Origin of the sequence: Clostridium sp. AF22-10 (genome assembly GCF_003478725.1) — a bacterium.
Lineage (GTDB): Bacteria > Bacillota > Clostridia > Lachnospirales > Lachnospiraceae > Otoolea > Otoolea fessa.
This window is the reverse complement of sequence record NZ_QUFZ01000014.1, coordinates 1-57,454: the sequence shown is the minus strand read 5'-3', so window position 1 is coordinate 57,454 and position 57,454 is coordinate 1. Positions and strand designations below refer to the sequence as shown.

Annotated in this window: 58 protein-coding genes, 2 tRNA genes and 1 pseudogene; 46 read left to right on the top strand and 15 right to left on the bottom strand. The window is 46.4% G+C overall.

Annotated elements, in window-relative coordinates; genetic code table 11:
* Positions 1 to 207: 207 nt before the first annotated feature.
* The 4 genes from DWX91_RS11025 to DWX91_RS11010 all read left to right on the top strand — a co-directional run bounded on the left by DWX91_RS11025 (position 208) and on the right by DWX91_RS11010 (position 3,377).
* Entirely contained in the window at positions 208 to 951 is a 744-nt protein-coding gene (locus tag DWX91_RS11025; protein WP_182427972.1) for a gamma-glutamyl-gamma-aminobutyrate hydrolase family protein, read from the top strand.
* Between the two features lie 35 nt (positions 952 to 986).
* Positions 987 to 2,324 carry an alanine/glycine:cation symporter family protein gene (locus DWX91_RS11020; RefSeq protein WP_118471822.1) on the top strand — a complete coding sequence of 446 codons (1,338 nt, stop codon included), beginning with the start codon at positions 987 to 989 and terminating at the stop codon, positions 2,322 to 2,324.
* A gap of 101 nt (positions 2,325 to 2,425) precedes the next feature.
* Positions 2,426 to 2,713: a putative quinol monooxygenase gene (locus tag DWX91_RS11015; RefSeq protein ID WP_182427973.1), complete on the top strand. Its 288-nt coding sequence runs from the start codon at positions 2,426 to 2,428 to the stop codon at positions 2,711 to 2,713.
* A 118-nt stretch (positions 2,714 to 2,831) separates the two neighbouring features.
* Positions 2,832 to 3,377 (top strand): flavodoxin family protein, encoded by a 546-nt coding sequence (locus tag DWX91_RS11010; RefSeq protein ID WP_118472006.1) that lies wholly within the window; start codon positions 2,832 to 2,834, stop codon positions 3,375 to 3,377.
* Between the two features lie 136 nt (positions 3,378 to 3,513).
* On the opposite strand, the gene DWX91_RS11005 is transcribed toward DWX91_RS11010, so the two are convergent.
* Positions 3,514 to 3,846 (bottom strand): winged helix-turn-helix transcriptional regulator, encoded by a 333-nt coding sequence (locus DWX91_RS11005; protein ID WP_118471826.1) that lies wholly within the window; start codon positions 3,844 to 3,846, stop codon positions 3,514 to 3,516.
* Positions 3,847 to 4,076: 230 nt separating this feature from the next.
* Between DWX91_RS11005 and DWX91_RS11000 the strand changes: the two genes are divergently transcribed.
* Together DWX91_RS11000 and DWX91_RS10995 are read left to right on the top strand one after the other, a co-directional pair.
* Positions 4,077 to 4,460 carry a nuclear transport factor 2 family protein gene (locus tag DWX91_RS11000; RefSeq protein WP_118471828.1) on the top strand — a complete coding sequence of 128 codons (384 nt, stop codon included), beginning with the start codon at positions 4,077 to 4,079 and terminating at the stop codon, positions 4,458 to 4,460.
* Positions 4,461 to 4,471: 11 nt separating this feature from the next.
* Positions 4,472 to 4,681, top strand: coding sequence for a hypothetical protein (locus DWX91_RS10995; protein ID WP_118471830.1), 210 nt, complete (start codon positions 4,472 to 4,474; stop codon positions 4,679 to 4,681).
* A gap of 220 nt (positions 4,682 to 4,901) precedes the next feature.
* On the opposite strand, the gene DWX91_RS10990 is transcribed toward DWX91_RS10995, so the two are convergent.
* Positions 4,902 to 5,840, bottom strand: a complete 939-nt coding sequence (locus tag DWX91_RS10990) for a LysR family transcriptional regulator (RefSeq protein ID WP_118471832.1) — start codon at positions 5,838 to 5,840, stop codon at positions 4,902 to 4,904.
* Between the two features lie 781 nt (positions 5,841 to 6,621).
* Between DWX91_RS10990 and nifS the strand changes: the two genes are divergently transcribed.
* From nifS to DWX91_RS10965, 6 genes are all read left to right on the top strand, one after another.
* Entirely contained in the window at positions 6,622 to 7,809 is a 1,188-nt protein-coding gene (gene nifS / locus DWX91_RS10985; RefSeq protein WP_022358754.1) for a cysteine desulfurase NifS, read from the top strand.
* Between the two features lie 64 nt (positions 7,810 to 7,873).
* Positions 7,874 to 8,311, top strand: coding sequence for a Fe-S cluster assembly scaffold protein NifU (nifU, locus tag DWX91_RS10980; protein ID WP_022358753.1), 438 nt, complete (start codon positions 7,874 to 7,876; stop codon positions 8,309 to 8,311).
* Positions 8,311 to 9,390 (top strand): tRNA 2-thiouridine(34) synthase MnmA, encoded by a 1,080-nt coding sequence (gene mnmA, locus DWX91_RS10975; RefSeq protein ID WP_118471834.1) that lies wholly within the window; start codon positions 8,311 to 8,313, stop codon positions 9,388 to 9,390. The genes nifU and mnmA overlap by 1 nt, the downstream gene beginning before the upstream one ends.
* A gap of 140 nt (positions 9,391 to 9,530) precedes the next feature.
* Positions 9,531 to 9,938, top strand: a complete 408-nt coding sequence (locus DWX91_RS17480) for a hypothetical protein (protein ID WP_243099031.1) — start codon at positions 9,531 to 9,533, stop codon at positions 9,936 to 9,938.
* Positions 9,875 to 10,750 carry an N-acetylmuramoyl-L-alanine amidase gene (locus tag DWX91_RS10970; RefSeq protein WP_243099030.1) on the top strand — a complete coding sequence of 292 codons (876 nt, stop codon included), beginning with the start codon at positions 9,875 to 9,877 and terminating at the stop codon, positions 10,748 to 10,750. Before DWX91_RS17480 ends, DWX91_RS10970 begins: the two co-directional genes overlap by 64 nt.
* A gap of 80 nt (positions 10,751 to 10,830) precedes the next feature.
* Positions 10,831 to 10,920, top strand: a tRNA-Ser gene (locus DWX91_RS10965).
* A gap of 174 nt (positions 10,921 to 11,094) precedes the next feature.
* Here the strand turns inward: DWX91_RS10965 and DWX91_RS10960 are convergent.
* Both DWX91_RS10960 and DWX91_RS10955 read right to left on the bottom strand, forming a co-directional pair.
* Positions 11,095 to 11,943, bottom strand: a complete 849-nt coding sequence (locus tag DWX91_RS10960) for an aminotransferase class IV (RefSeq protein ID WP_118471838.1) — start codon at positions 11,941 to 11,943, stop codon at positions 11,095 to 11,097.
* A gap of 117 nt (positions 11,944 to 12,060) precedes the next feature.
* Entirely contained in the window at positions 12,061 to 13,215 is a 1,155-nt protein-coding gene (locus DWX91_RS10955; RefSeq protein WP_243099029.1) for a hypothetical protein, read from the bottom strand.
* Positions 13,216 to 13,414: 199 nt separating this feature from the next.
* Here DWX91_RS10955 and DWX91_RS10950 point away from each other — a divergent pair, with 199 nt between their 5' ends.
* A complete protein-coding gene (locus tag DWX91_RS10950; RefSeq protein WP_118471842.1) occupies positions 13,415 to 14,326 on the top strand; it encodes a LysR family transcriptional regulator in 912 nt (303 codons plus the stop codon).
* Between the two features lie 210 nt (positions 14,327 to 14,536).
* Here DWX91_RS10950 and DWX91_RS10945 read toward each other — a convergent pair whose 3' ends face one another.
* Both DWX91_RS10945 and DWX91_RS10940 read right to left on the bottom strand, forming a co-directional pair.
* A complete protein-coding gene (locus tag DWX91_RS10945; protein ID WP_107001261.1) occupies positions 14,537 to 14,881 on the bottom strand; it encodes a cupin domain-containing protein in 345 nt (114 codons plus the stop codon).
* A 143-nt stretch (positions 14,882 to 15,024) separates the two neighbouring features.
* Positions 15,025 to 15,840, bottom strand: coding sequence for an ATP-binding protein (locus DWX91_RS10940; RefSeq protein WP_118538870.1), 816 nt, complete (start codon positions 15,838 to 15,840; stop codon positions 15,025 to 15,027).
* A 440-nt stretch (positions 15,841 to 16,280) separates the two neighbouring features.
* On the opposite strand from DWX91_RS10940, the gene DWX91_RS10935 reads away from it, so the two are divergent.
* The 9 genes from DWX91_RS10935 to holA all read left to right on the top strand — a co-directional run bounded on the left by DWX91_RS10935 (position 16,281) and on the right by holA (position 25,310).
* Complete coding sequence (locus DWX91_RS10935) at positions 16,281 to 17,456, top strand: aminotransferase class I/II-fold pyridoxal phosphate-dependent enzyme (protein WP_118471846.1); 1,176 nt, start codon at positions 16,281 to 16,283, stop codon at positions 17,454 to 17,456.
* A gap of 44 nt (positions 17,457 to 17,500) precedes the next feature.
* The gene (locus tag DWX91_RS10930; protein ID WP_118471848.1) at positions 17,501 to 18,079 is read left to right on the top strand and encodes a VanZ family protein; all 579 of its coding nucleotides are present in this window, start codon (positions 17,501 to 17,503) and stop codon (positions 18,077 to 18,079) included.
* A gap of 16 nt (positions 18,080 to 18,095) precedes the next feature.
* On the top strand, positions 18,096 to 18,851 hold the full coding sequence (gene truA / locus DWX91_RS10925) for a tRNA pseudouridine(38-40) synthase TruA (protein WP_118471850.1): 756 nt from the start codon (positions 18,096 to 18,098) through the stop codon (positions 18,849 to 18,851).
* A gap of 120 nt (positions 18,852 to 18,971) precedes the next feature.
* The gene (locus tag DWX91_RS10920; RefSeq protein ID WP_412693891.1) at positions 18,972 to 19,448 is read left to right on the top strand and encodes a sigma-70 family RNA polymerase sigma factor; all 477 of its coding nucleotides are present in this window, start codon (positions 18,972 to 18,974) and stop codon (positions 19,446 to 19,448) included.
* Between the two features lie 109 nt (positions 19,449 to 19,557).
* A complete protein-coding gene (locus tag DWX91_RS10915; RefSeq protein ID WP_118538868.1) occupies positions 19,558 to 20,826 on the top strand; it encodes a hypothetical protein in 1,269 nt (422 codons plus the stop codon).
* A 35-nt stretch (positions 20,827 to 20,861) separates the two neighbouring features.
* Complete coding sequence (locus tag DWX91_RS16660; protein WP_182427318.1) at positions 20,862 to 21,011, top strand: hypothetical protein; 150 nt, start codon at positions 20,862 to 20,864, stop codon at positions 21,009 to 21,011.
* Between the two features lie 286 nt (positions 21,012 to 21,297).
* Positions 21,298 to 21,370 (top strand) — tRNA-Gln (locus DWX91_RS10910).
* A gap of 254 nt (positions 21,371 to 21,624) precedes the next feature.
* On the top strand, positions 21,625 to 23,985 hold the full coding sequence (gene feoB, locus DWX91_RS10905) for a ferrous iron transport protein B (RefSeq protein ID WP_117795987.1): 2,361 nt from the start codon (positions 21,625 to 21,627) through the stop codon (positions 23,983 to 23,985).
* Between the two features lie 212 nt (positions 23,986 to 24,197).
* Positions 24,198 to 25,310, top strand: a complete 1,113-nt coding sequence (gene holA / locus DWX91_RS10900; RefSeq protein ID WP_412693890.1) for a DNA polymerase III subunit delta — start codon at positions 24,198 to 24,200, stop codon at positions 25,308 to 25,310.
* A 30-nt stretch (positions 25,311 to 25,340) separates the two neighbouring features.
* Here the strand turns inward: holA and rpsT are convergent, their stop codons facing one another.
* The gene (gene rpsT, locus DWX91_RS10895) at positions 25,341 to 25,604 is read right to left on the bottom strand and encodes a 30S ribosomal protein S20 (RefSeq protein WP_022358531.1); all 264 of its coding nucleotides are present in this window, start codon (positions 25,602 to 25,604) and stop codon (positions 25,341 to 25,343) included.
* A gap of 517 nt (positions 25,605 to 26,121) precedes the next feature.
* Between rpsT and DWX91_RS10890 the strand changes: the two genes are divergently transcribed.
* Entirely contained in the window at positions 26,122 to 26,616 is a 495-nt protein-coding gene (locus DWX91_RS10890) for a DUF2798 domain-containing protein (protein WP_117795985.1), read from the top strand.
* A 40-nt stretch (positions 26,617 to 26,656) separates the two neighbouring features.
* Here the strand turns inward: DWX91_RS10890 and DWX91_RS10885 are convergent, their stop codons facing one another.
* A complete protein-coding gene (locus DWX91_RS10885; RefSeq protein WP_182431258.1) occupies positions 26,657 to 27,133 on the bottom strand; it encodes a GHKL domain-containing protein in 477 nt (158 codons plus the stop codon).
* 579 nt (positions 27,134 to 27,712) lie between these two features.
* Here DWX91_RS10885 and DWX91_RS10880 point away from each other — a divergent pair.
* From DWX91_RS10880 to ytvI, 9 genes are all read left to right on the top strand, one after another.
* Positions 27,713 to 28,252, top strand: a complete 540-nt coding sequence (locus DWX91_RS10880) for a hypothetical protein (RefSeq protein WP_182435074.1) — start codon at positions 27,713 to 27,715, stop codon at positions 28,250 to 28,252.
* A complete protein-coding gene (locus DWX91_RS18165; RefSeq protein ID WP_412693889.1) occupies positions 28,200 to 28,715 on the top strand; it encodes a hypothetical protein in 516 nt (171 codons plus the stop codon). The genes DWX91_RS10880 and DWX91_RS18165 overlap by 53 nt, the downstream gene beginning before the upstream one ends.
* Positions 28,661 to 29,071: a hypothetical protein gene (locus DWX91_RS18160; RefSeq protein WP_412693888.1), complete on the top strand. Its 411-nt coding sequence runs from the start codon at positions 28,661 to 28,663 to the stop codon at positions 29,069 to 29,071. Before DWX91_RS18165 ends, DWX91_RS18160 begins: the two co-directional genes overlap by 55 nt.
* A 98-nt stretch (positions 29,072 to 29,169) precedes the next feature.
* Positions 29,170 to 30,045: a diadenylate cyclase CdaA gene (gene cdaA / locus DWX91_RS10870; RefSeq protein ID WP_118538866.1), complete on the top strand. Its 876-nt coding sequence runs from the start codon at positions 29,170 to 29,172 to the stop codon at positions 30,043 to 30,045.
* Positions 30,023 to 31,399 (top strand): YbbR-like domain-containing protein, encoded by a 1,377-nt coding sequence (locus tag DWX91_RS10865; RefSeq protein WP_118538864.1) that lies wholly within the window; start codon positions 30,023 to 30,025, stop codon positions 31,397 to 31,399. The genes cdaA and DWX91_RS10865 overlap by 23 nt, the downstream gene beginning before the upstream one ends.
* Before the next feature lie 44 nt (positions 31,400 to 31,443).
* On the top strand, positions 31,444 to 31,707 hold the full coding sequence (locus DWX91_RS10860) for an HPr family phosphocarrier protein (RefSeq protein ID WP_107001249.1): 264 nt from the start codon (positions 31,444 to 31,446) through the stop codon (positions 31,705 to 31,707).
* A gap of 54 nt (positions 31,708 to 31,761) precedes the next feature.
* Entirely contained in the window at positions 31,762 to 33,063 is a 1,302-nt protein-coding gene (locus DWX91_RS10855; RefSeq protein ID WP_118471868.1) for an O-antigen polymerase, read from the top strand.
* Positions 33,064 to 33,202: 139 nt separating this feature from the next.
* Positions 33,203 to 34,393 carry a pyridoxal phosphate-dependent aminotransferase gene (locus DWX91_RS10850; RefSeq protein ID WP_107001247.1) on the top strand — a complete coding sequence of 397 codons (1,191 nt, stop codon included), beginning with the start codon at positions 33,203 to 33,205 and terminating at the stop codon, positions 34,391 to 34,393.
* 38 nt (positions 34,394 to 34,431) lie between these two features.
* Positions 34,432 to 35,547 carry a sporulation integral membrane protein YtvI gene (gene ytvI, locus DWX91_RS10845; protein ID WP_118538862.1) on the top strand — a complete coding sequence of 372 codons (1,116 nt, stop codon included), beginning with the start codon at positions 34,432 to 34,434 and terminating at the stop codon, positions 35,545 to 35,547.
* Between the two features lie 13 nt (positions 35,548 to 35,560).
* Here the strand turns inward: ytvI and DWX91_RS10840 are convergent, their stop codons facing one another.
* Entirely contained in the window at positions 35,561 to 36,502 is a 942-nt protein-coding gene (locus tag DWX91_RS10840) for an AraC family transcriptional regulator (RefSeq protein ID WP_118538860.1), read from the bottom strand.
* A 505-nt stretch (positions 36,503 to 37,007) separates the two neighbouring features.
* On the opposite strand from DWX91_RS10840, the gene dapF (DWX91_RS10835) reads away from it, so the two are divergent.
* The 11 genes from dapF (DWX91_RS10835) to DWX91_RS10790 all read left to right on the top strand — a co-directional run bounded on the left by dapF (DWX91_RS10835) (position 37,008) and on the right by DWX91_RS10790 (position 47,980).
* Positions 37,008 to 37,868, top strand: a complete 861-nt coding sequence (gene dapF / locus DWX91_RS10835; RefSeq protein WP_022358537.1) for a diaminopimelate epimerase — start codon at positions 37,008 to 37,010, stop codon at positions 37,866 to 37,868.
* A 220-nt stretch (positions 37,869 to 38,088) separates the two neighbouring features.
* Positions 38,089 to 38,646 (top strand): hypothetical protein, encoded by a 558-nt coding sequence (locus DWX91_RS17475; protein ID WP_243024432.1) that lies wholly within the window; start codon positions 38,089 to 38,091, stop codon positions 38,644 to 38,646.
* On the top strand, positions 38,637 to 39,407 hold the full coding sequence (locus DWX91_RS17470) for a glutamine synthetase family protein (protein ID WP_243015248.1): 771 nt from the start codon (positions 38,637 to 38,639) through the stop codon (positions 39,405 to 39,407). The genes DWX91_RS17475 and DWX91_RS17470 overlap by 10 nt, the downstream gene beginning before the upstream one ends.
* Positions 39,408 to 39,438: 31 nt before the next feature.
* Complete coding sequence (locus DWX91_RS10825; RefSeq protein ID WP_118293585.1) at positions 39,439 to 39,993, top strand: ANTAR domain-containing response regulator; 555 nt, start codon at positions 39,439 to 39,441, stop codon at positions 39,991 to 39,993.
* A gap of 46 nt (positions 39,994 to 40,039) precedes the next feature.
* Complete coding sequence (dapF, locus tag DWX91_RS10820) at positions 40,040 to 40,840, top strand: diaminopimelate epimerase (RefSeq protein WP_107001241.1); 801 nt, start codon at positions 40,040 to 40,042, stop codon at positions 40,838 to 40,840.
* 72 nt (positions 40,841 to 40,912) lie between these two features.
* Complete coding sequence (locus DWX91_RS10815) at positions 40,913 to 41,713, top strand: N-acetylmuramoyl-L-alanine amidase (protein ID WP_118538858.1); 801 nt, start codon at positions 40,913 to 40,915, stop codon at positions 41,711 to 41,713.
* 170 nt (positions 41,714 to 41,883) lie between these two features.
* A complete protein-coding gene (locus tag DWX91_RS10810; protein WP_022358543.1) occupies positions 41,884 to 42,516 on the top strand; it encodes an AAA family ATPase in 633 nt (210 codons plus the stop codon).
* A 131-nt stretch (positions 42,517 to 42,647) separates the two neighbouring features.
* Positions 42,648 to 44,030 (top strand): MATE family efflux transporter, encoded by a 1,383-nt coding sequence (locus tag DWX91_RS10805; RefSeq protein WP_118471878.1) that lies wholly within the window; start codon positions 42,648 to 42,650, stop codon positions 44,028 to 44,030.
* A gap of 32 nt (positions 44,031 to 44,062) precedes the next feature.
* Positions 44,063 to 45,751, top strand: coding sequence for a 23S rRNA (uracil(1939)-C(5))-methyltransferase RlmD (gene rlmD / locus DWX91_RS10800; RefSeq protein WP_118538856.1), 1,689 nt, complete (start codon positions 44,063 to 44,065; stop codon positions 45,749 to 45,751).
* A 200-nt stretch (positions 45,752 to 45,951) separates the two neighbouring features.
* Positions 45,952 to 46,179, top strand: a complete 228-nt coding sequence (locus tag DWX91_RS16415; RefSeq protein ID WP_147354396.1) for a hypothetical protein — start codon at positions 45,952 to 45,954, stop codon at positions 46,177 to 46,179.
* A gap of 193 nt (positions 46,180 to 46,372) precedes the next feature.
* Positions 46,373 to 47,980, top strand: coding sequence for a phage/plasmid primase, P4 family (locus DWX91_RS10790; protein WP_118538851.1), 1,608 nt, complete (start codon positions 46,373 to 46,375; stop codon positions 47,978 to 47,980).
* Between the two features lie 784 nt (positions 47,981 to 48,764).
* On the opposite strand, the gene DWX91_RS18155 is transcribed toward DWX91_RS10790, so the two are convergent.
* Positions 48,765 to 48,893 (bottom strand): hypothetical protein, encoded by a 129-nt coding sequence (locus tag DWX91_RS18155; RefSeq protein WP_412693887.1) that lies wholly within the window; start codon positions 48,891 to 48,893, stop codon positions 48,765 to 48,767.
* 334 nt (positions 48,894 to 49,227) lie between these two features.
* On the bottom strand, positions 49,228 to 49,620 hold the full coding sequence (locus DWX91_RS10785; RefSeq protein ID WP_118538849.1) for a hypothetical protein: 393 nt from the start codon (positions 49,618 to 49,620) through the stop codon (positions 49,228 to 49,230).
* Positions 49,621 to 50,447: 827 nt separating this feature from the next.
* Here DWX91_RS10785 and DWX91_RS10780 point away from each other — a divergent pair.
* The 3 genes from DWX91_RS10780 (at position 50,448) to DWX91_RS10770 (ending at position 52,710) form a co-directional block, all read left to right on the top strand.
* Positions 50,448 to 51,056: a ParA family protein gene (locus DWX91_RS10780; RefSeq protein WP_118538847.1), complete on the top strand. Its 609-nt coding sequence runs from the start codon at positions 50,448 to 50,450 to the stop codon at positions 51,054 to 51,056.
* A 75-nt stretch (positions 51,057 to 51,131) separates the two neighbouring features.
* A complete protein-coding gene (locus tag DWX91_RS10775) occupies positions 51,132 to 51,389 on the top strand; it encodes a plasmid mobilization protein (protein WP_118538845.1) in 258 nt (85 codons plus the stop codon).
* Positions 51,390 to 51,540: 151 nt separating this feature from the next.
* The gene (locus DWX91_RS10770) at positions 51,541 to 52,710 is read left to right on the top strand and encodes a DNA methyltransferase (protein ID WP_182435073.1); all 1,170 of its coding nucleotides are present in this window, start codon (positions 51,541 to 51,543) and stop codon (positions 52,708 to 52,710) included.
* A gap of 41 nt (positions 52,711 to 52,751) precedes the next feature.
* Here the strand turns inward: DWX91_RS10770 and DWX91_RS10765 are convergent, their stop codons facing one another.
* The 4 genes and pseudogenes from DWX91_RS10765 to DWX91_RS10750 all read right to left on the bottom strand — a co-directional run bounded on the left by DWX91_RS10765 (position 52,752) and on the right by DWX91_RS10750 (position 57,165).
* Positions 52,752 to 54,260 (bottom strand): recombinase family protein, encoded by a 1,509-nt coding sequence (locus tag DWX91_RS10765; RefSeq protein ID WP_107001168.1) that lies wholly within the window; start codon positions 54,258 to 54,260, stop codon positions 52,752 to 52,754.
* Positions 54,261 to 54,660: 400 nt separating this feature from the next.
* Positions 54,661 to 54,861, bottom strand: coding sequence for a hypothetical protein (locus DWX91_RS10760; protein WP_107001169.1), 201 nt, complete (start codon positions 54,859 to 54,861; stop codon positions 54,661 to 54,663).
* Between the two features lie 489 nt (positions 54,862 to 55,350).
* Positions 55,351 to 55,772: pseudogene (locus DWX91_RS10755) on the bottom strand (sigma factor-like helix-turn-helix DNA-binding protein).
* 856 nt (positions 55,773 to 56,628) lie between these two features.
* Positions 56,629 to 57,165, bottom strand: coding sequence for a hypothetical protein (locus DWX91_RS10750; RefSeq protein ID WP_107001171.1), 537 nt, complete (start codon positions 57,163 to 57,165; stop codon positions 56,629 to 56,631).
* Between the last annotated feature and the right edge of the window lie 289 nt (positions 57,166 to 57,454).

Genomic DNA, 57,454 nt, shown 5'->3' with positions numbered 1-57,454 from the left:
CCAGAAGGTGTGGCAACCTGTCTGAGTATTATTTTGCTTTACAGTTTGTCCTTTACAGATGTTTGTTAATGACTGGAGACATGATCCTTCAACTTGAACAGTTCTTAAGAGGAAGAGAACTGCAAATGCTGTATAGGAGCAAGCTTATAGAAAGATCGCTTTGCAAAAAAAATTATTATAATGACAAAACAGGAGGGGAACAAACAAATGAAAAAAGTCATGTATGTAGAACGAGAAAGAGACGAACACGGGATGTATGATGGCATTTCAGATGCGATGAAAAATCTGGATACAGAACTGGTTATTTCATTGGATCCGAAGGTGGTTGAAGAGTGCGATGGCATCTTGTTTCCAGGCGGTCTTCCGGATGTGGACCCGGCTCTCTATGGGGAAGAGAACCAGGGCAGCAAAAATCTGGACCGGGAACTGGATGAGCTTCAGCTTGCAGTTGTGGACGCGGCCGTTAAGGCTAAAAAACCAATTTTAGCGATTTGCCGAGGAATGCAGCTTGTCAACATATATTTTGGAGGAACCATTATTCAGGATCTGGAAAAAGGCAATATGCATACATATGAGTCAGGTGAAATTAAGCTGCATAATACGATTAATATCCGGAGAACACCGTTTGAGCTGATGTATGGGGCGAGCGGAATTGTAAACTCTGCACATCATCAGGCGGTTAAGAAGCCGGGAAAGGGATTTAAGATTGGCCAGGTATGGTTTTCCGGAATCCTTTCAAAAGAAGAAAAAGAAGAATGGATGAGAAAAATTGAAAATGAAGAAAAAGTTGAAGTGGAGTGTAAACGAAGCTGCATTATAGAGGGAATGGTCCATAAGGAACTTCCGATTATCGCGGTTCAGTGGCATCCGGAACTGATGCATGCGGATCCGGTTAGTGGAACGTTGGATCAGGATCGGATGTTTGTATATTTTGCATCTATGTACGAGTAATAAGAAAGCAGAGCTTATTAAGAAGGGAGATACGTATGGCAATCTATAATGCAATTATGGCGTTTACTGGGTGGATGTGGACACTTCCGATGCTGATTGTTCTGATTGGCGGAGGTCTGGTTATCACGGTCGCCTGCGATTTTGTACAGATCAAGCATTTTGGACATATGCTTAAGACAACCTTTGGAGATGCAGCACATCATAAGGATGAATCAGGTATTTCCAGCTGGTCGGCTATGGTGGCTACACTGGCCAACACGATCGGAACAGGAAACATCATTGGTGTCGGCAGCGCAATTGCACTGGGTGGACCGGGAGCTGTCTTTTGGATGTGGGTGATTGGATTTATCGCGATGGCTTTAAAATATGCGGAGGCTCTGCTGGGCGTTTACACACGGCAGAAAGATGAAAATGGACAGTGGCGTGGCGGAGCCAATATTTATCTGGCGAAGATATGGAAACCGCTTGGATGGATTTGGGCGGTATCCTGTTGCTTTGGTATGGGAATTGGCTGCGGCGTACATACAGGAGCCATTACATCATCCGTTGCTACGTTTGGCGTCCAACCAATGATTACAACCATTATCTGCTGCGTGATTATTATTGCAGTTCTCCTGGGCGGATTAGGTGCCCTGGTAAAGGTAACCGATAAACTGGTCCCGACGATGGCATTTATTTACATGGCAGCGGGAGCAATCCTGATTATTTTAAATATTCAAAATTTTGTTCCAGCATTTGTATCTATCTTTACGAACGCATTTACCGGAACGGCAGCAACCGGCGGATTTGCAGGAGCGGCGCTCTCAGCTACGATTAAAAATGGATGCGCAAGAGGTGTTTATTCGAATGATGGCGGAAACGGAAGTGCAAGTATCCTTCATGCCCAGGCGAATACCAATGAACCGGTAAAACAGGGAATGTTCGGTATTTTTGAAGTATTTATGTGTACGATGGTTATCTGTACATTCAGTGCGATGGTTATTTTGGTAACTGGAACATGGACAACAGGTGCTCCGGGTTCTGTCCTTGCAATCAATGCATTTGGCACGATTGGCTTAATCGGAAGACTGGTAGCTTCCATCAGCTTGATTTTGTTTGCAGCATCCTCGGCGTTATCCATGTCAACTTCTTCCGGAATTCTGGCAGAGAACCTGCTCGGTAAAGCAGCCAGAAAAATAATGCAGGTGCTGGTAGTTGTATTTTGCTTCTTAGGCGGAACGGTTGGTGTAGATGCAGCTCTGCCGTGGGTAGATGTCGGAAATATGATTATAATTTTAGTTCATGTCATTGGCATTATGTTCTGGGTTCCGAAAATGCGGGAACTGACACTTGATTACTTTAAACGTCTGAAAAATGGGGAAGTAGAGGCGTAAGAGGATGATTTTGTGGATGGTTGCAGTGTAATCGGCACTATTGAAATACAAAAACGTGTAAACTTGAAAGTATTAGTATTAAATAAATGGGAGATGGAAAGATGACAAACTTTGTTGCAGTACTGACGATTAAAAGCGGGAAAAGAAGTGAATACGCAGCGGAACTCAGACGCTTGCAGCTGATTGAAAACTTCCGCAAGCAAAAGGGTAATATTTATTATCAGATTGGTGAATCGATCACGGACTCTGATAAAATGGTAGTATCCGATGCCTGGGAAAAGGAGGCTGATTTTAAAGCGCATTGCAGCTCTGAACTGGTTCAGAATGAGTGGAATGAGCTTTATAAAAAATATGTAGAAGCAGAAGTATCAGATGTCTATGAAAAATAAAGGCCGGTAAATGGTAAAGCTGAAGGACATTTAGGATAGAATTACCTAAATGTCTTTTGGCTGCTCCGGAAATAGGGGGCAGAGTATTGATATATATTCAAGCATGGAGGAAGAGTTTGTGAATAAGAAAATTGTAATTTTAAATGGAAGCCCGAGGGAAAAGGGAAATACAGCTGCATTAGTAAATGCATTTTCAAAAGGCGCCGAGGAGGCCGGAAATACCGTCCGGATTTTCTGGCTTGGAAAGATGGAGATCCATGGCTGTAAAGGATGTTTTGGAGGAAAAAATGAGGAAGAATATCCCTGCGTCCAAAAAGATGATATGCAGCAGATTTATCAGCCGGTGAAAGAGGCAGATGTCGTTGTTATGGCATCACCGCTATATTATTGGAATATGAGTGGGCAGCTCCGGACGGCAGTGGATCGTTTGTTTGCACTTGAAGAAGGAAATAAAAATTACCTTCGCGGCAATAAGTCATCTGCACTTCTGATGGCAGCGGAAGGAAATGGGTTTGAGGATGCGGTGGTATATTACGATCACCTGATGGAATATTTAAGATGGAAAAATCTGGGCCATGTCCTGGCGGGCGGCAATATGATGCCGGGAGACGTTGACGGGAAAAAAGAAGTGGAACAGGCATATGAATTAGGAAAAAGCATTTAATTTATGTCTATTGCTGCCCATTTTCGGAAAATAAACGGTTCAAAGGCATATTTGAATGGAAGAGCGGAGTGAAGAGCACAAACGCCGGCCATCACTTTTTAGAAGAAAAGCCAGGATGGCGTTTGTGGGTATGAAATTATAGCCGATGCTTGTCACCCCAGTCACACATTCCGTCTAAAATGGGAATCAGGGACTTTCCGCGCTCGGTTAAGCTGTATTCTACTTTTGGAGGAATTTGTGGGTATTCTTCGCGATGAATTAATTGATCCATTTCAAGTTCTTTTAGGGTAGAACTAAGTGTTTTGTAAGAAATTCCACCGATATACTTTTTCATTTCATTGAAACGGACGACACCAAATTCCATCAGGGTATAGAGGATGGTCATTTTGTATTTTCCGTTGATTAATGACAGTGTGTAGCTAAATCCAGTGGTTTCCAATTGTTCTTTTGATATGCAGCGGGCCCCCATTTTACACTCTCCTTTTGGTTAGTATTGCACTTTTATGTGCGTACTTGTTCTTTTGATTATTATTGATATAATTATAATATAGTTATTAAGTAAAGTCAATTTGAACCGAAAAGAATGTGCGGATGGATGTCCTCTTACATAAACAGCTTGGACACCGCGAAAGAAAATAAACATATAAGGCAAATTGCTTTACATAAAATTAAAATGTATTCATTAAGGAGGAAACGATTATGAGAGCAGAATTAAAAGAGTATCAGGCGGTAGAAGAAGCAGCAATGAAATTTGTTAAGAGTGTCGCAGAGGGAAACAGTAAATATGCGAAAGAGCTGTTTACCGATGAAGCGGTTCTGTTTGGCTATCTGGATGGAAAACTGGAGCATGGTTCGATTGAGCAGTTTTATCATAATGTAGATACCGTTCCTGGTGGAGACAATTTTAAAGCCCGCGTTGATGTACTTCTGGTAGAGGAATCACTTGCGGTTGTACGTGTTCTGGAAGAAGGCTGGGGCAATCGGATTGATTTCACAGATGTATTGCTTCTGTTAAAGATGAATGGTGAATGGAAGTGCGTAGCGAAAGCATACAATCAGAATTCCAACACGATTCAGCGGTAATTAAAAAATAGTTGTTTGGATTTGGCGCAGCGGTTCTTGTAACTGCTGCGCATATTTTGGATGATAGGAAACTTTTTAATCATACCGAAATAGAAAGTGAGGAAAAGATGAAAAAGCTTTGTAGTAAACCCATATCTATTTCTAATGCCAACCTATATGATGATTCAGTGGATATTATGATGATGGCATGGAAGAGCAGTGCAGGATTGATGAAAAAGTGATGAGCAGGCTGCCACATTGAGGGAGATGTGGCAGCCTGTTTGGAACATGGCAAAAGAAGTATATTGACCTACTATATGAATTCGAAAATATGGTCAAAGGACTGGAGCTGGATCAAGAGGAAGTTTAAGCAGAAGAAGCAAATGCGAAAAGCACATGAAAGACATTTGGGAACAATAGAAGACTTTCATGTGCTTTTTGTGCTTAATAGAGCCTATGGCTTTATTCTTTTATTTTGTTTGCTTCCAGATTCCGGTAATACTCCTTCACCATATCGATAAAATCCTTCGCGTGTGGTGAAATAATGCTGTTCTTCTTATATAAAAGCAGCAGCGGCACGCTGAACGGTGGATTGTCTACGGTGAAGAATGCAAGCTGCTCCACGTGGGCAGTGTGGCGGATTCCGCCTTCCGGGAGGAAGGTGATGCCGAACCCTCTTGCCGCCAGGTTGACCGAAGTCGTACTGCTGGTGGTGTATAGGGCATCCTTTGGTTCCATATTCATCTTGGCAAAGAGGTTTTTCATGGCGTGTCCCATGACCTGATCCTCCTGCAGCAGGATGAAGCGTTCCCGGCGCAGCTTTTTCATGTCGATTGGAAGCGGATGGTCCGGAGTGCCTGCTTCCAGACCGCGGATAGCCGGATGGTCCTTGCTGGCTACCAGAAGGAGGCGCTCATTGAAGACGGTGTCATAGACGAAATCATCCAGATTGAGCGGCATATTCATCAGAGCGAAATCGATCTGATCCTCCTGTAACAGCTTGGAAAGCTGGGCAGTGTGGTGTTCACGTAAGGTGATGCGGACATCCGGGTGGCTTTCAGAGTAGCTTGGCAGGATATCCGGCAGCAGGACGGATCCGCGCCACAGCGTCATGCCGACATTCAGAGTACGGCTGCGCCCCGTTTTCAGCTCGCCGAGCTGTTCCTCAAACTGCCCGGTCAGGACTCCGACACTTTCCAGATAACGCATATAGATTTTTCCTGCCTCAGTTAGTTTGAGCGGCATATGGCTGCGATCGAAGAGCTTGACACCTAATTCCTTTTCGGTTCGTGCGATACACTGGCTTAAATATGGCTGTGACAGATATAATTTTTCAGCCGCTTTGGAAATGCTTCCCTCACGGACGGTGGTAATAAAATACTCCGGGTTTTTAATATACATTTTTCCGCCTCCATTTAGCTTAATTAGCCTTTGCTTTATAGGACTATTTTTAAATGCTTATATTATTGTAAAAAAACAATATTTATATTCTCGTTCCGGGGATGGTATTTCAAGTTGATGCGTGTTATATTATAGCCATCAGGAAAAAACAAGAGTTTTCACTTAGAAGTATCCTAATAATATATAATAATATTACAATAGCGATATGTCAAGTGAAGAACCGACCTGATTCTATACCAATCCCTTTTATGTATAAGTATTGACAGGTATCCGTTACCAGTTTATTTCTTTTTATTTATGTAAACCCTATTGCATCAACCCTCCATGTGCGGTCAGAAGCCAATGACAGCACTACAGCAGTTATCCGAAGATTCCCTCTTGGAGGATAACATGCGTTTCCACGGAATTGCTGCCGATTGGGTAACGGATTTCAAGGCAGAAGTGGAGCAAAGATTTAATAAAAAACCGTTTAGTCAGGAGTTGACCCCTCCTAGCTGGACGGTTTTTTATTGTCTGGATAAGTAAGGTGGAATAGCTTGAGCACATTATATACCCCATTTTTAACTAGGTTTTTTCAAAAACCCGCTCATTCTTGCTTGTATTTTTTCAATTTTCCTATATAATAATAAAGAACGTAGATGAAGCTTTTACCTTTATTGCTACAAACTATGTACGCAGCAAATGTTTACAGGCGGGGAGTTCCTGCCGTGAGATTCCGTGTGATACAATCACAATAAAGGCAGGCGTGCATACACTAAGAAGAAAGGCGGATTTATTAGTTATGAAACAGTTGATTTATCTGGACAATGCGGCGACAACCAAAACGCGTCCGGAAGTAGTGGAGGCAATGCTCCCGTATTTTACGGAGTATTACGGCAACCCGTCTTCCGTTTATGAATTTTCGGCAGAGCCGAAGAGAGCGATTGCACAGGCCCGCGAGACGATCGCGAAAGCGCTGGGCGCAAAGTCCAACGAGATTTACTTTACCTACGGCGGCACGGAGTCTGATAACTGGGCGCTGATTTCCACAGCAGAGGCATATCAGGCAAAGGGCAAGCACATTATCACGACCAAGATTGAGCACCATGCGATTCTGCACACCTGTGAGTACCTGGAGCAGAGAGGCTTTGAGGTTACTTATCTGGATGTAGATGAGTTCGGTGTTGTTAAATTAGACGAGCTGGAGAAGGCGATCCGTCCGGACACCATCCTCATCTCTGTTATGTTTGCAAACAATGAGATCGGTACGATTGAGCCGATCAAGGAAATTGGTGAGATTGCGAAGAAACACGGCATTTTATTCCACACCGATGCGGTACAGGCATTTTGTCATGTTCCGATCAATGTAGATGAGTGTCATATCGATATGCTCAGTTCCAGCGCCCACAAGTTAAATGGACCGAAGGGAACCGGCTTCCTTTATATCCGTACCGGATTAAAGACTCGTTCCTTCATCCACGGCGGCGCGCAGGAGCGTAAACGCCGCGGCGGTACCGAGAATACGGCTGGTATCGTAGGATTCGGCAAGGCAGTTGAGATTGCGATGGCGACGATGGAAGAGCGCACAGCAAAAGAAAAAGCGATGCGTGACCACCTGATCGAGCGTGTATTAAAAGAAATTCCATTTGCACGCCTCAACGGACATCCGTCCCAGAGACTTTCCAACAATGCAAACTTTGCATTCCAGTTCATCGAGGGTGAATCCATGCTGATCATGCTTGACATGGAAGGCATCTGTGGTTCCAGCGGTTCTGCATGTACCTCCGGATCCCTGGATCCGTCCCATGTACTTCTGGCGATCGGACTGCCGCATGAGATTGCACACGGTTCCCTGCGTCTGACCCTGTCAGCCGAGACAACCATGGAGCAGATTGATTTCACGGTAGACTGCTTAAAGAAGATTGTAGAACGTCTTCGTTCTATGTCTCCGCTGTATGAGGATTACATTAAGAAACATCCGCAGCAGTAAGATTTAGACATTTTAAGCAAAATGAACATTCACAGTGAATGAAGATATAGAGAGGAAACACCCGATGTATTCAGAAAAAGTAATGGATCATTTCCAGCATCCGAGAAATGTAGGCGAGATTGAAAATGCCAGCGGTATGGGTACCGTCGGCAACGCAAAATGCGGTGATATTATGCGTATTTACCTGGATATCGATGACAACCAGATCATCCAGGATGTAAAATTTAAAACATTTGGCTGCGGTGCAGCCGTTGCGACCAGCAGCATGGCGACCGAGATGGTAAAAGGAAAAACTATCCAGGAAGCGATGGAAGTTACCAACAAAGCTGTTATGGAGGCACTGGACGGACTTCCGCCAGTTAAGGTACACTGTTCTCTGCTCGCAGAGGAGGCAATTCACGCTGCTCTCTGGGATTATGCTCAGAAGAATGGCATTGAGATCAAAGGACTCGTAAAACCGAAGACGGATATCGGCGAGGAAGACGTCGAAGAAGAGTATTGATGAAAAAGAAAAAAGTAGTAGTCGGCATGTCAGGAGGAGTTGACTCCTCCGTGGCTGCCTGGCTTTTAAAAGAACAAGGATACGATGTGATCGGCGTCACAATGCAGATCTGGCAGGATGAGACGAATGTAGAGCAGGAAGAGCACGGCGGCTGCTGTGGTCTGAGCGCTGTCGATGATGCCAGACGGGTTGCGGAACGGCTTGAGATCCCGTATTACGTGATGAACTTCAAAAAAGAGTTCAAAGAAAATGTCATGGATTACTTTGTACAGGAATATCTGGACGGACACACACCAAATCCATGTATTGCCTGTAACCGATATGTAAAATGGGAGTCCCTTTTGCAGAGAAGTCTGGAAATTGGGGCTGATTATATTGCAACGGGACATTATGCGCGCGTGAGGAAGCTGCCGAATGGCCGCTATGCGATCTGCAAGTCTGCGACGGCGGCGAAGGATCAGACCTACGCGCTTTATAACCTGACCCAGCATCAGCTTGCACACACTTTGATGCCGGTCGGCGAATATACGAAAGACAAGATTCGAGAGATGGCGGAGGAGATTGGACTTCCGGTGGCACACAAGCCGGACAGTCAGGAGATCTGTTTCGTGCCGGACAACGATTATGCAAAATTTATCGAGGAAAATAGTGATTGCCGGATTGACGAAGGCAATTTTGTAGATAAGTACGGCAATATTTTAGGTCATCATAAAGGAATTACCCATTATACGGTGGGACAGAGAAAGGGCTTAAATCTGGCACTTGGTCATCCGGTGTTCGTGACGGAGATCCGTCCGGAGACGAACGAGGTTGTGATCGGGGAAAATGAGGACGTCTTTTCTAACCGCCTGACCTGCCGGAACCTCAACTGGATGGCGATTGAGGATCTGGGCGATCAGGAGATGCGCGTCAGTGCGAAGATTCGTTACAGCCACAAAGGGGCATCCTGTACGATCCGCAAGATTGGCGAAGATCGGGTGGAATGCGTATTTGATGAGCCGCAGAGAGCGGCGACGCCGGGACAGGCAGTCGTTTTTTATGACGGCGAATATGTCGTAGGCGGCGGTACGATCGAATAATTTAGAAATGAAAGAAGATTTTAATTGGGCTGAAATCTCTGTCGGCATCAAAGTTGTGCTGCGATGCGATTGATTGGAAACAGTGAATGCGCGGATCATGGAGAGGTTAGAATCTTCTGTAAGATTGGAGTTTTTTATAAATGGCAAGAGGAGAAAGCAGAAAAAGAAAGCCAGGCACACCGGATTACCGGAAACGTTTCTGGGCGGCGGTGACCGCGATTGTGGTCGCGGCGGGTTCCATTGGCGTAAGCCATGCGGGATTTACCCTTCCGAATCAGGCACAGAAGCAGGTGCAGATGGCGGCTGCTGAGACAGAACCGGCGGAACAGACAGCGAAGAAACAGGTGCCGAATGCGGCAAAGCAAAGTCTGGAGCTGGAAGATGCACAGGGCATCAGGAGGCGGATGCAGCGGCGGTTGCGGATCAGAGCGAGCTGGAGAGTGACAAAACGACGGCGAGCGGCTTCCGGAGTGTCGACGAGACAGTGTATGCGACTGAGAACCTGCTCAACGTGCGTTCGGGCTGTGGAACGGAGTATGAGATTGTGACACAGCTGAATCAGGGCGACAGCGTGCAGCGCGTCGGTATCGGAGACGGCTGGAGCGAGGTGCTTTATAAGGACAAGAGCTGTTTTATCCGTTCCGAATACTTGACGACGACCGAGCCGGGCAGTGAGGAAGCGACGGTCACAGCGCAGGGGGCAGAAGCGGATGCACAGGGTGCACCGGTGTCCAATGGACGTATCGTAGCGATCGACGCGGGACATCAGGCAAAGGGCAATCCGGACAAAGAACCAGTCGGACCGGGCTCCTCAACCATGAAGGCGAAGGTGGCTTCCGGCACCGAGGGCATATCGACGAAGCTGCCGGAATATGAGCTGACTTTATCAGTTTCGAAGAAGTTAAAACGGATTTTGGAAGAGAGAGGCTATCAGGTCGTCATGATCCGCGAGTCCAACGATGTCAACTTAAGCAATGCGGAGAGAGCGGAGATCGCCAACAAGAGCGGCGCCTCCATTTTCGTCCGGATTCACGGTAATTCGTTGGATAACACGACGGTCAACGGTACTCTTTCCATGTGCCAGACGGCGTCCAACCCGTACAACGGCGGGCTTCACGCGGCAAGCTATTCTCTTTCCAAGAAGATCACGGACTCTGTCTGCGCGGCAACCGGCTTCAAGAACCGCGGTGTGCAGGAGACAGACAGCATGAGCGGCATCAACTGGTGTAAGATACCGGTTTCCATTGTCGAGATGGGCTTTATGAGCAACCCGGAAGAAGATCAGAAGATGGCACGGGATGATTATCAGGAATTGATTGCCGGGGGAATTGCGAACGGAATTGATGCGTATTATCAGTAAATAGTGAAAAAAACAGATGACAAAAGTCAAAATATCATGTATAATAGTATAGGTGTTTCGAAGAGAAACACCTAATATCTGGAGACGTAGCGAAGCGGTCGTAACGCGGCGCACTCGAAATGCGTTTGTCGGTTCATCCCGGCACGAGGGTTCGAATCTCTCCGTCTCCGCGTCCTGGGGATCCTTGTAAATACAGGGATCCTTATTTTATTTCATAGGAAATTGCGTCCTGTGAAACAAAAAATGCTCCGCGAGGATGCGCACTTGTGCGAAGCAGAAACATGTCGCAAGCGAAAAAGAGCTGCCACGTTTTGAGTGACAGCTCTTGGCAAATTTATGGATTTTTACCGTACCTTCGTATCTTCCGCATAAAACTCCGCATAAGCATCCTGCAAAGTCTTCAGCGTCTTCGGATCTTTTCCTCCGATTGGTTTTCCATCGAGTTCAACGGCCTGGATGCAGAGCCCGCCGGAGCTGCTGACAATGATTTCGTCGGCGTCTGCCAGTTCCTGCATGGTAAATGGTGCCTCGCTGGTCGGGATGCCGTTTTTCTCAGCTAACATCAGCAGATGTTTTAACGTGATGCCCGGAAGAATCAGATTATCTCTCGGTGGGGTGCGGAGAACGCCGTCCTTGATGATTAAGATATTGCTGTGGGCGCATTCGGTGACGCGTTCGCCGCGGTGGAAGACCGTTTCCTGGCAGCCCTGTTCGATGCAGCGCTGGTAAGCGATGACACTTGGAATCAGGTTCAGCGTCTTGATGTTGCAGTGCAGGAAACGGGTGTCCTCCATCGAGATCAGGCGGAAAGTCTTATCAAATGGAATCAGGTCGCACGGAACAGTAAAAATCATCAGATTTGGTTTTACGGAAGCAGGTGGAAACTGATGTCCACGATAGGTAGTTCCGCGGGAACACTGCCAGTACAGCATACCGTGGTCAATCTCATTGGCATCGATGCATTTCTGCAGCTCGGCACGCAGTTCTTCACGCGACATTTCAAACGGGATTTCCAGCAGCTTGCAGCTGTTGTAGAAACGGTCGAGGTGGTCGTCTGCGGCAAAAATGTTGTTGTTTGCAAAGGTGGTGGCATCGTAGCAGCCATCTCCAAAATAAACGGCGCGGTCCAACATCGGGATTTTCATTTCCTCGAGGGGGCCGATTTCTCCATTGTAATATCCGACATATTTCATTGCATATACTTCCTTTCTATGTTGATTCGAAAATACCTCGTCAAGTGTTTACATTATACCACATCCGCCTATAAGATGAAATCTCCCACAGGCGGATGTGTTCTTATCATTACATATTTATTTGTCTTTATGTTTAATAATCTTATATCCGCCTACCAGCAGCGTCGGCAGCAGGTAGAAGAGGATAAATCCGTAAGACAGGTACGAATAGCCCTGCTCGATCAAGGTGACAACGCCGACGCGGGATAATACGAGTGCAGCGATCAGCGTGATGACCGTAATCATACCGCGGTTTGTATCGGACAGCTTGGCAGCGCCCTTTTCCTCCATGGCAACGTCGAAACGGTCGATGATCATGTGGATGCAGCCAGTTGCCGTCTCAACCAGCGTCCAGCCCATAACGAGACTGAACAGTGCCATCAGTGCCGGTCCGCCGTTGACTGCCTTGATCATTTCCATCCACGGGGTTGTGACATCCGCGCCGACGATGGAGGTGTCACCGTAGAAGCACATCATCGCAAAGTAAGACAAAAACCACGGAATAACCATCAGAAGACCGGCGATCAGACCGGAAATAAAGGTTTCTTTCCGTTTGGTCTGGCGTGTCAGGGAGAACATGCCCATCGGGATGGAATTGATGTTGTAGGCAACATACAGGATACCGGTGTAAATGCACAGCGGAACAGTGACAGAGCCGTCGTAGGTGCTGGTGTCCATCGTGCTGAATACATGGGAAATGTTGCCGCCCTTGTTGACGAGTACCAGAATTGTAAACAGAATATAGCCGCCGTACAGTAAAATAGTACCGATCGATTCAAATTTCTCGATCACCTTGGAACCCTTAAAGTTCAGGAGTCCGCAGATCAGAACGATCACAACGGAGCCGAGAATATTCGGAAGTCCGACCTGCTCGAAAATACTTCCAGTTGCGGCTGCCATAACGGCAATCAGCAGAATCGCGATGAGGACAGTTAAAATATCCATCATCGGCCAGAGCGGTCCAATGACCTGCTTGATATAGTTTTTATAATCGTAAACCTTGTAGATCCGGCAGATCTCAAAGGTCAGGAAGGCAAACAGGGCAAAACCGATGCCGATCGTCAGTCCGGAGATCCAGCCCATCGCTCCGAATTTCGCACCGTAAGAATAAATCTCACGTCCGGTTGCATAGCCGCCGCCAATCAGAACCGATTGCAACAGGACGCCCGGCAGAATGTACTTGGCGTATGTGCTTCGTAGAAATTTTTGAATTGTTTCATACCTTTCACTCACTTTCTTTTGTTGACTATTAAAAATTATAAAGGATGAATGAAAAACTTGCCAATAGAAAGAACAGATATTATAATAAGGGAAACTTATAACAAAACAGGAAAAGCCAGATCGAAAGCCCGTAAATTGGGCGGCATGATTCATTTTTTTGCTCGATCGAAAAGACGCGATTACATATAGGATATAGAAATGGGGAAATGAGATGAATTTAAAACAAATGGAATATTTTGTGGCGGCGGCGGAGCAGCTGAATTTTACGCGGGCGGCGAAAAAATGTTTTATTTCGCAGACAGCGATGACGCTGCAGATTCAGTCGTTGGAGGAGAAGATCGGGGTGCCGCTTTTTGTGCGGGACAAGCACCATGTCGAGCTGACGGCGGCGGGAAAGGTATATCTGAACGAGGCGCGGGCGGTTCTGGTCCGCGCCGAGGAGGCGGCGAAGCTCGCGCGGACGGCAGCGGAAGGCGTAGCTGGGGAGCTGACGATCGGATTTATCCGGGGATATGAGCAGAGCCGTTTTTCGGAGACGCTCAGAAGTTTTCATGAGGCGTACCCGAATATTTCGATTCATCTGCTGCGGGAAAATATGAGCGCGCTCTATGAGCTGTTAGATAATGGAACCTGCGATCTTGCGTTTAATCTGTCTCTGTACACGCAGAATTACGAGGATTTAAAGCACCGGTTCCTCAAACGATTTCCGATGATGGCGGTTCTTTATCCGGGGCATACGCTGGCGGGAGAGAGCCATCTGATGTACCGTGATCTGGCGCGGGAAGACTTTATCATCATGCAGCCGCAGGGGCGTTCCAACGATGAGGCGGAGGAAGTATTGATTTGTTACAATAAGGGCGGTTTTATACCGAATATCGTGGCGCGTGAACGGGAGGTACAGACGGTGCTTCTGGAGGTGTCAGCGGGATTTGGCGTGGCGATTCTCCCGGAATATGCCGTCCGCCATTATCGGAATGCGCGGAATCTGGTAGTGGTTCCGCTTCTCCGCGCGGACGGCAGCCCGGAAGAACTTGATTTTGAGATCGCATGGCGTCAGAGCAACCCGAATCCGGCGATTGAAAAGCTGCTGCAGTGGGTGGAGACGCATGAGTATGTGGAATAATGAAAGCTGGAAGCTGCTGTTCATATCTGTTGAAGGGAGATTAACTGGAAAAATGAACACAACCATGTGCTTATAAAATGAAAAACAGGCATATCGCAGAGAAAAGGATGAAAATCATGCATGGATTCCTGCGTTATGCCTGTTTTGGAATAAATGGATAAGGGCTGCTATCAGTCGGGCTGCATGGTAAAAAGAGTTTGAGCGCAGTCTTTATTTAAATGGGAAAACAACCGTCAACATCCATTTAAATGCTTCCGGTGCATAAACGGCGTGCGGCTTTTTCGCCGGCATGACGAGAACTTCGCCTGCGTGAACCAGGTGCTCGACGCCATCGACCGTGAAGCGGCCGGTGCCTTCCAGAACGGTCACCATCGCATCTCCGGTGGAATCATGGGTGGAGATTTCTTCGCCTTTTGCAAATGCAAACAGAGTAACGCTGACAGCTTCGTTCTGTGCCAGAGTCTTGCTGACGATCTGACCGTCTTCTGCGTTTACCAGGCCGGCTAAAGACTGCACTTTTTCGTGAGTAATGTTTTTGATGTATGGGTATTCCATAATGAACCTCCTTAATAAAATCTCGTTTAGATATATAAATTTTCGTATTCTTTTGAGTCTGATTGAGTCCATTCGGCAGGTGTGTATGGAGAGCGGAACCTGCACGAAATGGTTGGGTAGGTCAATCGGGGAAATGGCAGATATTAATCTAAAATCCGCCCATCGATCGAAATGGTTGTTACCTGCCATGGAATGAATTTTCCGCTTGCCTGCAAGGCATTTTTAACTGCCTGTTCAATGCCTCCGCAGCATGGAACCTCCATGCGGACAACGGTCACGCTCTTGATGTCGTTGCTGCGGATGATTTCGGTCAGCTTTTCGGAGTAGTCGATGCTGTCAAGCTTTGGACATCCGATCAAAGTTATTTTACCATGAATAAAGTCCTGATGGAAGCGGCTGTATGCGTAAGCGGTACAGTCGGCAGCGACCAAAAGTTTGGCACCGTCGAAATACGGGGCGCGGATCGGGGCTAATTTGATCTGAACCGGCCAGTTGGACAGAGCGCTTATTGGGGTGTTTTCTGAATGGTCACAAGCAGCGCTGCTAGGACCGCCTGTGGATGTGGCTGCTGAGGATGCATGGGAAGCAGCTGTGTCAGGACGTTTCAGGAAACGGCTCATGGATCCAGGACATCCGCCAAATGCCGGTGTCGCCGGTTTTGCTTCGGAACGTGCGGATGTGTTTGCCGCTGCGTTTGACTCTAATACCTGCTTTGCTTTGCGTGCTGCCATGTGGACCTGGACTGCCGCCTCATCGTAAGCCGCCGCCTCGCGCTCGACAAAGGAGATCGCGCCAGTCGGACAGGCTGGCAGACAGTCGCCCAGGCTGTCACAGTAATCATCTTTTAAAAGGGTTGCTTTACCGTCCACCATGCCGATCGCGCCCTCATGACAGGCGGAAGCGCAGAGACCGCAGCCGTTGCATTTTTTCTGATCAATTTCTACAATTCTTCGTACCATATAAATTCCTCGTCTTTCTTATTCATGTGCATCTGACCGATCTTCATACATGAAAGGATGAGATATGTCAGAACATCTATTTTGATTTTTTGTTTTCTTAAGTACATGATAAGTATAATCGTCCGGCATAGAAAAGTCCGTTGTTTTTACAACATTTTTGAAAAGTTATAATAGCTGGCGAGAGCTGTTATCCTCCCTTTACTTTCCCATATCCATGTACTATAATTAATACTTATATAGCCTGATGATGCAAAGCTGGATTGATAAGATTCAGCGAGGGCAGTTCGATGTGATTTGGTGGAACTGGTTGAATAAGTCATTTGACAGAGTGATCGGGCGGATGGGAATTATTAGAGTTTTAAAGAGGATTCATAGAGATAAAAATAGAAATAGAAAAGGAAAGAAAATCGGAGATTTCTTTCAAGAAAGGACAACACAAGATGAAATTTGCAAATAGAATGGACCGGTTTGGCGAGGGCGTGTTCTCCATGCTGGCGCAGATGAAGAAGAAAAAACTGGCGGAGGGGGAGATGATCGTTGATCTGAGCATCGGCGCACCGAATATTGCCCCCGCACCGCATATTTTAAAGGCGCTCAGCGAAGCCTGTCTGGTACCGGAAAATTACCTGTATGCAATTCAGGATCAGCAGGCACTTCTGGAGGCAGTGTCCGACTGGTATGCGCGCCGCTATGGAGTGGAGCTGAACCCGGAGACAGAGATTTGCTCTTTGCTCGGTTCCCAGGAGGGACTGGCGCACATCGCACTTTCGATCGTGGACGAGGGCGATGTGGTTTTGGTACCGGATCCGTGTTATCCGGTGTTTGCGGATGGTCCGTCTTTGGCGGGGGCAGAGCTTTACTATATGCCGCAGCGCGAAGAAAATCACTACATCATTGATTTGAAGGAAATTCCGGAGGAAGTCGCTCAGAAAGCGAAATTTATGATTGTTTCCTACCCGAACAATCCGACGGCGGTGCTGGCTCCAGACAGTTTCTATGAGGAATTGATTGCATTTGCAAAGAAATATGATATTATCGTTCTTCACGACAACGCCTACAGTGAGCTTGTGTTTGACGGAAGAACCTGCGGAAGTTTCCTGCGTTTTCCGGGCGCACGCGAGGTCGGCGTGGAGTTTAATTCGCTGTCAAAAACGTACGGATTGGCGGGCGCGCGCGTCGGCTTCTGTGTGGGAAATGAGGAAGTGGTCAGTCATCTGAAAACATTGAAATCCAACATGGATTATGGTATGTTCCTGCCGATTCAGAAAGCGGCGATCGCGGCGATCAGCGGTGACCAGAGCTGTGTGGCTTCGACGAGGGCGGCATATGAGAGACGGCGCGACTGTCTGTGCGACGGACTTGCATCCATCGGCTGGAAGATGGAAAAACCGGAAGGCACGATGTTTGTGTGGGCGCCGATCCCGGCAGGATTTACGGATTCACTGGAGTTTGTAAAGGCTTTATTTGAAAAAGCAGGTGTTCTGGTGACACCGGGCAGCGCATTTGGACCGTCGGGCGAAGGTCATGTGCGGATGGCACTGGTGCAGGACGAGGATGCGATTGCGCTGGCGGTGCGCCGGATTGCAGAGAGCGGCATTTTACAATCCAATCAGTAAAGATATAAATCAATAGAAGATAGAATGGATACAGGAATTTATAGATGAATGTGGAAAAAAATATCCGGGGAAGACAGAGAGTCCTGGTGACGGTCTGGATCTGGCATATTGTTTTAATTTTATATATTTTGTTTATCTACTCCAATTCCATGCGTCCGGCAGTACAGTCATCGGCGGAGAGCGGACGGATCCTCCGGTTTTTGCAGAAGCTGGCAGCAGAGTCCGGAGTGGCTGTACCATGGCTGACCGAACATATTGTGCGCAAATGTGCTCATTTTATTGAATATACAGGGCTGGGAATGCTGCTTAGACAGAGTGATGCCTGTGTGCGCAGGAACCGGACTGTCTCAGAAAAAATGCGGATAGAGGATTTGGTTGATCGGGGAGATGGGACTGGGAGAATGTGTGCGCTGACACCGGACGGACATGTATGGCTGGAAATCCACCGCATCGCTATATTTGCGGTTCCATTTCTGGATGAGACGATTCAGCTGTTTACCGAGGGGCGTTCTGGTCAGATCAGCGATGTGTGGCTGGATATGGCAGGAGCGCTGACCGGAACGTTGCTGTATCTGGCGGCGGGACAGATATATTTACGAATAAAAAAGAATGAAAATGGATAACACATGGAGAAAAAATATGCCGGATCGAAATATAAAAATCACCCTACAGTATGACGGAAGCCGCTATGACGGGTGGCAGAAACAGGGAAATACAGACAAGACAATTCAGGGAAAACTAGAACAGATTCTTGAAAAAATGGCAGGTCAGCCGGTTGAAGTACACGGTTCCGGGCGGACCGATGCAGGTGTCCATGCCTGGGGGCAGACGGCAAATTTTCATCTGCCGTCATCCTGTGATGAAATGAGTGCAGAGGAGATAAAGGCGTATATGAACCGCTATCTTCCAGATGATATCGCTGTCTTATCGGCACAGGAGGCGGGAACGCGTTTTCACAGCCGTTTAAATGCTGTTTCCAAGACGTACTGCTACCGGATTGAGACGGCAGCGAAGAAAAATGTATTTGAGCGCCGATATGTGTACGGTCTGGGGGAACCGCTGGACATAGCGTCCATGAGACGGGCGGCTGCGTATCTGACGGGTGAGCACGATTTTAAAGCATTCTGTTCGTTGAAACGGATGAAAAAATCGACGGTGCGGAATCTCACTGCTATTGAGCTGACCATGCAGGAAAGTGTGTGCGAACTGCATTTTCGTGGTAATGGCTTCCTATATAATATGGTAAGAATCCTTACCGGTACACTGATCGAGGTAGGACTTCATAAGCGGACACCAGAATCAGTGGCGGAGGCGCTTTTTTCCTGTGACCGAGCGCTGGCAGGCTTTACGGCGCCGCCGGAGGGGCTTTTTCTGGAACGGGTCGAGTATGAATAAAGCTGCATTGATTTTTGCCAGCTGCCGTGAGGAGCTGGACAGAAATCAGAAAAAATTCATAACAAATGCAATAAGAACTGGTTTCTCTGCATTAAGTTATATAGAAAGGAAATTTCGTCCATGTTTTTGATGGGGCTTTTAACGACCATGGAAGAGACGGTCGCCTATGATAAGATGAGCGATGAAAAGCTGCTTTTGCGAGTGGCAGAGGGAGATAAGGCGGCGTTTCAGCAGCTTTATCAGAATACGGATAAAACTATATACGGTTTTATTCTGTCGATTTTGCGGAATCCGCAGGACTCTGAGGAGGTCATGCAGGAGCTTTATTTAAAGGTCTGGACTTCTGCTGGAAGCTATCAGTCGCAGGGCAAACCGCTGGCGTGGATGTTTACGATCGCTAGAAATCTTTGCTATATGCGTTTCCGTGACCAGAAGCATGAAGCGGATATCGGGCTTTCGGATCTTTCTGAGATGGAGACAGGGGAATTCTGTCCCCAGATAGAGGATGCTGCGGATAAGATGGTATTACACGCAGCACTCAAAATATTAAATGAAGAAGAACGGCAGATTGTACTTCTGCGGACATCAGCGGGGTAAAACATCGTGAGATCGCGGCAGATTTGGAGATGCCGCTGGCAACGGTGCTTTCCAAGTACAACCGTGCTATGAAAAAACTGAAAAAACACCTGAGAGAGGAGGGAGTACATTGACCGATCACTCTGAAACAGCGTGGGAACAGGATGAGATTGAGTCACATCTGCGATCGGCGATGGACACCCTGACTCCCAACGTATTCGATAAAATCGATCTCTCGACGCCACAGGAGATCTATGTAAAACCATCCCGCCGTGTACGGATGTACCGCCGGATGAGGACCGTGGCGATGGCAGCAGCCGCCTGCCTGTGTGTGGCTGTGTTAGGAGGCGGTGTTTCATTTTACCAGAATCACCGTGTCGATTCGGTGATTGGCATCGATGTCAATCCGAGTATTGAGCTTTCCGTCAACCGGAACGAGAAAGTATTGCAGGCGAATCCGCTTAATGAGGATGCGGAGACGATCCTGGATGATATGAATTTGAAAAATGTAGACCTTGATATTGCGGTCAACGCATTGATCGGTTCGATGGTCCGGAATGGTTATCTGGATGAACTGGACAATGCGATTCTGGTTACCGTGTCCAATGAGAATGAGAAAAAGGCATCATCATTGCGTCAGGATGTCGTAGGGGATGTAGAGTCTTCCCTGCAGGAACACGCGGTACAGGCGGTTGTCTATGACCAGCGGATGAAGGTAACCGGGGAGATTCAGGATCTGGCGGAGAAATACAATATTTCTTATGGAAAAGCGTATTTTCTGCGGGAGCTGATCCGTGACAACGACCTGACCGAAAATGATATGAAAAAATTTTCCGGTATGACGATGGAAGAGATTGCGCGGGAGATCGCGGATCGTGCTTATACGGTAGGTTATTCGAAGACGGACAGCACCATTGAGACGGATGCGGCTCTGGTTCGTGAGGTGACATTGCCGCAGACCGAGGAAGAAACCTTAGCGGAGACGACCGTGGAAAGCACCGGTCAGCCGGAAAATGAACCGACGCCGGCAGAACAGCCATCGACTGCAGTACGCCCGGTGGAGACAACCGCCGCAGCAGATGAGGACGAGGAAGAAGTCGATTCGGGAGGCAAGAAAGCGAAGATTGACTATGTAGATTACGAGAGCGGTTCGCTGAACATCGTTTTTAAGGAAAAGGTTAAATGGAAAAATCCGACCGTGTCGGTGGTAGATCCGGACGGTCAGAGCTATTCGGCGAGAATCACGGACACAGGCGGAACCTCCTGTGAGATTCACGTCAAAGGGCTTCCAGCCAATACGGAGTGCACGTTTACGCTCGGCGGAGTGGCAGTGCGGGACGGCGGCTCCTTTGGTACGGTAAAAGCTATTTCGAGACGCCGGATATTGCGGATGATCTGATTGATGAGGATGACGACGATGCGGATGATGAGACAGTGGAGACAAAGCCGTCCGAGACATCCCGCGCGCCGGAGACACTGACAGAAGCAGTAAAAGAGAGCACGCACTCGGAGACAGAGTACAGTCAGATGGAGACAAAGCCGACGGAAAAAGAAACGAAGACAGATGCGGAGTCAGCTAATTAAAGCGGAGTGTATGAGGATATATGATTCCTGCTGCCTGAACCATGATATGTCTGGAGTTACCAGAAGTTGGATTCGGGCAGCAGGAATTTTAAGAATCATTAGAATTATTTGCAGGAAGCCTCGTGACGGAAAAATATCCGGGGCATTACGAGACTGTAAAATGTTTCGAACTGGTAAATAATTATAATTGTTCAAAAAAACATAAGTGTTTGAAAAAAATACTTGACGAAACAAAAATTTATGATATAATAATAAATGTGGCTGAGACAGCTATGAAATAAAAGATTGGGCTATCGCCAAATGGTAAGGCAACGGACTCTGACTCCGTCATTTTCAAGGTTCGAATCCTTGTAGCCCAGCTATTTTGAGACAGTGAGGATGATTCATCCTTGCTGTTTTTCTTTTATCTTTTCTATTTTTTTCTGATTGGTAGATTCTTAAAGATTCCAACGATTGACAAATTCCCTAAAGTACAATAGACTTATCTGGAAACATAATTGAGAAAAAGTTTCAATAGTATTTTTCTCTCTATGCTTTGCTTCAAAATCAGGCGGATGTAGAAGTCTGATGACATACAATGAGTTTGACTAATGAAGAGAGATGGAGGCAGAGAATGACATTAAAGGATTTACCAATAGGAAAAACTGCAACCGTTCGGACAGTTGGCGGAGAAGGTGCACTGCGGCATCATTTTCTGGATATGGGATTGATTCCGACTGCATCGGTTACGATGGTAAAATATGCGCCGATGGGCGATCCGGTTGAGGTGCGGATTCATAGCTATGAACTGACGTTGCGCCTGGCGGATGCAGAGAAGATAGAGATTGAGAATGTACGCGAGGCAGGAACCGAAGCAGCGGACAAAAAGGAACATGGGATTCCGATGGCGCGCGCGATCGATCACCCTGGACTCGGAGAAGGTGGAAAATACCATACAAAGGCGGAGGAACACCCATTGCCGGATGGCACCGTTCTGACGTTTGCCCTGGCAGGTAATCAGAACTGTGGCAAAACGACGCTTTTTAACCAGCTGACCGGATCCAATCAGCATGTGGGGAATTTCCCGGGTGTGACGGTGGACCGGAAGGATGGCACGATCCGCGGACATGAAAATACGAAAGTGACCGACCTGCCAGGAATCTATTCCTTATCGCCATATTCGAATGAGGAGCTGGTGACGCGTCAGTTTATTTTGCAGGAGCACCCGAAGGGAATCATCAATATCGTGGATGCGACAAACATTGAGCGCAACCTGTATCTGACCATGCAGCTTCTGGAACTGGATATTCCGATGGTTCTGGCGCTTAATATGATGGACGAGGTGCGCCAGAACGGCGGTTCTGTCCGTGTCAACGAACTGGAGGAAGAACTGGGGATTCCGGTTATCCCGATCTCAGCGGCAAAGAATGAAGGAATCGGAGAGCTGATCGATCATGCGCTTCATGTAACGCATTTTCAGGAGAAACCGGGACGGCAGGATTTCTGTGATGCGGATTATCACGGTGGCGCGGTGCACCGCTGCCTGCATGGTATTATGCATCTGATCGAAGATCACGCGCAGAATGCGGGTATTCCGGTGCGCTTTGCTGCATCGAAGCTGGCAGAAGGCGATGAGGAGATTGAGGCGCGTCTGAATCTGGACACGAATGAAAAAGAGACGCTGGAACATATTATCTGCCAGATGGAGAAGGAACGCGGGCTGGATCGGGCAGCTGCGATTGCGGATATGCGGTTTGGTTTTATCGAAAAAGTCTGCAGGCAGACAGTCGTCAAACCGAGGGAAAGCCGGGAACACCAGCGAAGTGTGAAGATTGACCGTCTTCTTACTGGAACCTACACGGCGATTCCGGCATTTATTGCAATCATGGGTCTGGTATTCTGGCTGACATTTAATGTGATTGGCGCGGTCCTTTCAGATGGTCTGGAACTGGTGATTGGATGGCTGACAGAGCGGGCAGACGCAGCGCTGACAGCGGCAGGTATCAATCCGGTGCTCCATTCTCTGCTGATCGATGGTGTGTGCAATGGTGTCGGAAGTGTTTTGAGCTTTCTGCCGATCATTGTGACGCTGTTTTTCTTCCTGTCGCTTTTAGAGGACAGCGGTTATATGGCACGTGTGGCGTTTGTGATGGATAAACTGCTTCGAAAGATCGGTCTTTCCGGACGGAGCATCGTGCCGATGCTGATTGGCTTTGGCTGCACGGTACCAGGAGTCATGGCAAGCCGGACGCTTTCTTCGGAGCGGGATCGAAAAATGACGATCCTGTTGACTCCGTTTATGAGCTGTTCCGCCAAGATTTCGATTTATGCGTTTTTTACCGCTGTCTTTTTCCCGCATCATGGGGCGATTGTTATGATTGCACTTTATCTGTTGGGAATCCTGATGGGAATTTTGATGGCAATGCTTCTTAAAACAACTTTATTTAAGGGTGAAGCCGTTCCGTTCGTCATGGAGCTTCCGAACTACCGGATGCCGGGGGCGCGCAATGTCGCCCAGCTTCTCTGGGAAAAGGCAAGGGATTTCCTGCAGAAAGCATTCACAGTTATTTTTGTGGCGACGATTTTAATCTGGTTCCTTCAGACATTTGATCTGCACCTGAATGTTGTGTCCAATTCCCAGCAGAGTCTTCTGGCGGTTATTTCTGGTGTGATTGCACCACTGTTTGCGCCGATGGGATTAGGCGACTGGCGTGTCTGCACGGCACTTCTGACCGGATTTATGGCAAAAGAGAGTGTTGTATCAACGCTGTCGGTTCTGTTCGGGACGACTCAGAGCCTGCGTGACATTCTGACCCCTCTTTCAGCGGTCAGTCTGCTGGTTTTCTGCCTGCTCTATACGCCGTGCGTGGCAGCGATTTCATCGGTCAGACGCGAACTGGGCGGAAAATGGGCTTGCTTTGTCGTGGTGGCGCAGTGCGTGATTGCGTGGATTGTAGCGTATGCGGTCTATCTTTTGCTAGGGATGGTAATGTAGGTTTTGACTGAAAGTGAACCAAGGAAAAATTTCAAGCAACAAAAGGAGCTGCTGTTTTATTCTTTTTATGGGTTTACAGTAGACAACATTTTAGAAAAATGTTTATAATAGTAGGAAGTGAAAAAATAGACAGGAAAGTAACCGGATGGACAGACATTCGAAAAAATGGATCTGTTTTTATCGAATAGAACCAGGAGGCGGGGACGGAGTTAATGCAGACGATCAATGAAGACATCAAAAATGGCACATTTAAGCCGGTTTATCTGCTATACGGCGAAGAGGCGTTTTTGAAGCAGAGTTATAAAAAGAAGCTGCGGGCGGCGATCTCGGGCGATGATACGATGAACTACAATTATTTCGAGGGAAAAGGGCTGGATGTGAACGAGCTGATCAGTCTGGCGGACACGATGCCATTTTTCAGCGAGCGGCGTCTGATTCTGATCGAGGACAGCGGATTTTTCAAGACTTCTTCGGAGGCGCTGGCGGAGTATCTGCCGATGATGCCGGACACGACCTGCATCGTATTTGTGGAGGAGGCGGTCGATAAGAGAAACAAACTCTACAAAAAGGTCAAGGATCTGGGTCACATTGCGGAGATGAAGCGGCAGGACAGCGCGCAGCTCGCCAGATGGGCGGCGACGATCCTGGCGCAGAATGGGCGGAAGATCACGCCGTCCACGATGAATCTCTTTTTGGAGCGCGTCGGCGATGATATGGAAAACATCCGGATGGAGCTGGAAAAACTCATTTCCTACACGATGGGCAGTGAGGTAGTGACGGCAGAGGATGTGAAAGTCATCACGACCGTGCAGATCACGAACAAGATCTTCGACATGGTAGCGGCGATCACGGCGGGAAAGACGAAGCGGGCGATGGATCTGTACGAAGACCTGCTGACACTCAGGGAGCCGCCGATGCGGATCCTGTTCCTGATTGCCAGACAGTTTAACCAGCTTTTGCTGGTGCGAGAATTGCAGGCGTCCGGCGCAGACCGGGGGACGGTTGCCTCGAAATTGAAAGTACCTCCGTTCGTAGCCGGAAAGCTCAGCAGCCAGGCGGCGGCATTTACGAAAGAACAGCTCATTTCCTATGTGCAGACCTGCGTGGATGCCGAGGAGGCAGTCAAGACCGGGCGGATGGCGACCGGCTGGCGGTGGAGCTGCTGCTCAGTCAGCCCAGAAGTTCCGTGCGCTGATTCTAAAGGGCAGTGCCAGCATCAGAATCAGCGGTTCTTCGGCCGGACCCGGCTGGAAAAGAAGCAACAAAAAACCATTATTCTGTCACACCCACAGAATAATGGTTTTTTAATTTGGGTTAATTTTTAATATATAATTCGAAAGATCCGCTCTGGATAATTAAGCCAGAGTATTTACAGCCTTGGAAAGACGGGATACTTTGCGGGAAGCTGTATTCTTGTGGTATACGCCCTTGGAAGTAGCCTTGTCGATCTCGCTGGTAGCAGCTAATAATGCAGCCTGTGCAGCAGCCTTATCTTTTGCAGCAACAGCAGCTTCTACTTTCTTAACAGCAGTTTTAACTTTGGATCTGATAGCCTTGTTTCTTGCAGCTCTTGTCTCTGCAACTAAGATTCTTTTTTTTGCGGATTTAATGTTAGCCAATGTAGTGTACCTCCATCATAAATTCTTTTATTTTGATTCGTAATTCATTTTGTATTTGGTTTGCATTAAAGCCTGGACACGGACAGTTCAATGTAAACATACTATTACATTCTATCGAATAAAGGCAGTATTGTCAATATCTATTTGCCTGTTTTTAGGGAAAAATTCGGAAAAAATGAAAGGGGAGCTGAAAAAGCAGCTCTTGTCAAGTTGCATAAGCGGAATAAAAAATAAAAAAAATTGATCGTTCAATATGATGAAATTGTGAAAAAATAAAAAAAGTGCTTACACGAATGGAAAAAAGACGTTATAATAGCGAACCGTAACCCAAGTTGAATATAGTTTGAAAAAACGCAGTGAGATTGCATACAGCAGTAGAGATCGAAACGAGTTTCCGATTTCTGCTGCCTTTTATTTTGTGAAATTTATCACGGACAGCATCTTGTGCGTGGGTGTGTCGGACTGATTTGCCGATGCATCTGGATAGAAGCAATTATTTTATAGGAGGAGAATGAAAATGCCAAGAAATAAGAGAGAAAGTTTTATCTATTCCGTTATCATGTGTTTCACGATGGTACTCTGGATGAGTATGTACAATGTAACCCTTCATATGGGACATTTATCCTTGGAAACGATCCGCGAAGGATGGATCGGATTCCCGTTTGCATTCGTGTATGCGTTTCTGTTTGACTGGTTCATCGTGTCCGGTCCGGCGAAGGGAATTGCGTTCCGTTACTTTGTATCACCGGAGAGCAGCACACTTCGTAAAGTAATTACGATCTCCTGCTGCATGGTCGTTCCGATGGTATTTGTTATGTCCTTATATGGCGGTCTGGAAGCCTGCGTGAAATCCGGCGCATGGAGCCAGCTGCTCATCATCTGGCTGACCAATATTCCGAAGAACATCATCATGGCGCTTCCGTTCCAGCTCATTGTAGCAGGTCCGCTGGTGCGCCGCGTGTTCCGTACCGCATTCCCGGAGGGAACCGTGCTGCAGGAACCAGTTATGTAGGGAGATAGCAGAAAAAACTGGATATCCCCTTTTTGTGTCATTACGGATTCAGCAATACCGAAGCATAAAATACGCCGTCCCGCCATTCAAACCGTGCATCGCCGTGGTACTGTTCGGCGATCATGCGGATCGATTCGGTTCCGATGCCGCTTCCCGCAGGTTTGGTCGATACCAGTTTTTCATTCATCCAGGTAGGGCTGAATGCGCTGGTGTTGTCCGTGGTGATGGACAGGGTGGAGGTACCCGTCTGCACCGCGGAGAGACGGATGAAAGGCGGCGTGTTTTCAGAGCCGGAACACCCGGTCTCCCAGGAGAAAAAGTTGTAGCCGAAGAGCGCCTGACAGATGTAGAAAGCGGCGGCACGCACGACCAACAGATAATCGATGATAAATAAATATAGAAATAAAATCATTCCGCTCTCGGCGTCTACTATCAGCTTAAATAAAACGCCAAAGCAAGGGAGCGCGAGGTATTGCACCCATACACTGGACAAATCATCTACAATCGCGATTTTCAAAACAAAATCCCTCTTTTCTTCTGATTGTCTGGAAAAAGGCTGCTTACGCATGTTTCGAACCTTTTGATCCTAATATCATAAAGATGTTGGGGTCAAAAGGCATTTTGCCCCCTCTGATACCAGATGCTCCGCACTATATGCTCCCGCAATCTTCAAAAACATTCGTAATTCGCTCATTTTTCTTGGAAAAATGGCTACTTACTCATGTTTTTGGCGGGTCCCAAGGTCAAAAATTCTCCTGCAAGCAAGCTTGCGTCGAACTTCTGACCTTTTGACCCTGGTATCATCATAAAAGTATCATAACATAAAAAGAAGCAAAAAAGGCATGGTTTTTACATCTTATGAAACAGACTTGATACGCTCTGCCGATCATGCGAAAATGTGTGATCGGCAGAGCTCTTTTTGATGTCTGACAATCCCTTACAAATTTATGAAAAACCTATGAAAAATCCCCCCGCCCCCTCGCCAAGAGAAAAAAGTTATGTTATAATTTATGGAAGAATGCGTTTTTGGCGCAGCGGTTTCAGAAACGGGACGTATTGGACCGGAAGCGCGGCATATATAAAAAAGGAACCATGTATGCTCAACGAAGACAAGATAAAATTAATGACCGAACTGGCACTGTTTGAGAAGAAGCATGCTTCCCATATGAAAACAGTCAATCAGTATTTTAAAAGCGACTATATCAGCCGCAATCTGCTCCGGGGATTTATAAGCTATACATTGTGCAGCATACTTCTCTTTGGAATGTGGATATTATTTAATGTAGAAGTAGTTCTGAGTTCGATAGGAATGGATGAACTGAAGGGACTGGCTTTTCGAGGAGGAGCTTTATACCTCGGGGGGCTTTTTCTGTATGTCGTGCTGACGATCATCGTGTATGGCGAGCGGTATGAGTACGAGGAAAAGATGAACCGGATCTACATAGCGAAACTGAAACATCTGGATAAGCGCTACGATATACGCCGCGCGCCAGAAAAATGGAGAGAGAGAGGAGAGGCAGATGAGAGGACTCCTTGCAGGGAAAGAAGCACTCAAGGCTTTCTATGCGAGATACAGTGCATTTGTGAATGCATTCCTGCGTTTTATAACTGCCTTTGCGGCGGTGTTTCTGATTAACCAGAACATCGGACTGATGCCGAAACTGAGCGGCGGTCTGGTGCCGCTGTTTGCGGGAATTATATGTGCATTTCTCCCATTTGGAGCCATTGCGTTTCTGATTGGGATTTTTTTGCTGGCACAGCTCTTTGCAGCATCGATGGAAGTGGCGCTCATCACCTTGGTGTTTCTTCTGATCGTGGTGCTGCTGTATTACGGATTTCAGCCGGGTGACAGCGCGTACCTGATTGTAACGCCGCTCTTGTTTTTTCTGAAGATGCCGTTTGCAGTCCCGATGATTCTCGGACTGACTGGAAGCCTCGTATCGGTGATTCCGATGAGCTGTGGGATTTTTCTGTACTACGTGATTCTGTATGTGAAGCAGAATGGAGCTTCCTGGCAGGCAGTGAGCAGACTGAGATCACGCAGATGCTGGCGCAGGTCGTCAAAAACCTGCTGGCAAACCCGGCGATGCTTGTCATGATTGCGGCATGCTGTCTGGGGGCGCTGACGGTCTGTGTGATCAAGAAACTGTCGATCAACTACTCCTGGGGGATCGCGATCGGAGCTGGCCTTATTTTACAGATTCTGGTTGTGTTTATCGGCGATTTCCGCTTTGGCGTTCCGGTGTCCGTGCCGGAGCTGGTTGTGGGAATGATTGGTGCGGTCATTGCATCGCTGATCTATCAGCTGTTTGTTTTTTCGGTCGATTACAGCCGGACCGAGTACACGCAGTTTGAGGATGATGATTATTATTACTATGTGAAAGCGGTTCCAAAGATTGCGATTTCGAGGACGGATGTAAAGGTACAGGAAATCAATAAAGTAAAGAGAAGATAGACTATTTTATAAAAGAAACTTGTTGTTAAAAGAAATGCGTGACGGGTCATATGTACGTGACTGGTAACAGAAACGCAGCCCGAAAGGGAGGGAAAAGAATGGCAGAGATACTGGCGGAGATTTATTCGTGGATCTCGTTCGTACCGAAGATAACCTTTAAAAATTTAATAGAGATCGCGATTATAGCAATTCTGGTATATGAAATGCTGATCTGGATCAAAAATACGCGGGCGTGGACGCTTCTGAAGGGTATTATTTTTATTCTTGCATTCTTTCTGGCAGCTGCGATCCTGGAACTGGATACGATTCTGTGGCTTCTGGAAAAGACGTCGTACATTGCGGTAACGGCGATCATCGTTATTTTCCAGCCGGAGCTGCGGAAAGCACTGGAGCAGATCGGAAGCCAGAACGTGCTGACGACGCTGTTTTCAACGGATGATACGAAGAAAAATGAGGATTTCAGCGAAAAGACGATTGCAGAGCTGGTGCGTGCTTGTTTTGAGATGGGAAAAGTCAAGACGGGCGCTTTGATCGTCATTGAGAGGGGCACGCCGCTCGGAGAGATCGAGCGGACGGGCATCGAGGTCGATGGTATCGTGACGAGCCAGCTTCTGATCAATATTTTTGAGCACAACACACCGCTGCACGACGGCGCGGTCGTGATTCGCGGTAACCGTGTGACGGCGGCGACCTGTTATCTGCCGCTCTCGGACAATATGGATATCAGCAAGGCATTGGGAACCAGACACCGTGCGGCAGTCGGAGTCAGTGAGGCGACCGATAGCGTGACCCTGGTTGTATCGGAAGAGACGGGGCGCGTGTCGGTGGCTGTGTCCGGACGGCTTAAGAGTGTCAAGGATGGCGATGAACTGAGAGATATGTTGTCGGTTCTGGTAAAACGGGAAACGGAAAACACAGGTCGTTTCAGAATATGGAAGGGAAGACGCAGAAATGAAAGAAAAGCTGACGAATAATCTTGCGATCAAGCTGATTGCCCTGTTCTGTGCTTTCTTTGTGTGGCTGGCAGTCGTGAATGTGGCGAACCCGATCAAGGTGTCGACGAGGGAGGTTCCGGTCACGATCACGAACGATCAGGTGCTGGAGCAGGCGGATCTTGCCTATGATGTGGTAGGCAAAAAAACGGCGGTGATCAGTTTCAAGATCCGGACGAAGGATGATTATAAGGTAAAGGCGTCGGATTTCAACGCCTATGCGGATTTATCGGAAATGTATGATGTGACGGGGGCGATCCCGATCCGAGTGGAAGTGGTGAACAATGAGGAACTGCTGGAGTCCACGCCGGTTGTGAAGTCCCCGGAGGTCATCAAGATCACGACCGAGGCGCTGCAGACCAAGGCATTTACGCTGAAAGCGTATCCGCAGGGCGAGGCGGCAGACGGTTACGAGGCGGGTGAGGTGACAATGGTGCCATCTCAGGTGACGGTCAAAGGACCAACCTCCCTGATCGGACAGATCAGCAGCGTGGGTATCCGTTTTAATATTGACGGTGCTGTGGCGGATGTCAGTGGAACAGCAACACCGGAGTATTTTGACGCCAATGGAAATGTGCTGTCAGATTTGGGAGATTCTGTCAAGACGGTTGGCGGAGATGTCTCTTATACGATGCAGATCCTGAAAGTAAAAGAAGTACCGCTTGATTTTGACGTCAGCGGCGAGGTGGCGGATGGATACCGCTATACGGGTCCGAAGACGGATATCAAGTCGGTGTCTGTGGCAGGACTCAAGACCGATCTGGCTTCGGTCAGCACGATCACGATTCAGGGACCGTCCCTCAATGTGCAGGGCGCGACAAAGGATGTGGAGTGCGAGATCGATCTGGATGATTACCTGCCGTCCGGGCTTACGATCGTGGGACTGGACAGCACGACAATCAACGTGACACTGCAGGTGGAGAAGCTGACGGAGAAAACCTTTACGGTCAAACCGGAGGATGTGACTCTAAACGGAAAGAACAGCAGCTACAGCTATACCGTCGAGGATACGAAGATGGAAGTCAAGGTACAGGGACTCGAGGAGGATTTAAGCAGTCTGTCGGCGTCGAAGATGAATATCCGGGTCGATGTATCAGGCATGGGACTGGGCGAGCACACGGCAACGGCGCAGCTCCAGCTGGGGGACGCGTATAAGATGCTGTCGGCACCGGCTGTGACGGTGCGGGTCAGCGAGCATGGAAGCTCCAGCGCCCAGACGACGGAAAGCACCGAGAGTGACCATGGAGACACGGACAGCCAGAGCAGTTCCAACCGGGAGAGCGGGGCAAGCTCGGCAAAAGAAAATGTGGATGCAGAGAGCGGCAATGCGGCATAAAGCATAGTACGTCGTCCACAAATGAGGAGAAAGAAGTTAAAATAATGGTAAAAGCAAAAATCAAATTAAAAAACCCGACCGGTCTGCATTTGAGACCGGCGGGAATCCTGTGTAATGAGGCGGTAAAATTCGATTGTTCCGTCCAGTTCCAGTTCCGTGGCACCGTGTCCAATGCAAAGAGTGTCCTGAGCGTGCTTGGGGCGTGCATCAAGAGCGGTGATGAGATCGAGTTTATCTGTGATGGAAAAGACGAGGAGGAAGCTCTGTCAGCGATGCTGAAAATCGTTGATGACGGGCTGGGCGAGTAGAAAAAAAACGGTGCGGTAAAAGACTGTGTACAGACGTACGGATAGGATGGAACTATGATCGTTTATTTGGTTTGCTATGCGGCTTCGCTGCTTCTGGCGCTCAGCCGCCATTATCTTTTATCCGGCGCAGGGCTTCTGGCGGCGGCGGTGTATCTGTATGCGTCAGACTATATCCGGAGTGGAAATCTTCTGCATCTGCGGGGGATTTTCGCTCTTTCCTTTGTAGGTGGACAGGGACTGGCGTGTATGAAGCTTAGTTATTTAAGTCAGGCATGGAGTGCGGGAACGTGGCTGGGACTTCTGGCGGCGTTTGCGGGCTTTTATCTGGCTTTTTATTATCTGGAAGCATTTTCCGGCGAAGCGTCCGTCCGTGTGGGCGGTCATTCCGGCGCGGTGCAGCGCCGGGGGCTGGAATCCTATGCCGGAACTGTTTTTTTCTGCGCGGTGGCGCTGGCGGCGGTATCGGCAGGCTGCTTCGCGATTGAGGCGGTCTATATGGGCTATATTCCGCTGCTGCTCCATGGAGTTCCGCATGCCTATTCCTATTTCCATGTGACCGGGCTTCATTATCTGACGGTGTCCTGTGTGCTGGTTCCGGCGCTCTCTGTGATCTATTTTTGCATCGAGGGCGGTCGCAGCCGGGGACGGCTGGTGTGTATGCTTCTGGCAGATGCAGCGGCGGTGGCGATTCCGCTTCTGTGCGTGTCGCGCTCCCAGCTTCTGTTTGCGGTACTGCTGGCATTGATTACCTACATGCAGATGGAACACCAGCTGAATCCGATCTACGTTGTTTTTGCGCTGGCGGGGCTGATTGTGCTCTACATTCTGCTGACGATCGCGCGCAGCCATGATACTGCCTACCTGAATACGGTTTTTGAGATGAAACGGCACCTGCCGATTTTTGTGACGCAGCCGTATATTTATGTTGCAAACAATTACGATAATTTCGACTGTCTGGTCAAGGGACTTGTGAAGCACAGCTGGGGCATGAAAATGCTGGCACCGTTCTGGACGCTGACGGGACTCAAGTTTCTGGTTCCGACGTTGACGGCATTTCCATATTATGTGACGAAGGAAGAACTGACGACGCTGACGATGTTTTATGATGCGTACTACGATTTCGGCGTAATTGGCGTGTTCGTCTTTTCTGCCCTGTTAGGAGCGGCGGCGTATCTGCTGATGCGGATGATGCGCCAGGTGCAGAATCCGATTACCTATCTTCTGTACGCACAGTTTGCACTTTACATGCTGTTATCGTTTTTCACAACCTGGTTCAGCAATCCGTCCACATGGTTTTATTTCGCGGTGACAGCGGTTGTGGCGTTTTTGGTATCACATAAGATTGCAGGGCGGTAAAAATATATGGATTAAGATATAAAAATGAAATAAAATCTGCTATAATAACAAAAAGACGACAATTCAGCAAGTTAAAGTGCTGCTTGTATGCAGATTGAATTGCCGCATTGATCAATTTTATAGAAAAGAGGGCAAGCCAATGATTTCAGAAAAAATGATACCGCTTATGAAAAATAACTCCGCCATCCGTATGATGTTCGAAGAGGGCAATAAGCTGGCGGCGAAATATGGACGTGAGAATGTATTTGATTTCAGCCTTGGAAACCCGAGCGTACCGGCTCCGGCAGAGGTAAATCAGGCGATTCAGGATATCGTAAAGGAAGAAGATTCCCTGTTTGTACACGGATATATGTCCAACGCAGGCTATGAAGATGTGCGCGAGACGATCGCACAGTCGTTAAACCGCCGGTTCGGCACCTCCTTTCACGCAGGCAACATTCTGATGACGGTCGGTGCGGCAAGTGGCCTGAATGTCATTTTAAAGACCCTGTTAAATCCAGGAGAGCAGGTCATTACCTTTGCACCGTACTTTGTAGAGTATGGTTCCTATGTCCGCAACTATGACGGCGAGCTGGTGGTTGTATCTCCGAATACGGTGGATTTCCAGCCGAATCTCGTTGAATTTGAGGAAAAGATCAACGAAAAAACCAAGGCGGTCATCATCAACACCCCGAACAACCCGACCGGTGTTATTTATTCCGAGGAAACACTGCAGAAGATTGCAGCAATTTTGGAAAAGAAACAGAAGGAATTTGGCACATCGATCGTGCTTCTGTCCGATGAGCCGTACCGTGAGCTGGCTTACGACGGCGCGGTTGTACCGTATGTGACAAAATATTACCGCAATACAGTGGTTTGCTACTCGTACAGCAAGTCCCTGTCCCTTCCGGGCGAGCGTATCGGTTATCTGGTAATCCCGTCTGAGATGGATGAGAGCGCAAATGTATTCCAGGCGGCAACGATCGCGAACCGTGTTCTGGGCTGTGTCAATGCGCCATCCCTGATGCAGAGAGTCATCAAGCGCTGCGTAGATGCGAATGTGAATCTGGAAGCTTACGACCGCAACCGTAACCTGCTTTACAACGGACTGAAAGAGTGCGGATTTTCCTGCATCAAGCCGGAGGGCGCGTTCTACCTGTTCGTGAAATCCCCGGTGGAGAATGAGAAGGAATTCTGCGAGGTATGCAAACAGTACAATGTACTGGTAGTACCGGGAAGTTCATTCGCTTGCCCGGGTTATGTGCGCATCGCATACTGCGTATCGTATGGGCAGATCGAGAGATCGCTTCCGGCATTCAGAAAGATTGCGGAACACTATAATCTGGTATAGCGAAATTGCATCATTGCCTCGGAAAGGAAAAGGATGAGATGAAACGATATCTTAGAATGATTCTGAATATTGTGATTCCGTTCCTGGGTCTATGTCTGGTCATCTTTTTAGGTCCCAGGCTTCTGCGCTTTTTCATGCCGTTTGTGGTCGGATGGATCCTGGCACTTTTAGCAAATCCGCTGGTCCGGTTTCTGGAAAGGCGCGTGAAGCTGGTGCGGCGCCACGGCTCGATGCTGATCATTATCGCGGCGCTGGCGATCGTGATCAGTCTTTTTTACGGGGCGGGTCTTCTGGTTTACCGGGAAATGGGAAGTTTTCTGGCGGATGCACCGGAAATATATCAGAGTGTGATCGCTGAGATCGGGGATGCATTGCAGAATGGGCGGAAGCTTGCAGAATATTTTCCTCAGAATTTACAGCCGCCGCTGCTGGCATTTTCGGATAATCTGGATGGTTTGTTTGGAAAACTGGTATCGCGGGCGGCGGAACCGACCGTGCAGATCGCCGGACATGTGGCGAAGAGTATTCCGAATCTTCTGGTAAATATGGTCATTACTATCCTGTCTTCGTATCTGTTTCTGGCGGACCGGGAGTCCATCATGCTCTGGCTGAAGGGGCATCTTCCGGCATTTATATTCCGCTATATCGAGTATATGAAACGGGACGCAAAGGGAGTGATTGGAGGATATTTTCTGGCACAATTCCGTATCATGTGTGTGGTGGCGCTGATTCTTGCGGCAGGATTTTTGGTGCTGGGTGTCCGCTACGGTGTCCTGTTGGCATTTTTGACGGCGATTCTGGATTTTCTGCCAATCTTTGGAACGGGAACGGTGCTGTTTCCATGGGCGGTTGTGAAGCTGTTCGCGGGGGAGTATGCGTATGCGACCGGGCTTATCCTGCTCTACATCCTGACGCAGGTCGTCCGCCAGATTATCCAGCCGAAGATCGTCGGGGAGTCGATGGGATTGCCGCCTCTGATGACCCTGTTTCTTTTGTATCTGGGATTTAAGCTGCGCGGGCTGACAGGCATGATTCTGGCGGTGCCGGTGGGGCTTGTCTTTATCAATTTTTATAAATATGGGGCGTTTGATTCGATGATCCGGAATTTCAGGATGCTGATGGAGGCGATTCAGAAATTCCGGAGGGAAGAATAGGGAGGTTTCCTTATTATATAGTAAAATTTTCTTTGTAATTTAATCTGGATAAATTATGCGGCGTATCGCGATATTTTTTCTTATATGCCCGGAGGAACGCAGCATAATTGCGGAATCCGGATTGATAGCAGGCTTCTGTGACGGGGGTGCCCCGGCGCAGGAGCTCGTTTGCGTTTTGGAGGCGTTTTTCGGTCAGGTATTCGGTAATGGTGTAGCCGGTTTCCTGGCGGAAGAGACGCATCATGTGGTATTTGCTTATGTAAAAGCGGGCGGCGAGCTGGTCGATCGTATGGTCTTCTTCCGGGTGTTCAGAGAGGTAGCGCATGAGTTCCAGGATTTTTTCGCCGGAAGGGGAGGTCGGAACGTATTCCCGATGGTTTTCGGAGGCGGCGCGATCGAGGTGTACCATAAATTCCAGGAATAATAAACGCAGAAGAAGCCCGGAGCCATAACTGCTGCCACCAAGGGATTCAAAGTTAGCATTATCTGTGCCATTGTCATTTGTACCACCTGCCTGATAGGCATTTTCCAGTCTTGACAGCGCCTCTAAGAGCGGCGTCATGGTAAGGGAACCGAGGCGCAGAACATCGGACTGCTGTTCTCTGGCAAGCTGGAAACAGAGGTCGAGCGCACAGTCAGCACAGGAGAATGCATCCAGACATTCCGGCGACAGGTAGAGGATGATACGCTCATATCGGCTGTGGTATGGAACGACCGGCTTGTGCAGGCAGTGCGCGCCGACGAGGACGATGTCGAGCGGGCGGAGGTGGTAGGAACGGCCTTCCACGATGTAGTCCGCTTCGCCATTTAACAGGATCAGGACTTTGTGGAAATCATGATAGTGGTAGGCAACCGGTGTATCCATCTGCCCGCGCAGGTGGAAGAGGCGGAATTCGTGGTTGAGGTAGCCGCGTTTTTCGTAGGCGGGGGATTCGTGGGTGGTATTTTCTGACATAAGGGGACTCCTTTTTTGAGTGTATTGCAGGTTGATTGTTGCGGGAAATTATATCTTGTATAAATGCATTGAGTTTGTTGTTTTCCTCTGAGATAAATATGTTTTGAAACACAGATATTTCATTTCTTAGTTCATATTATATAGCATTATATGCAATATTTAAAGCATGATTCTTCTATTAAAAGCTGCTATATTTTCTTAAAATTGAAATTAAAGAAAGCATAGATGGAATATTATGAAAATGCAGACATATTCAAAATATAAATGGATATGCATGATAAAGTGATTTCGAGAACGGAAGTAGAATAGAAATCATTGATGAAAGGTAACTGTTCAGTAGGTCTGCGCATTTACTGCGCTGACCGTACGAAAACATGGGTCAGCAGGCAAAAATCCCATTGCCGTAGGCAATTTTAATGGATTTTTGCGCGTGACTGTGAAGGTACTGAACAGTTACGATGAAAGATTTTTATGGTATTGATTAAAAGGGGCAGGAGGTATCGCGATGAAACAGGTTGTGCTTGAAAAATATCACTGTATGGGAAATGATTACCTGGTGTTTGATCCAAATAAGAATGATTTGGAATTGAATGCGGAGAATATCAAGAAGATGTGCAGCCGTCATTTTGGCATCGGCGCGGATGGCATTCTGGCGGGCCCATATCTGGGGGAGAATGATTTTTATGTACGCATCTACAACGCGGACGGCAGCGAGGCGGAGAAGAGCGGCAACGGCATGGGTATTTTTGCAAAATATCTGCGGGACGCGGGATATGTGCAGAAAACGACGATCTCCTGGAAAACGCTGGGAGGCGAGGAGACAGTCTTTTATCTCAACGAGGATGCGACCCGTGTGAAAATTTCGATGGGACATCCGACGTTCTGGAGCGATGAGATTCCGGTGACCGGCGAGCGGCGGGAGATGGTAAACCAGACGATGGTATTTGGAAAGATTCCGTATGTCACGACTTGTCTTTCAATGGGAAATCCGCACTGTGTTATCTGGATGAATGAGATTTCGAAGGAAATGGTGTGCCGGATCGGCGAGCATTCGGAAACATCCGAATATTTCCCGGAAAAGGTCAATACGCAGATTTTAAATGTCCTTGACCGGACGAATATCCAGATCGAGATCTATGAGAGAGGCGTTGGATATACGCTGGCGTCCGGAAGCTGCGCCTGCGCGGCGGCGAGTGCGGCATACCGCCTGGGACTTGCCGATCCGCATATGTACGTCCATATGCCGGGTGGCACGCTGGAAGTGGAAATCAAGGAGGACGGCATGGTTTACATGGTCGGCGAGGTCGGCTATGTGGGACATATCCAGTTGGGAAATGAATTGAGCGAACAGCTGCGGATTAAATAAAAAAGTATTTGACAGAAAAATATCGGACTGCTATATTTTATTTATAAAAATTGTGAAAAGAATGACAGGGGCATTCTCACACAGCAAAACGATCATAAACGTATGCTTGAAATTTTTGGGGCTGTATAGGCAGGAAAATTTTGGGCGTATATGAAAAGAGGGCGAGGGGGCTGACTGGAAACAGAGACAGCTGCCTCGTTTTTTATAGGAGGAAATGGCGATGGGAGAGAATACGAACCGATCCGAACCTTTTTTTGATGAAGATGTTGATTTGGTAAAGCTGCAGTTTACCGATATTTTTGGACAGTGCAAAATGGTCCAGATGACGCGGAGGCAGGCGGAAAAAGCGATGAAAGAGGGGTATGCAATCAACCGGTTTGCGCTCGGCGGCTTACAGAAAGCTGGGATCGAGGGCGCGGCGGCGCCGGAGTATCTGACGGACCAGAGCGAGAGTGTGGAATTGTACTTGAAGCCGGATGCATCAACGTATCAGGTTCTTCCGTGGGATTCCGGGCAGGAAAATGTAGCGCGCGTGATCTGCCAGGTCTGCAATGCGGATGGGACGCCGTCCTGGACGGATTCGCGTCATATTTTACAGGAAACGGTAAAACGTGCCGAGAAGATGGGACTGGACTTTGATTTTGATTTCCAGTGTGAGTTTTATCTGTTTCACACGGATGATGATGGGAGACCGACGACGGTGACGCATGAGGTTGCCGGGTATTATGACGCGGGACCGATCGATTTGGCAGAGGCGTCCGCCGGGACATGGTTCTGAGCCTGGAGGAAGCAGGATTTGCGGTCGAGAGCACGCATCATGGTCTGACTGCCGGACAGCACAGCTTCGTCCTTCCGGCGCGCCGGGGCATTGAGGCAGCAGATTATTTACAGACGTTCAAGGCGGCGGTCAAACGGATTGCGAAACGCCATGGTCTGCATGCGACTTTTATGCCGAAGCCAAACATGAGCGGCGACGGATCGGGGCTTCATGTGGGCGTGTCGATCTCTTCCAGACGGGGCGCCGAGGCGATGGCGCAGGCGAAGCAGTTTGCGGCAGGCGTGCTTAAAAATCTGAGCGATATGATGATTTTCACGAATCCGACCGTCAATTCATACAAACGTCTGGCGGCAGAGCGGAGCACGGTGTTCCAGCCGGAGTTCCCGGCGGCTGTGTGGGAAAAAGGAAGTGAAAAGGCAGTTCATGTGAAGGAAGACCGGAACGGACGTATTTCCGTGGAAGTGCAGTTCCCGGATCCGTCTGCGAATCCGTATCTGGCGCTGACGGCGATCCTGGCAGCAGGACTGGAAGGAATCGAGAAGGCGCTGGTGCTGGATGAAGAAGCGGGCGATGAGAATGCGCCGCGGTTCCCGGAGACATTGGGGATATTGCTCCAGAAGCTGGATCAGAATGAATTTGCACACCGTGTATTTGGGGAAAAGTTCTGCCGGATGTACGGCGAGGGCAAGAAAGAGGAGTGGGAACGCTTCTGTGCCTATGTGACGGATTGGGAGACAGCGGAATATCTGTATCGTTGTTAGGGGGTACGAAATCGCAGTGAGGTGAGACCACGTGGGAAACATCATAGTAGCATTTTCGAAGCCGCAGGACGGACGAAATATTAGAAATATACTCGTAAAACATGGAATACAGGTCACAGCCTCCTGCACATCGGGCGCGCAGGTTTTAGCGTCAACCGATGATTTGCGAAGCGGGATTGTGGTGAGCGGCTACCGGTTTGGTGATATGACCTGCCGGCAGCTTGCCGACCAGCTGCCGCCGGGATTTGATTTGCTTCTCATTGCTTCCCCAAGCCGGTGGAGCGGCGAAGCGATGGGAAAGATTGTCTGCCTGCCGGCGCCGTTTAAAATGGGAGATTTAGTTTCAACGGTCCGCATGATTGAGCAGACGCAGGCGGAAAAAAGACGGCGGATGCGTCGCCAGCCGCCGCAGAAGCGCAGGGAAGAGGATCAGAAAGCGATCGACACCGCAAAGGCGATTTTGATGGAGAGGAACCGGATGACGGAGCCAGAAGCGCATAAATATCTGCAGAAATGCAGCATGGACAGCCAGGTCAGCCTTATTGAGGCGGCACAAATGGTAATCAGTCTTTACAAAATGGCGTAAGATCCTTTACAATAGGATCAAAAAGGCAGAAGGAGCAGCAAAAACGATGAAATTTACAAAAATGCAGGGACTGGGCAATGATTATGTCTATGTCAACTGTTTTGAAGAAACGGTAAACGATCCGGAGAAGCTGGCGATTGCCGTCAGTGACCGCCATTTTGGAATTGGTTCCGACGGATTGATTCTGATTACCCCATCCGAGGTGGCAGACTGCCGCATGGATATGTACAATCTGGACGGTTCCCGCGGCGCGATGTGCGGCAACGGCATCCGCTGTGTGGGAAAATATGCGTATGACCACCATATCGTGGACAAGCCGCAGATTTCTGTTGAGACATTGTCCGGGATTAAATATCTGGATATGAAGGTCGAAAATGGCAAAGTAACGGCGGTCACTGTCGATATGGGCGAGCCGGAGCAGACTTCCGAGCTTCCGGAGAAGATCGAGGTAGATGGAACGGAATACGAATTTACCGGAATTTCCATGGGAAATCCGCACGCCGTTCTGTTTATGGATGAGATTGATTCCCTGGATCTGGAGACGATCGGACCGAAATTCGAGTTCCATAAGCGTTTCCCGGACCGTACCAACACCGAGTTTGTCAAGGTCATTGACCGCACACACGTAAAAATGCGTGTCTGGGAGCGCGGATCCGGCGAAACGATGGCATGTGGAACAGGTGCCTGCGCGGTTGCCGTTGCATCTATTCTGGCAGGGCATACGGAGGATGAGGTTGAGGTCGAGCTGCTGGGCGGCTGCCTGCAGATCCGCTGGGACCGCGAGAAAAACCGCGTGTTCATGACTGGACCGGCGGTGGAAGTGTTTAGCGGGGAGTATGAGGAATAATTAAACAGGAAACTTTGGGACTTCTTTCACATATGGTAGTAGTACAACGATATGTGAGAGGAGTCTTTTCTTTTGGAAGAAAAAAAGAAAGTGATGATAGATGCCGGGCACGGCGGAACGAAAGATCCGGGAGCAGTATTTGAGGATCGGATGGAAAAGGACGATACCCTGCGTCTGGCGCTGGCAGTAGGGAGGATTCTCGAGGAAAATGGGGTGAATGTCGTCTACACGCGGTCAACGGACGTTTATGACACGCCCTACCAGAAAGCAGAGATGGGAAATGAGGCGGGCGCGGACTATTTTGTTTCCCTGCACCGCAATGCGGCGAGTGAGCCGGGAAAAGGTTCGGGCGTCATGACGCTGGTGTACAAGACAGGCAGGGAATCAGAACAGCTGGCGGATTCAATACAGAGAGAGCTGGCGCGCACCGGATATGTGGATCTCGGCGTGATCGAGCGCCCGGATTTGATTGTGCTGCGGAAAACGCAGATGCCGGCGGTTCTGGTTGAAGTCGGATTTATCGACAATCCGGAGGATAACAAGCGGTTTGACGCGCAGTTTGACGAAATTGCGGCGGCGGTTGCATCTGGGATTCTAAATGTAATCGATGACGACATGGATCGCCGTCCGGTGGAAGAGAGCGACTATTATTACCAGATCCAGACGGGGGCGTACCGCATCCGATCGCTGGCAGAGCAGCAGTTAGAAGAACTGCGCCGTATGGGATTCCCTGCATTTCTGGTGTACGATGGGACGTATTTCAAGCTTCGGGTCGGTGCGTTTAAAAATCTCGACAACGCTGTGCGGATGGAACGGGAACTGCGGAAGGCGGGATTTCCGACGGTGCTTTTGTATGAGAGGGAGGTGAAGTAGGGGAGAAAAGCTGAAAAACAGGCACTATCTGAAAATAAGAATAGAATGACTTATTTGATTGATTTTTACTGTGCTTTTTGTAAAAATGAATGGAAAAAATCCCCTCATTATGGTATGCTGAAGATAGAAAGCAACATGCATTTTCTTGTAGATAAAGGGAGGGGTTTGGTATGTCAGAGAAGAAAAAAATTATCATCACGATTGCGAGGCAGTATGGAAGCGGCGGTGCGGATACGGGCAAAAAGTTGGCGGAAGATCTGGGGATCAGTTTTTATGATAAGAACATTCTCCGTATGAACTCAGATGAGAGCGGTATCAAAGAGAGCTATTTCCATCTGGCAGACGAGAAGGCGGGCAACCGGCTTTTATACAAGATTATCAATACATTGACACCGGAAAAGGGCGCACCGTCGTTCGGTTCCGATCTCATTTCAGCCGACAATTTGTTCCGCTTCCAGTCGGAAGTGATCCGGAAGCTGGCGGCGGAGGAATCCTGCGTCATCATCGGCCGCTGCGCGGATTATGTGCTGGACGGCACCGAGGGACTGATTCGTGTGTTCCTCTACGCGGATATCAAGGTGCGCGAGGAGCGCGTGCGTGAGCGGAATCTCTACGCGGACAAAGATGTCCTCAAAAATATCCACCGGATCGACCGGGAACGCCGCGATTATAATCGTTATTATGCAGGGCGCGACTGGGAGAAGCCGGAGAATTACGATCTTTTGATCAATACGACGCAGATTGGTGTGGACGGGGCAGTTCAGTTGATTAAGGATTATTTAAAAATGAGGGGGCTTTTGTAAGGGAAAAAGAATGACTTCCACTTGCAATTCAATATAGTATCGTGTAAAATGGCACATGCAGCCGGGCGAATACGAGAGTGTTTGGACGGCTGTATGTGCTGTTTTGCTATTATTACAAGTAAGGGGAAAATATGAAATATCAAAATGATATTGACAAAATGAATACGAACCGGAATTTATTTCTGATGTCGCTGCCGATTTTCGTGGAGCTGTTATTGCAGCTTTTGGTCGGAAACGTCGATCAGATGATGGTAAGCCGGGTGTCGCAGCCCTCGGTGGCGGCGATTGTTAATGCGAACCAGATCATGAACCTGGTGATTATCGTGCTGAGCATGGCATCGACGGCGGTTACTGTGATTTTGTCCCAGTATCTGGGCGCGCAGGATGAAAAAAATGCATCCCGGACCTGCATGGTCTCGATCGTGCTGATCGGCGGCGTCAGTCTTGCGGCAACGATTCTGGTTTTTGCCGGGCACACGCCGCTTTACCGGGCGATCCATGTGCCGGAGGAGGTTTTTGATGAGGCGTCGCTGTATCTGCTGATTGTCGGTGCATTTATTCTGGTGCAGGGACTTTATCTGACTTTCTCAGCGATGATCCGCGCATTTGCCATGGTAAAGGAAGTCATGATTATATCAGTTATCATGAATGCCATGAATATTGTGGGAAATGCGATTTTAATCAACGGCTGGTTCGGAATGCCGCAGCTTGGGGCGGTCGGGGCGGCGATCTCGACAGATATCAGTAAGTTAGTTGGTTTGGCATTGATGATCGGAATGTTTTTCAAGAGCCGCCGCGTCAAAATGGGAATGAGTTATCTGCGTCCATTTCCGGTGCAGATTTTAAAAAATCTCTGCCTATTGGCAATTCCGACAGGGGTCGAAAGTTTTTCATATAATCTCTCCCAGATGATGATTCTGGGAATTGTTAATTCCTTTGGCACGCTGGTTACTGTAACTAAGGGATATTGTACGATTTTTGCCAATATTGATTATGTCTATGCGATGGCGATCGCGACGGCAACCCAGATTGTGCTGGGCTACCTGATCGGAGCGCGCCGTCTGAATGATATACAGAAACGAGTGAATGCGACACTGAAGGTTGCGATTGCGGCATGTGTCGGTATGGCGGTGCTGATGTGCCTGGGAGGCAAATACATTTTCCTGATTTTCACAGACAACCCGGAGATCATTGCGCTTGGACGGAGGATTCTGGTGATTGAGATTGTGCTGGAGATCGGGCGCGCGGTCAACATTGTTATGACCAAATGCCTGATTGCGGTCGGCGATGTCCTGACCCCGACCACGGTCGGAATCACCTTCCAGTGGGTCGTAGCTGCCGCCGGCTCCTGGTTGCTCGGCAGCAAGCTCGGCTGGGGGCTGGAAGGCGTCTGGATTGCAATGGCAGCTGATGAATGCGTGCGCGGACTCATTTACGCGGTGCATTTTAAGAAAGAACGTTGGAAGAAGAATTTTAAGGGCGTGAAGACGGAAGCAGAGTTGGGAGAGGCGTAGAAGATAAGCGAAGAAAGAAAGTGTGAGAAAAAATGAAAGAAACAGGATGGAAGAAGACGGCAGGGAATGGTTCTGATGGAAAAAGAACGGAAGGAAAGAAATCGTTTGGCCGGGGGGAGAAAACAACTGGATTTTCCAAGAATAGTGCAAAAGTGGGAGTCAATGGGGAAAAACAGGGAAAAGCTGCTCGTAAAGTGTCTGGAGTTGAGGATAAATGGGGCACACATGGGGACAGGAAACGAAATGTAGGGGAAAAAGACGGTCAGAAAACGGTTCGTGGTGGACAGCGTGGAAAAACAAAATGTCCGATTTACCGTGAGTGCGGTGGCTGTCAGTATCTCCATTTAACCTATGATCAGCAGTTAAAAGAAAAACAGAAGCGCATGGAAGAACTGCTGGGCGGTGTCTGTCCGGTTCGTCCGATCATTGGAATGGAAGAGCCGTATCATTACCGCAATAAAGTTCATGCGGTATTTGGATTGGATCGGAAAAATAATCCAATTTCTGGCATTTACAAAGAGGGGACACATCGGATTCTTCCGGTGGATTCCTGTCTGATTGAGGATCAGAAAGCAGACGAGATCATCGTGACGATCCGGAGTATGCTTCGTTCGTTCAAGATCCGTGTTTTTGATGAGGACACCGGATACGGTCTGCTGCGTCATGTATTGATTCGCCGCGGCTTCACAACCGGCGAGATTCTGGTCGTTTTGGTGACAGCATCCCCGGTATTCCCGTCGAAGAACAATTTCGTCAAGGCGCTTCGTGAAAAGCACCCGGAAATTACTACGATTGTCCAGAATATCAACGGCAGAAGCACCAGTATGGTACTGGGGGACAAAGAACATGTACTGTATGGAAAAGGATATATCGAAGATGAACTCTGCGGACTCCGGTTCCGTATTTCGTCCCGTTCCTTCTATCAGATTAACTCAGTTCAGACTGAGAAGCTGTACGGCAAGGCGATGGAACTGGCAGGACTTACAGGCAAGGAGACGGTACTGGATGCTTATTGCGGCATCGGTACCATCGGACTTATCGCCAGCAAGCACGCAGGCAAGGTGATCGGTGTAGAGTTGAATCAGGATGCAGTGCAGGATGCGGTGCAGAATGCGAAGAAGAATGGCATCAACAATGCACAGTTCTTCTGCAATGATGCAGGCCGGTTCATGTCTCATATGGCAGCCAGAGGCGAGAGTGCAGATGTGGTATTTATGGACCCGCCGAGAAGCGGAAGTACCGAGGAATTTATCGATTCGGTAGCACTTATGCAGCCGAAACGGGTGGTATACATCTCCTGCGGTCCGGATACATTGGCACGCGATTTGAAAGTATTCGCAAAGCATGGTTATCGGGCGAAAGAAGCATGGCCGGTGGATTTGTTTGGGTGGACGGGGCATGTGGAGACAGTTGTTCTTTTGGGTAGGAAAATGGTCAATGACAAAAGTATTGAGTATATGCACGTAGATTATGAGCCGGAAGATGATGAATATCTTAAAGGTATCAAGGGTTCTGCGACCTATGCAGAAATCAAGAAGTGGATTAAGGAACAGTATAATGTTTCTGTATCATCGTTATACATTGCTCAAGTAAAAGACAAATTAGGTTTTGAGAAGCGTGATAATTACAATAAAGGTGCCGAAGGTCATAAGGTGCCGAATTGTCCGGCTGAGAAGCGGGAACTGATTATGAAAGCTTTTAAGCATTTCAAAATGATATAATGAGGTGGAATGAAAAGACCGTCCGTATGGGCGGTCTTTTTTTTGTATGTTCTGAAAAAAAAATTTGGCTGGATGCGTTACTTGGCAACACGTTTAAAGAGATTAGTGAATTATTGGGTAGGAAAGTCTTGAAATCGAAAATCTATTATGATACAGTTTTATTAAACCGTAGAATAATACAGCGAAATGGAGGAATAAAGATGGCAAAACAAATGGGATGGACAAATCCGATTCCTGCTGGGGAAAGAACATTTCTTACAATGAGAGAGGTTGGTAGATACACAGGTATCAGTTATGATTTAGTCAGAAAATACGTTAAGGATAGGGAATTTGAAGACTATATTACAGTAGGAAGACAGCATAAAGTCATGGTAGATAGAATTGCTTTTGAGAACTTTATTAAATCTAAAAAACATATTGAAAAATAAAATTACATAAAAAAATAGCAACTGTGACTGGGAATCATCGTTGCTATCAAGGAAGTCAGTGCTAATTTAAAAGGAACGTCACAAACTTCATTGTTTCTGGATTTATGCTCATATATTAGCATATTTTGGCACTGACTTCAATAGTAAAGCGTAGATTTTATACAGAAAATTATTGAAAGGAGTGTCATTTTTTATGGCAAGAACATACGAAGAAACAATCTATGATGCAACAGTAGATGCTGTGAATGATGCATTAGCACAGCCAAAGCTGCCATCACCAGATGAAATTAAAGGTAATATTTTAGATAACAGCAGGAACGCAGTTGAAATGTATAACTCGATTGCTCAGCCAAGAGCAAAGTGGAAGGTGCCTACAGAGTTGGTTCCGTTCCAGGTCGCATATGTAATGTCGAGACTGCATTATGTTGCATTGATTAATATGAGTGAAGTTGAGACGAATCCAGACCGCATGGTTCTTGGTGTATACATGGATGAAGGCAATGATGAGGGAATCTATACGACAAATGAGACAACGATTCGTTCAATCGCTAGACAATATAAAAGGAGTCTCTCTCGTAAAGAATTCCAGGAGATGATGGATATTCTGCGTGAGGACGTACCGACAGTAAAGCGTTGTGAGGAACAGAATCTGGTTCCTGTTAATAACGGAATCTTTGATTATGATGCAAAGAAGTTGCTGCCATTCACGCCAGATAAGATTTTTGTTGCAAAAGCCAAAATCGATTACAATCCGAATGCAAGGAATGTAGTGATTCATAATAGTCTGGATGGTACAGACTGGGATGTGGAAAGCTGGATGAATGAGATTACGGATAATAATCAGGGTCTGACAAATCTGCTGTGGCAGGTATTAGGAGCAATCATCAGACTGAACGTTCCCTGGAACAAGGCTTGTTTCATGTATTCAGAATCCGGTAACAACGGTAAGGGTACACTGTGTGCACTTATGAGAAAGCTTGTCGGCGAAGGTAGTCACACATCCATTCCGTTGAATGATTTCAGTAAGGATTTCATGCTGGAACCACTGATTGGTGTTTCAGCGGTTATCGTTGATGAGAACGACGTTGGTACATACATTGACAAGGCTGGTAATCTGAAAGCTGTTATCACACATGATATTGTTCAGATTAACCGTAAGTTCAAAGAACCGATTTCTTTTAAGTTCAGAGGGTTCATGGTGCAGTGTCTGAATGAGATGCCAAGAGTGAAGGATAAGTCAGATTCGTTCTACAGAAGACAGCTGTTCATTCCATTCACAAAGTGTTTTACAGATGTCGAAAGAAAATACATCAAGGATGATTATCTGTGTCGTACAGAAGTGCTTGAGTACGTGCTGTACAGAGTGCTGCACATGAACTATTATGAATTCGATGTGCCGGAAGAATGTAAAACAGCATTGGAAGAATACAAGGAGTTCAATGACCCAGTAAGACAGTTCATGAGTGAAATCATGTCTGAATTACAGTGGGATTTTGTTCCGTTTACATTCCTGTATGACTTATACAAAGAATGGTACAAGAAATACGTTGGAAAACAGGAAGTAAAATCATTACAGGTGTTTATCAAGGATGTTCTGAATCTGCTGAAAGATTATCCAGACTGGTCTTGTCCTGACAGTAAAAAGGCTGTCAGACCTAAGAATATGATGGACAAGCCGGAATGGATGATTGATGAATACAAGCTGGAAGGTTGGTATAGCACTACATACAAAGGAAATGATTTAGATAAAAAATGCTGTCCGACTAAAAAATCAAGTTACAGAGGCATTTTAAGAGTGTAATACAGAGTGATAGTACAGAAAATGTGCTATCACTTTTTTGTTTTTAGGGATTTTTTGAAAAATGTAGCAGAAATGTAGCACGAAACGTGCTACATGAAATCCGTTGACTGGCGCTGGATTTATCCATTTGTAGCAGATGTAGCACGTTTTTTTAGACCATATACGTGTGAAAAAATAAAAAAATCTAAAAAACATTGATTTATGAGGGTTTTACTTTGTATCATTATGATGTTATCTATAAGTGTATTTTACTTTGTATCATTATGATATTATGTGTAATCTTGATAAATCCGTTGATACGTAATGGATTTGAATTTAGTGTAGACTAAAATAAAAAAAATATATAAAAGAATGGAAAAAAACGTGCTACACGTGCTACAAAACACATGAATCCCTTACCCAGTACTGGATTTATGCGTAGCACGTCGTTTTTTTGTCTGCTACACTGCCTGCTACAAAAACGCTGAATCCGTTGCTGGGCACTGGATTTATGCGTAGCACGAAACGTGCTACATTTTTTTGGCTTCTGCATTTTCAGATGCTGATAACATCTATCATCACATTTTCCATGTATGCAGTCAGCAGAACAATTCAAAACCTATCGTTTAACACGCCGTATTACCTCACCACGCGTATAAAATCTCAAATCTGTAAAATCCCCCGATTTTCTAAAAAATCTTCACCACGCGTTCATACGGCACCTTAAAACGCTATATCTATGATTTCTTGTGTATTACACGAAAAAATAATCCCTACTCGTTTCCGGGTAGGGATTTTTGTTTACTTACTTGTTAAGCTGACCTTTGGTAGCCATGTAGAGCTTAGCAGTGCTCCAGTCTGGATGAGCTTCCTTCATGTTGTTGTAAACTTTTCTGAAAGTGTTCTTTGCTTTGAACCATTCTTTAGCTGTCATAATCGTAATCTCCTTTTCTTTTGCGTATGTGTAAATTTTATTATTTTCACAATTAAACCCGAAGACTGCGCAAGCAGTTAAAAATACATCGTTACGATGGATGGAAAGGAGACCGAAGGTAAGAAGGTTTTGTTAGCATATTCTGCTAAGCAATTCAGAAACCATCGTTTAACACGCCGTATGACGTCACCACGGGCATAAAATATCAATCCTGTAAAATTATACGATTTTCTGTAAAATCTTCGCTATACCCAATATTCGGGTGTTATACGGCTATATGTAAAAAAATTACCCACGGAAGCGTTTATGCTCCGTGGGTTTTGTTCTTACAGACTTAGTCAGTGATGTCTTCTGTCTCTACTGCTTTGTATCTGCAGTCTTCCAGATTTTCATCATCAATAGAGATGGTCATGCCGTCTTCACTGTCTGCACTGTAGAATTCTTTCTTTTCACTTATTACTTCGCCGGTTTTATTATCGAAGGTAACTGAATGTTCTGCATGGAACATGCGGACAGCGTAGTTACTGCTAATCATTGGTCCCCAATAGTAACAGCCTGTATCTATCATGTGGTTGATATTCATAGCGATGATGTACATTTCTTTACTTCTGTAATAGATTGTACATGTATTGTCTGTTTTGAATTTGTCTTCAAACACGATGTTTTCCTTTTTCATGATGTCTGGAAATGCTTCCTTAGTTAATTTCTGCCATGCTGTAGTGTTCATAATTTTCTAGTCTCCTTTATTTTTAAACGTTCTACGATGATTTCTAATCATTTCATAATGACCCTCGGTCGATGTGACGATAGTCACATCTTTTACAATCCTGTTCACAGGATTGATTTTTGTCGTAGACTTTATAAGAAATTCATTGAAAAACGCACGTTTATGTGCTAAAATTGCTACATAGGGTAGGAAAACAAAAACAAGTTGCGTAGCAGATATCTTGATTTTGTGTGAATACTCTTGTCACTCCCTGTACGGGAGTGTGAATTGAAATACCCAGCTTCATACAGCATAACATCGCATCGGGTCACTCCTTGTATGGGAGTGTGAATTGAAATCGGCAAATAAGTCGGAACGCTGGGAGCGTAAAAACACCATGGGCAAAATATGTCACATAAATTGGTCAAATTTTGGTCCTATTTTGCCCATATTTTCCCATCGAAATTTTTTGAACAATCTGCTGAAAATGCAGTTTTTATATATTTTATATTTATCATGTAGATATTTAATAACTATAAAGTATTTACTTAATATATATTCTTATATTCCCTTTTAAAACCCATGGATTTTTTCATGGGCATTTTTTGTGCCATAAATTGGTCAAATTTTGCCCAAAATATGGCACATGTTTGCCCAAATTTTTCCCATTGCTTAAAATCATGATTTTGCGATACACGATGAAATTGACATCCTGTATATTTTGGGTAGGAAATTTTATGTATCCTATTGCAATCCGCATCTGTATTTATTATAATAAATATAGCTATTTAATGAATATAGAATATCTATAAAATAGATACAAAGTATATATAAAAGGAGTGATTTACATGAAAACAGTAGTGTTCGTGTCCGAGAAGGGCGGGGTAGGAAAGACACGTTTATCAGATGAATTATATTATTACTATACAAGACAGAATGTTCCTGTGTCGCTGTACAGCTTCGATGGACAGTACAAGAACAGGAACGATGATAAGAAGGTAGACAATCCAGAAGTGTCGATTGTAGATACACCGGGTAGAATCATGGATGATAAGACTGTAGAGGCTATCCAGGGTGCAGATGTGGTTGTGATTCCAGTGCGACCTACGGGCGGCAACCTTGAATCATTTACGCGTACAGTTTCACTTGTAAAGGAGAATACGAACTGTCCGATTGTTATCGTTGTCAATGGTACCAACAGATTTACAGCGTCAGCATCATTTATGGAATGGCTGCAGAAATACAGACAGAAAGAGACTCTTGATACTGTATTGACCGTTCTGCAGTCAGAAGTCATTGTACAGGCTGAAAATTACAGCTGTTCTGTTAATGATATTAACAGGCGTTCTTTGGCAGCACGGGCTGTAAATATGATGTGTGATAAAATCAGTGAGCTTGCAGGTCTGCCAGTTGAGAAACGAGAGGCAAAGAAGAGCAAGAAACTGATTGCAAAATAAATATTCAGTATCTATAATATAGATATGTAATATTTATTTTTAGACGAACATGCAGAATGTAAGGAGATGATTGAGATGCCTAGAAAAAAAAATATGAAAAGTCTTTTAGACAGTTTTGAACTTGATACAGAAAAGGAACATGAGGCGGCTGTGACAGCAGCGTCGAAGACACCGAAGAAATCAATCGGTGGAGATACAAGAGCAACAGCACTTGTATCAATGACCAAGGATGAGAAAGAACGTCTGACAACAAAGGCAAAGGCACACGGCTTGAGCCTGTCTGCGTTTTTCAGACTGGCTGCTGATGAATACATGAATACACATAATTGGTAATACATGTATGAAGAGATATGTGGAGTGGAATCCGCAGCAGCAGTAGGTTTTGTGGGTATGTGGGTAACTCGGAGAGTTATCCATATATCCATAAAATAGATATAAAATATATATCGTATAGATATGAAGTATATAAGAAAGGATGCGTATTATGGCAAATATTAATGAAACAATTTCTGAAGTTGCAAAGTTAAACCCAGAGCTTGCACATCAGATTCAGAAATATGTAAAAGACCATTCGTATGGTTTGGTTTTTGAACATAATTTACCGGAAGCAGTTAGGCTTTATAAAAAGCAACCTGCTGTAGGTGATACAGTGAATATTCTTGCACCTCGTGGACAAAAGGAAACGGAAGAAAATTCTGTTCCTTGGTGTGTGAAATATATTGATAATGGTATTGCATATCTTGAACATGATGGAGAAGCAAAAGATGTTCCATTGGAAGACATCTGTGTCCTTGTAAGTTATAGAGACGTTATCTATCCAGGATTAAAAGAGATTGACCGTGTAGAACGTGGAAATCCAGAAGACCCATATCATATGGTGATTAATTCTGAGAATTATCATGCGTTAGAAGCACTGACATATGCATATGCAGGAAAGGTTGATTGTATCTATATTGACCCACCATATAATAACAGGAATAGAAGTTGGAAATACAATAATGATTATGTAAGCGATGAAGACCAATATAAGCACAGTAAATGGTTGGCTTTTATGGAACGCCGTTTAAAATTAGCAAAACAATTATTGAATCCAGACGATTCTGTATTAATTGTTACAATTGATGAAAAAGAATATGCACGACTTGGTTTATTGCTTGAACAAACTTTTCCGAATGCAAGTATTCAGATGATAAGTATAACAATTAATCGAAAAGGTGCGAAACGAGAAAAGATGTTTGCAAGAGCAGATGAGTATATTTATATTGTGTTATTGGGTAATGCTTCTGTGGTTTTGCCTAAAGGTGATGGCTCGGAACAGGAGGTTAGATGGTTTTATCTTAGAAGAACGGATTATGCGTCTCGAAGAGGAACTAAAAAAGGTGGTATTGCTCAATTTTATCCAATATATGTTGATGATAATACAAAAAAAATCATAAGGATAGGTAATCCATTGGAACCAGACGTTGATAGAAATTCAGTGGAAAAAATTGATGGAGCGACAGCTGTTTTTCCAGTACGTGATGATGGTGTAGAAATGAACTGGGGCGTGACCGGGGAGTCTTTGCAAAATTTATTAAACGAGGGACTGGTTCGTATAACAGATGGTAAGCAACGGTGTACAAGGGGTACAAACAAGATTAAAAAGAAAAGATAGATTTGAAAGTAAGTAGAGTGGGATAATCCAGAAGTTAGAGCTTAGATTTTCCACTCTACTTGAACGTGGTCGCTAGTTGCGCTGATTGAAATAATCAGGCCGTCAACGGCTTTCCTTTTGTCGTCAAATTCAATGCTGTCCCAATGGTCGAGGTAATAAGAGAGTTCCTGCTCCTTTTGGGGTGACATTGTTTCAATGGACATTTCCGCAATCTCCTTTGAAATGGTCTGGCGGCGAGTGTCCAGTTCTTCAATTTTTTTGTTAGCATAGGCAAGAAGTGTTGCGTTGGCTCCGGTTAGCGTATCAAGTAGTTTTTCAATCTCGGCTTCAACTTGCGCCAGTTCAATTTGATGGGCGGTCAGTTTGGGATTGACTTTTTCCTCCCGGCTATGGCGGACTTGAAAATTTTTAAATCTCGCCCGCATAGCACTGAAAATAAATTCCTCAAATTCAGATTTACGGATTTTACCACAGCCCGGGCAGCCTTTATTTTCAGTCCGTTTACTACAGCGAAAATAGCCTTCGCTGTTCGGAACGTGTGTTGCCTTTAAGGCATATCCGCAACACCCGCATTTAACTTTTCCGGCAAGCCATGTATTTTTCGGCTTACGTCCTTGTTGAAAACTCTTATTTGTCATTAGCTTCTTCCTGCATTTCAGCCATACATCAGACGGTATGAGCGCTTCATGTGGAGCGATTACAAGTATCTGGTCTTTCAGGCTCCTGTCTTTATCCTCCTTCACGTCCCGGCCCTGATAGAGATAACAGCCATTGGTTCCGGCAAAATCGGAAGCGTCATTGACAATAGCCGCCCCCTGGCTTTTAAAAAATTCGTAGAGTTCTAAATCTGCTTGTGCGTAAACAGGATTTCTTAAAAGCTGTGAAATAAAGGTACGGAATAGCGATTTACCGTAAACTTTGATGTTCTGTTCCTCAAAGTACCGTGTAATGTCACCAAAAGACGTTTCCGGCTCGGAATACATTTCAAACATGAGCTTTACATATTGGGAAGTTTCGGGGTCTGCCACCATCTTTTTTGTGCGGATACCTTCAACCACTGTCGGCTCCAACTGATAACCATAGGGGGCCTGTCCGCTCATGTGAAAACCTTTCAGGCACCGGGAGTAGTAAGCGTCCGTGACGCGTTTCTGGATTGTCTCACGTTCAAGCTGTGCGAATACGATACAAATATTCAGCATGGCCCGCCCCATTGGGGTTGAGGTGTCGAACTTTTCTGTGGACGAAACAAACTCCACGTCATATTCCTGGAACAGCTCCATCATGTTTGCAAAGTCCAGAATGGAACGGCTGATTCTGTCCAGCTTATAAACGATTACCCGCCGCACCCGGCCCTTTCGGATTTCTCCTAACAGCTTTTGAAACTCCGGCCTGTCCGTATTCTTCCCGGAATAGCCTTTATCCTTGAATACTTTACAGCTTCCGCCTTTCAGCTCATACTTACAAAAATCAATCTGGCTTTCAATGCTGATACTGTCCTTACGGTCTACCGACTGTCTCGCGTATATACAATCTTCTCTGATAATGTCCATATTGGGCTCCTTCCGTATGGAATGGAGCTACCAACCTTACAATTATATTATACCATAGGCAGCCCCGGACAACAATGTTGCGGTTGATTAGTAAAATCTGTCCGTGTATTTACTGAACACATCATATAAGTGATTTTCGATTTCTCTTTTTCGCTTGTTCTTTTCATCCGGGGATAGTACCGGAATTAGATTTTCCAATACGATAAGTTTCCCTTGAAAATATACGGATTGTTTTTCGCTTTGGTATGTAACAGATTGAACCATCGAAAACCTCCACTTTTCAGTACGGATGAACAGCGGCCAGCTTCCCTCTTGTCTGCTGGGGAAACCTAAAAAAGCGGCTCCCTGGAAGGAACTGCCCTTTGAGCTTTCCCCAGCCTCGGGCCACGTTGGCCCGAAGCTAATAATCGCCGTTATAATATTTCTGTTCAGCCTCGTTGAGTGTGTATAAGTCAAACACTCCATAAAGCTGATTTACTACACGGCTAATATCTTTATGGGTGAATCCACAGTCCTGCATGGCCATAATCACATAGCCCCGGCAGGCGTCATTACTCCATATATTCAGCGTTAATTCTGGACTAGATATATTTTCCTTCATAAAATTCTCCTGTTCATAGAAAAATATGGGCCCAGCCAGAACGGTTGCCCTATCATCAGACAGTAATAGAGGAAGGGCCCCACAGGTTAGAAAGTTTTTTCAGATAGACCGGACGGACAGTTGGCTTTTTGTCCCATAGCATTTCAGCTCTCCCCATTCTGATGGCAAGGCGATCTCATTACCTGCGACGGCTCACGGTTCGCAACACCGCTGCACGCTCGGATTGTGACTAATCGCAAGTATCCGGGTTTTGTGTTTTGTCCGGCAGACCTGCCACAGTCTGCCTACGGCATGGGCCTGGTCGCTCTCTCTAGTGTAAAAATAGAGGTCATGGCGGGCCTGTCACTGGACACAAGCACCCTTCGTATCCGTCTATCTTTTATTCAGTTTTCAATCTGCGTGAGGCGTGTCCCGCTTCGGGCCAATGTGGCCCGAGGCTTTGACTGCCTCTCATAAGCCATTTCATTTTTGAGGCGAAATCGGTACACCTTATAAAAATTTTTTTAAAATTTTTTCCAAGTTCCGAAGGCCGCGCTCAATGGCGAGCCGCACGACCTTTTCATCCACACCCTCGGCCCGGGCAATGTCTTGTTTCGTCAAGCCGAGAATGAAATGAGCGTAAATGCGCTTTGCCTGTTGTCGGCGAGTCGTGAGATGGCGGTATAGAGTTCTTGTATCGTCACTTTACGCTCATACAGTTCATAGGGAGAGAACGCAACGAAAAGCGCCTCATGCTCAATTCCATCATTCCGATCCAGGGAGTAATAGGCTTTGTGCCGGTATGTACGCAGACGGTAAGCGGCTTCCTTCCGGTCAAACTCCTTGAACATTTCAACAACATCTTCTGGTACTTCCATAAAGTAGTCTGACGTATAAAAAGGGTAATAGTCCCGTAAATTTATAATAGCCATATTGAACCTCCGCTTTGTTTTGTGATGGATGGACAACAAAACAGAAGCGGCGGGGAGCGTATATGTAGGCTGAAATTTCTGAAATTTTCAAAAAATAACAGTGAAAAATCTATAAAATAGTAAAGATGGCTACTCGTTCTAAAAAAGCCTCGACAGCTTATCTCAAGACTGGCTCTGTTTCGATAGCAAATCCTGAAATAAGGTGTCGAACATAAAAAAAGCTCAAACAAATAACAGCTTGTTTGAGCCTTAAAAAAGTTTAAATTGGAATAAAACTCCTCCCATCTAGGAGGAGGTAAAGCAAAAGGGGCGTTGCTTCATCTATTTTTTCTCAATAATCTAACTCATGTTATTAGCAACCTCCGCGTAAAAATCTCGTAGTTCTTTTATTATCATATAATGTATTTTTTGCAAAATTTGTCGTAGATAGGAGGCAAAAATAAAAAAATAGATAGAGGATATGTTAATGGTTAACGTACCTCTACTCTATCTAATTGTTACTAAAAATTTTCTTTTAAAAAGGTTGTTACAAAATCTATCTAATTGTTACTAAAAATTTTCTTTTAAAAAGGTTGTTACAAAACAGACTCAATTTACTATATATAGTATATGTCAATTATTAAATCTACCATATACAGAACATTACTTTTCTCTTTGCAACAACCCTTTTAAATTGTATAATTGCTTTCACTTAATCAGCATTATTTTTTATCTGATTGAATAGCCATCCTATAATTCGAGCTATACAGTATAAAACACCAAGTCCAAGGACGGAGCATACAACTAGAAAAAATATAGACATTGCCGACATATTTACATCAACACCTTTTTGAATAGGACTCTACTTATATTATTCTTAATTTAATACGGTAGAAACTTCTCCATTAAAAACTTCCGTTCTTAAAGCGAAAGAAAGTGTTCCTACTCCGCCGACTACATTTGCTCTCATAGAGCCAGTCACTTCGGCCGCTTTGCTTGAGGTAGATGTTGCACGGCCAATGGCTAAACTTTCATCTTCAACCGTTCCGCCAACACAGTAGGTATTTAAATCACGTGCATTAGAAATTTTCCACTGGCTACCACTCTTTGATAAGTCAAATCTGTAATCCATACCTGCGACACCCCAAAATGCATCCGATTTCCACGTTCCTTCAGTAGCAGGATCACGAGTTAAAGGAGGCGTATAGCTAAGTGTCACTGTTACCGGCTGACCGTCCTTCTCGAAATGTAATGTTTCCGAATAGGGCTGGCTTTCGTCAAAATTATTCAGATCGACACTGAATGTTTGTCTCTGTTCTGGAGAATCAGCAGCAAGAGCACTAAATGCGCTACCAACTACCATGAGACTCAGCGCTACCAACAGACCCAATGCCTTTTTCAAACCTTTCTTCATAAATGACCTCCTTGAGACTTTACCATAGTAACAAACTCAGATTTTTTAGCGCCCACCATTATGTAAGGCACTATTCTCTCAAATTCTCCTCCTCTATAGCCCCAATGGTATCCCTCCCTTTACTAATCGGTTATGAGCTTTTTATAACTAACTGTAGTATACCACAGAATCCCTATATATGCAATATAATCTAAAAATGGTAAATAAAACTTAATAAATTGTTAATTATCAACATATATCGTATATTTTTCTGATATAAAAACCGGGTATTCAAGTTTTGTGTTTTGAT

Coding starts and splice junctions, on each gene's coding strand:
- DWX91_RS11025 (WP_182427972.1), top strand. CDS start 208: ATGAAAAAAGTCATGTATGTAGAACGAGAAAGAGACGAACACGGGATG.
- DWX91_RS11020 (WP_118471822.1), top strand. CDS start 987: ATGGCAATCTATAATGCAATTATGGCGTTTACTGGGTGGATGTGGACA.
- DWX91_RS11015 (WP_182427973.1), top strand. CDS start 2,426: ATGACAAACTTTGTTGCAGTACTGACGATTAAAAGCGGGAAAAGAAGT.
- DWX91_RS11005 (WP_118471826.1), bottom strand. CDS start 3,846: ATGGGGGCCCGCTGCATATCAAAAGAACAATTGGAAACCACTGGATTT.
- DWX91_RS11000 (WP_118471828.1), top strand. CDS start 4,077: ATGAGAGCAGAATTAAAAGAGTATCAGGCGGTAGAAGAAGCAGCAATG.
- DWX91_RS10990 (WP_118471832.1), bottom strand. CDS start 5,840: ATGTATATTAAAAACCCGGAGTATTTTATTACCACCGTCCGTGAGGGA.
- nifS (WP_022358754.1), top strand. CDS start 6,622: ATGAAACAGTTGATTTATCTGGACAATGCGGCGACAACCAAAACGCGT.
- nifU (WP_022358753.1), top strand. CDS start 7,874: ATGTATTCAGAAAAAGTAATGGATCATTTCCAGCATCCGAGAAATGTA.
- mnmA (WP_118471834.1), top strand. CDS start 8,311: ATGAAAAAGAAAAAAGTAGTAGTCGGCATGTCAGGAGGAGTTGACTCC.
- DWX91_RS17480 (WP_243099031.1), top strand. CDS start 9,531: ATGGCAAGAGGAGAAAGCAGAAAAAGAAAGCCAGGCACACCGGATTAC.
- DWX91_RS10960 (WP_118471838.1), bottom strand. CDS start 11,943: ATGAAATATGTCGGATATTACAATGGAGAAATCGGCCCCCTCGAGGAA.
- DWX91_RS10950 (WP_118471842.1), top strand. CDS start 13,415: ATGAATTTAAAACAAATGGAATATTTTGTGGCGGCGGCGGAGCAGCTG.
- DWX91_RS10945 (WP_107001261.1), bottom strand. CDS start 14,881: ATGGAATACCCATACATCAAAAACATTACTCACGAAAAAGTGCAGTCT.
- DWX91_RS10940 (WP_118538870.1), bottom strand. CDS start 15,840: ATGGTACGAAGAATTGTAGAAATTGATCAGAAAAAATGCAACGGCTGC.
- DWX91_RS10935 (WP_118471846.1), top strand. CDS start 16,281: ATGAAATTTGCAAATAGAATGGACCGGTTTGGCGAGGGCGTGTTCTCC.
- DWX91_RS10930 (WP_118471848.1), top strand. CDS start 17,501: ATGAATGTGGAAAAAAATATCCGGGGAAGACAGAGAGTCCTGGTGACG.
- truA (WP_118471850.1), top strand. CDS start 18,096: ATGCCGGATCGAAATATAAAAATCACCCTACAGTATGACGGAAGCCGC.
- DWX91_RS10920 (WP_412693891.1), top strand. CDS start 18,972: ATGTTTTTGATGGGGCTTTTAACGACCATGGAAGAGACGGTCGCCTAT.
- feoB (WP_117795987.1), top strand. CDS start 21,625: ATGACATTAAAGGATTTACCAATAGGAAAAACTGCAACCGTTCGGACA.
- holA (WP_412693890.1), top strand. CDS start 24,198: ATGCAGACGATCAATGAAGACATCAAAAATGGCACATTTAAGCCGGTT.
- DWX91_RS10890 (WP_117795985.1), top strand. CDS start 26,122: ATGCCAAGAAATAAGAGAGAAAGTTTTATCTATTCCGTTATCATGTGT.
- DWX91_RS10880 (WP_182435074.1), top strand. CDS start 27,713: ATGCTCAACGAAGACAAGATAAAATTAATGACCGAACTGGCACTGTTT.
- DWX91_RS18160 (WP_412693888.1), top strand. CDS start 28,661: ATGCTGGCGCAGGTCGTCAAAAACCTGCTGGCAAACCCGGCGATGCTT.
- cdaA (WP_118538866.1), top strand. CDS start 29,170: ATGGCAGAGATACTGGCGGAGATTTATTCGTGGATCTCGTTCGTACCG.
- DWX91_RS10865 (WP_118538864.1), top strand. CDS start 30,023: ATGAAAGAAAAGCTGACGAATAATCTTGCGATCAAGCTGATTGCCCTG.
- DWX91_RS10860 (WP_107001249.1), top strand. CDS start 31,444: ATGGTAAAAGCAAAAATCAAATTAAAAAACCCGACCGGTCTGCATTTG.
- DWX91_RS10855 (WP_118471868.1), top strand. CDS start 31,762: ATGATCGTTTATTTGGTTTGCTATGCGGCTTCGCTGCTTCTGGCGCTC.
- DWX91_RS10850 (WP_107001247.1), top strand. CDS start 33,203: ATGATTTCAGAAAAAATGATACCGCTTATGAAAAATAACTCCGCCATC.
- ytvI (WP_118538862.1), top strand. CDS start 34,432: ATGAAACGATATCTTAGAATGATTCTGAATATTGTGATTCCGTTCCTG.
- DWX91_RS10840 (WP_118538860.1), bottom strand. CDS start 36,502: ATGTCAGAAAATACCACCCACGAATCCCCCGCCTACGAAAAACGCGGC.
- dapF (WP_022358537.1), top strand. CDS start 37,008: ATGAAACAGGTTGTGCTTGAAAAATATCACTGTATGGGAAATGATTAC.
- DWX91_RS17475 (WP_243024432.1), top strand. CDS start 38,089: ATGGGAGAGAATACGAACCGATCCGAACCTTTTTTTGATGAAGATGTT.
- DWX91_RS17470 (WP_243015248.1), top strand. CDS start 38,637: ATGGTTCTGAGCCTGGAGGAAGCAGGATTTGCGGTCGAGAGCACGCAT.
- dapF (WP_107001241.1), top strand. CDS start 40,040: ATGAAATTTACAAAAATGCAGGGACTGGGCAATGATTATGTCTATGTC.
- DWX91_RS10810 (WP_022358543.1), top strand. CDS start 41,884: ATGTCAGAGAAGAAAAAAATTATCATCACGATTGCGAGGCAGTATGGA.
- DWX91_RS10805 (WP_118471878.1), top strand. CDS start 42,648: ATGAAATATCAAAATGATATTGACAAAATGAATACGAACCGGAATTTA.
- rlmD (WP_118538856.1), top strand. CDS start 44,063: ATGAAAGAAACAGGATGGAAGAAGACGGCAGGGAATGGTTCTGATGGA.
- DWX91_RS16415 (WP_147354396.1), top strand. CDS start 45,952: ATGGCAAAACAAATGGGATGGACAAATCCGATTCCTGCTGGGGAAAGA.
- DWX91_RS10790 (WP_118538851.1), top strand. CDS start 46,373: ATGGCAAGAACATACGAAGAAACAATCTATGATGCAACAGTAGATGCT.
- DWX91_RS18155 (WP_412693887.1), bottom strand. CDS start 48,893: ATGACAGCTAAAGAATGGTTCAAAGCAAAGAACACTTTCAGAAAAGTT.
- DWX91_RS10785 (WP_118538849.1), bottom strand. CDS start 49,620: ATGAACACTACAGCATGGCAGAAATTAACTAAGGAAGCATTTCCAGAC.
- DWX91_RS10780 (WP_118538847.1), top strand. CDS start 50,448: ATGAAAACAGTAGTGTTCGTGTCCGAGAAGGGCGGGGTAGGAAAGACA.
- DWX91_RS10775 (WP_118538845.1), top strand. CDS start 51,132: ATGCCTAGAAAAAAAAATATGAAAAGTCTTTTAGACAGTTTTGAACTT.
- DWX91_RS10770 (WP_182435073.1), top strand. CDS start 51,541: ATGGCAAATATTAATGAAACAATTTCTGAAGTTGCAAAGTTAAACCCA.
- DWX91_RS10765 (WP_107001168.1), bottom strand. CDS start 54,260: ATGGACATTATCAGAGAAGATTGTATATACGCGAGACAGTCGGTAGAC.
- DWX91_RS10760 (WP_107001169.1), bottom strand. CDS start 54,861: ATGAAGGAAAATATATCTAGTCCAGAATTAACGCTGAATATATGGAGT.
- DWX91_RS10750 (WP_107001171.1), bottom strand. CDS start 57,165: ATGAAGAAAGGTTTGAAAAAGGCATTGGGTCTGTTGGTAGCGCTGAGT.